Source organism: Corynebacterium faecale (genome assembly GCF_030408735.1).
In the GTDB taxonomy this organism is placed as follows: Bacteria; Actinomycetota; Actinomycetes; order Mycobacteriales; family Mycobacteriaceae; genus Corynebacterium; species Corynebacterium faecale.
The window spans coordinates 1-57,671 of the sequence record NZ_CP047204.1 but is presented as its reverse complement, the minus strand read 5'-3'; the positions used below and the strand labels follow the sequence as shown (position 1 = coordinate 57,671).

Annotated in this window: 47 protein-coding genes and 3 tRNA genes (1 of these 50 running past the window's edge); 24 read left to right on the top strand and 26 right to left on the bottom strand. The window is 59.6% G+C overall.

Annotated features, from left to right (window positions below):
• Nucleotides 1–1,192 carry the 3' portion of an aldehyde dehydrogenase family protein gene (locus CFAEC_RS00250; RefSeq protein WP_290277725.1) on the top strand. It extends 272 nt beyond the left edge of the window, so the window shows 1,192 of its 1,464 coding nt (coding positions 273–1,464); its start codon lies beyond the left edge, outside the window; the stop codon is at nt 1,190–1,192.
• A gap of 102 nt (nt 1,193–1,294) precedes the next feature.
• On the top strand, nt 1,295–2,428 hold the full coding sequence (locus CFAEC_RS00245) for a magnesium and cobalt transport protein CorA (protein WP_290277723.1): 1,134 nt from the start codon (nt 1,295–1,297) through the stop codon (nt 2,426–2,428).
• Between the two features lie 156 nt (nt 2,429–2,584).
• Here CFAEC_RS00245 and CFAEC_RS00240 read toward each other — a convergent pair whose 3' ends face one another.
• Nucleotides 2,585–4,456, bottom strand: coding sequence for a heavy metal translocating P-type ATPase (locus CFAEC_RS00240; RefSeq protein WP_290277720.1), 1,872 nt, complete (start codon nt 4,454–4,456; stop codon nt 2,585–2,587).
• Nucleotides 4,457–4,653: 197 nt separating this feature from the next.
• Nucleotides 4,654–4,890: a heavy-metal-associated domain-containing protein gene (locus CFAEC_RS00235; protein WP_290277718.1), complete on the bottom strand. Its 237-nt coding sequence runs from the start codon at nt 4,888–4,890 to the stop codon at nt 4,654–4,656.
• Between the two features lie 207 nt (nt 4,891–5,097).
• Here CFAEC_RS00235 and mgtE point away from each other — a divergent pair, with 207 nt between their 5' ends.
• The 4 genes from mgtE (at nt 5,098) to CFAEC_RS00215 (ending at nt 12,985) form a co-directional block, all read left to right on the top strand.
• Nucleotides 5,098–6,471, top strand: a complete 1,374-nt coding sequence (gene mgtE / locus CFAEC_RS00230; RefSeq protein ID WP_290277716.1) for a magnesium transporter — start codon at nt 5,098–5,100, stop codon at nt 6,469–6,471.
• A 217-nt stretch (nt 6,472–6,688) separates the two neighbouring features.
• Entirely contained in the window at nt 6,689–8,821 is a 2,133-nt protein-coding gene (locus CFAEC_RS00225) for a catalase (RefSeq protein WP_290277713.1), read from the top strand.
• Nucleotides 8,822–9,035: 214 nt separating this feature from the next.
• Nucleotides 9,036–10,388 (top strand): SWIM zinc finger family protein, encoded by a 1,353-nt coding sequence (locus tag CFAEC_RS00220; RefSeq protein ID WP_290277711.1) that lies wholly within the window; start codon nt 9,036–9,038, stop codon nt 10,386–10,388.
• Nucleotides 10,385–12,985, top strand: a complete 2,601-nt coding sequence (locus tag CFAEC_RS00215) for a hypothetical protein (RefSeq protein ID WP_290277708.1) — start codon at nt 10,385–10,387, stop codon at nt 12,983–12,985. Before CFAEC_RS00220 ends, CFAEC_RS00215 begins: the two co-directional genes overlap by 4 nt.
• A 3-nt stretch (nt 12,986–12,988) precedes the next feature.
• Here the strand turns inward: CFAEC_RS00215 and CFAEC_RS00210 are convergent, their stop codons facing one another.
• Nucleotides 12,989–13,984, bottom strand: coding sequence for an ATP-grasp domain-containing protein (locus tag CFAEC_RS00210; RefSeq protein ID WP_290277706.1), 996 nt, complete (start codon nt 13,982–13,984; stop codon nt 12,989–12,991).
• Nucleotides 13,985–14,309: 325 nt separating this feature from the next.
• Between CFAEC_RS00210 and CFAEC_RS00205 the strand changes: the two genes are divergently transcribed.
• The gene (locus CFAEC_RS00205; RefSeq protein ID WP_290277704.1) at nt 14,310–15,425 is read left to right on the top strand and encodes an FUSC family protein; all 1,116 of its coding nucleotides are present in this window, start codon (nt 14,310–14,312) and stop codon (nt 15,423–15,425) included.
• Between the two features lie 91 nt (nt 15,426–15,516).
• The gene (locus tag CFAEC_RS00200; protein WP_290277702.1) at nt 15,517–16,263 is read left to right on the top strand and encodes a hypothetical protein; all 747 of its coding nucleotides are present in this window, start codon (nt 15,517–15,519) and stop codon (nt 16,261–16,263) included.
• 63 nt (nt 16,264–16,326) lie between these two features.
• Here the strand turns inward: CFAEC_RS00200 and CFAEC_RS00195 are convergent, their stop codons facing one another.
• From CFAEC_RS00195 to CFAEC_RS00180, 4 genes are all read right to left on the bottom strand, one after another.
• Entirely contained in the window at nt 16,327–17,640 is a 1,314-nt protein-coding gene (locus CFAEC_RS00195) for a DUF2254 domain-containing protein (RefSeq protein ID WP_290277700.1), read from the bottom strand.
• Nucleotides 17,641–17,735: 95 nt separating this feature from the next.
• Nucleotides 17,736–18,245, bottom strand: a complete 510-nt coding sequence (locus CFAEC_RS00190) for a DUF1707 SHOCT-like domain-containing protein (RefSeq protein ID WP_290277697.1) — start codon at nt 18,243–18,245, stop codon at nt 17,736–17,738.
• Nucleotides 18,246–18,430: 185 nt separating this feature from the next.
• On the bottom strand, nt 18,431–19,033 hold the full coding sequence (locus CFAEC_RS00185; RefSeq protein ID WP_290277696.1) for a fasciclin domain-containing protein: 603 nt from the start codon (nt 19,031–19,033) through the stop codon (nt 18,431–18,433).
• A gap of 399 nt (nt 19,034–19,432) precedes the next feature.
• Complete coding sequence (locus CFAEC_RS00180; protein WP_290277694.1) at nt 19,433–21,091, bottom strand: NAD-dependent epimerase/dehydratase family protein; 1,659 nt, start codon at nt 21,089–21,091, stop codon at nt 19,433–19,435.
• Nucleotides 21,092–21,368: 277 nt separating this feature from the next.
• Here CFAEC_RS00180 and CFAEC_RS00175 point away from each other — a divergent pair, with 277 nt between their 5' ends.
• Together CFAEC_RS00175 and CFAEC_RS00170 are read left to right on the top strand one after the other, a co-directional pair.
• A complete protein-coding gene (locus tag CFAEC_RS00175; protein ID WP_290277692.1) occupies nt 21,369–22,295 on the top strand; it encodes an ABC transporter ATP-binding protein in 927 nt (308 codons plus the stop codon).
• Nucleotides 22,288–23,082, top strand: coding sequence for an ABC transporter permease subunit (locus CFAEC_RS00170; protein WP_290277690.1), 795 nt, complete (start codon nt 22,288–22,290; stop codon nt 23,080–23,082). Before CFAEC_RS00175 ends, CFAEC_RS00170 begins: the two co-directional genes overlap by 8 nt.
• A 6-nt stretch (nt 23,083–23,088) precedes the next feature.
• Here CFAEC_RS00170 and CFAEC_RS00165 read toward each other — a convergent pair whose 3' ends face one another.
• A complete protein-coding gene (locus CFAEC_RS00165; RefSeq protein ID WP_290277687.1) occupies nt 23,089–23,997 on the bottom strand; it encodes a putative endonuclease domain-containing protein in 909 nt (302 codons plus the stop codon).
• A 178-nt stretch (nt 23,998–24,175) separates the two neighbouring features.
• A tRNA-Leu gene (locus CFAEC_RS00160) sits at nt 24,176–24,258 on the bottom strand.
• Nucleotides 24,259–24,551: 293 nt separating this feature from the next.
• Here CFAEC_RS00160 and CFAEC_RS00155 point away from each other — a divergent pair.
• The 8 genes from CFAEC_RS00155 to crgA all read left to right on the top strand — a co-directional run bounded on the left by CFAEC_RS00155 (nt 24,552) and on the right by crgA (nt 33,816).
• Nucleotides 24,552–25,451, top strand: coding sequence for an FHA domain-containing protein (locus tag CFAEC_RS00155; RefSeq protein WP_435384242.1), 900 nt, complete (start codon nt 24,552–24,554; stop codon nt 25,449–25,451).
• A 15-nt stretch (nt 25,452–25,466) separates the two neighbouring features.
• Nucleotides 25,467–25,928, top strand: a complete 462-nt coding sequence (locus tag CFAEC_RS00150; RefSeq protein WP_290277685.1) for an FHA domain-containing protein FhaB/FipA — start codon at nt 25,467–25,469, stop codon at nt 25,926–25,928.
• On the top strand, nt 25,928–27,244 hold the full coding sequence (locus CFAEC_RS00145; RefSeq protein WP_290277683.1) for a PP2C family protein-serine/threonine phosphatase: 1,317 nt from the start codon (nt 25,928–25,930) through the stop codon (nt 27,242–27,244). The genes CFAEC_RS00150 and CFAEC_RS00145 overlap by 1 nt, the downstream gene beginning before the upstream one ends.
• Nucleotides 27,241–28,584 carry an FtsW/RodA/SpoVE family cell cycle protein gene (locus CFAEC_RS00140; protein WP_290277681.1) on the top strand — a complete coding sequence of 448 codons (1,344 nt, stop codon included), beginning with the start codon at nt 27,241–27,243 and terminating at the stop codon, nt 28,582–28,584. The genes CFAEC_RS00145 and CFAEC_RS00140 overlap by 4 nt, the downstream gene beginning before the upstream one ends.
• Nucleotides 28,581–30,008 (top strand): penicillin-binding transpeptidase domain-containing protein, encoded by a 1,428-nt coding sequence (locus CFAEC_RS00135; protein ID WP_290277679.1) that lies wholly within the window; start codon nt 28,581–28,583, stop codon nt 30,006–30,008. Before CFAEC_RS00140 ends, CFAEC_RS00135 begins: the two co-directional genes overlap by 4 nt.
• Nucleotides 30,008–31,486, top strand: coding sequence for a serine/threonine-protein kinase (locus CFAEC_RS00130; protein WP_290277677.1), 1,479 nt, complete (start codon nt 30,008–30,010; stop codon nt 31,484–31,486). Before CFAEC_RS00135 ends, CFAEC_RS00130 begins: the two co-directional genes overlap by 1 nt.
• Nucleotides 31,483–33,423, top strand: a complete 1,941-nt coding sequence (gene pknB, locus CFAEC_RS00125; protein WP_290277675.1) for a Stk1 family PASTA domain-containing Ser/Thr kinase — start codon at nt 31,483–31,485, stop codon at nt 33,421–33,423. Before CFAEC_RS00130 ends, pknB begins: the two co-directional genes overlap by 4 nt.
• 120 nt (nt 33,424–33,543) lie before the next feature.
• Complete coding sequence (gene crgA / locus CFAEC_RS00120) at nt 33,544–33,816, top strand: cell division protein CrgA (protein ID WP_290277673.1); 273 nt, start codon at nt 33,544–33,546, stop codon at nt 33,814–33,816.
• 957 nt (nt 33,817–34,773) lie between these two features.
• Here crgA and CFAEC_RS00115 read toward each other — a convergent pair.
• Nucleotides 34,774–35,448: a rhomboid family intramembrane serine protease gene (locus CFAEC_RS00115; protein WP_290277671.1), complete on the bottom strand. Its 675-nt coding sequence runs from the start codon at nt 35,446–35,448 to the stop codon at nt 34,774–34,776.
• A gap of 63 nt (nt 35,449–35,511) precedes the next feature.
• Nucleotides 35,512–36,048 (bottom strand): peptidylprolyl isomerase, encoded by a 537-nt coding sequence (locus CFAEC_RS00110; RefSeq protein WP_290277669.1) that lies wholly within the window; start codon nt 36,046–36,048, stop codon nt 35,512–35,514.
• Nucleotides 36,049–36,122: 74 nt separating this feature from the next.
• On the opposite strand from CFAEC_RS00110, the gene CFAEC_RS00105 reads away from it, so the two are divergent.
• Nucleotides 36,123–36,920 (top strand): hypothetical protein, encoded by a 798-nt coding sequence (locus CFAEC_RS00105; protein WP_290277667.1) that lies wholly within the window; start codon nt 36,123–36,125, stop codon nt 36,918–36,920.
• A 112-nt stretch (nt 36,921–37,032) separates the two neighbouring features.
• Here CFAEC_RS00105 and CFAEC_RS00100 read toward each other — a convergent pair whose 3' ends face one another.
• From CFAEC_RS00100 to CFAEC_RS00085, 4 genes are all read right to left on the bottom strand, one after another.
• The gene (locus CFAEC_RS00100; protein ID WP_290277665.1) at nt 37,033–37,794 is read right to left on the bottom strand and encodes an ATP-binding cassette domain-containing protein; all 762 of its coding nucleotides are present in this window, start codon (nt 37,792–37,794) and stop codon (nt 37,033–37,035) included.
• Nucleotides 37,791–38,834 carry an ABC transporter permease gene (locus tag CFAEC_RS00095; protein WP_290277664.1) on the bottom strand — a complete coding sequence of 348 codons (1,044 nt, stop codon included), beginning with the start codon at nt 38,832–38,834 and terminating at the stop codon, nt 37,791–37,793. The genes CFAEC_RS00100 and CFAEC_RS00095 overlap by 4 nt, the downstream gene beginning before the upstream one ends.
• Nucleotides 38,831–39,784 carry a substrate-binding domain-containing protein gene (locus CFAEC_RS00090; RefSeq protein WP_290279951.1) on the bottom strand — a complete coding sequence of 318 codons (954 nt, stop codon included), beginning with the start codon at nt 39,782–39,784 and terminating at the stop codon, nt 38,831–38,833. Before CFAEC_RS00090 ends, CFAEC_RS00095 begins: the two co-directional genes overlap by 4 nt.
• Before the next feature lie 121 nt (nt 39,785–39,905).
• Nucleotides 39,906–40,073: a hypothetical protein gene (locus tag CFAEC_RS00085; protein WP_290277663.1), complete on the bottom strand. Its 168-nt coding sequence runs from the start codon at nt 40,071–40,073 to the stop codon at nt 39,906–39,908.
• Nucleotides 40,074–40,256: 183 nt separating this feature from the next.
• Between CFAEC_RS00085 and CFAEC_RS00080 the strand changes: the two genes are divergently transcribed.
• The gene (locus tag CFAEC_RS00080; RefSeq protein WP_290277661.1) at nt 40,257–41,948 is read left to right on the top strand and encodes an AlbA family DNA-binding domain-containing protein; all 1,692 of its coding nucleotides are present in this window, start codon (nt 40,257–40,259) and stop codon (nt 41,946–41,948) included.
• A 76-nt stretch (nt 41,949–42,024) separates the two neighbouring features.
• Here the strand turns inward: CFAEC_RS00080 and CFAEC_RS00075 are convergent.
• The 4 genes from CFAEC_RS00075 to gyrA form a co-directional block, all read right to left on the bottom strand.
• A tRNA-Ala gene (locus CFAEC_RS00075) sits at nt 42,025–42,097 on the bottom strand.
• Nucleotides 42,098–42,104: 7 nt separating this feature from the next.
• A tRNA-Ile gene (locus CFAEC_RS00070) sits at nt 42,105–42,181 on the bottom strand.
• Between the two features lie 123 nt (nt 42,182–42,304).
• Nucleotides 42,305–42,649, bottom strand: coding sequence for a DUF3566 domain-containing protein (locus CFAEC_RS00065; RefSeq protein ID WP_290277659.1), 345 nt, complete (start codon nt 42,647–42,649; stop codon nt 42,305–42,307).
• A gap of 3 nt (nt 42,650–42,652) precedes the next feature.
• Nucleotides 42,653–45,187: a DNA gyrase subunit A gene (gene gyrA, locus CFAEC_RS00060; protein ID WP_435384291.1), complete on the bottom strand. Its 2,535-nt coding sequence runs from the start codon at nt 45,185–45,187 to the stop codon at nt 42,653–42,655.
• Nucleotides 45,188–45,386: 199 nt separating this feature from the next.
• Here gyrA and CFAEC_RS00055 point away from each other — a divergent pair, with 199 nt between their 5' ends.
• The 4 genes from CFAEC_RS00055 (at nt 45,387) to CFAEC_RS00040 (ending at nt 47,182) form a co-directional block, all read left to right on the top strand.
• Nucleotides 45,387–45,596 (top strand): CopG family transcriptional regulator, encoded by a 210-nt coding sequence (locus tag CFAEC_RS00055; protein ID WP_290277655.1) that lies wholly within the window; start codon nt 45,387–45,389, stop codon nt 45,594–45,596.
• A gap of 20 nt (nt 45,597–45,616) precedes the next feature.
• Nucleotides 45,617–45,856, top strand: a complete 240-nt coding sequence (locus CFAEC_RS00050; RefSeq protein ID WP_290277653.1) for a TetR family transcriptional regulator — start codon at nt 45,617–45,619, stop codon at nt 45,854–45,856.
• Nucleotides 45,857–46,054: 198 nt separating this feature from the next.
• Nucleotides 46,055–46,495, top strand: a complete 441-nt coding sequence (locus CFAEC_RS00045; RefSeq protein ID WP_290277652.1) for a DUF6918 family protein — start codon at nt 46,055–46,057, stop codon at nt 46,493–46,495.
• 3 nt (nt 46,496–46,498) lie between these two features.
• A complete protein-coding gene (locus CFAEC_RS00040) occupies nt 46,499–47,182 on the top strand; it encodes a YczE/YyaS/YitT family protein (protein ID WP_290277650.1) in 684 nt (227 codons plus the stop codon).
• Nucleotides 47,183–47,288: 106 nt separating this feature from the next.
• Here the strand turns inward: CFAEC_RS00040 and CFAEC_RS00035 are convergent, their stop codons facing one another.
• From CFAEC_RS00035 to dnaA, 7 genes are all read right to left on the bottom strand, one after another.
• The gene (locus tag CFAEC_RS00035) at nt 47,289–48,062 is read right to left on the bottom strand and encodes a TIGR04086 family membrane protein (protein WP_290277648.1); all 774 of its coding nucleotides are present in this window, start codon (nt 48,060–48,062) and stop codon (nt 47,289–47,291) included.
• A 379-nt stretch (nt 48,063–48,441) separates the two neighbouring features.
• Nucleotides 48,442–49,323, bottom strand: coding sequence for an alpha/beta fold hydrolase (locus CFAEC_RS00030; protein WP_435384241.1), 882 nt, complete (start codon nt 49,321–49,323; stop codon nt 48,442–48,444).
• 133 nt (nt 49,324–49,456) lie between these two features.
• Nucleotides 49,457–51,520: a DNA topoisomerase (ATP-hydrolyzing) subunit B gene (gyrB, locus tag CFAEC_RS00025; protein WP_290277646.1), complete on the bottom strand. Its 2,064-nt coding sequence runs from the start codon at nt 51,518–51,520 to the stop codon at nt 49,457–49,459.
• Between the two features lie 132 nt (nt 51,521–51,652).
• Nucleotides 51,653–52,219: a DciA family protein gene (locus CFAEC_RS00020; protein WP_290277643.1), complete on the bottom strand. Its 567-nt coding sequence runs from the start codon at nt 52,217–52,219 to the stop codon at nt 51,653–51,655.
• Nucleotides 52,216–53,400: a DNA replication/repair protein RecF gene (gene recF / locus CFAEC_RS00015; protein ID WP_290277641.1), complete on the bottom strand. Its 1,185-nt coding sequence runs from the start codon at nt 53,398–53,400 to the stop codon at nt 52,216–52,218. The genes CFAEC_RS00020 and recF overlap by 4 nt, the downstream gene beginning before the upstream one ends.
• A 246-nt stretch (nt 53,401–53,646) precedes the next feature.
• Nucleotides 53,647–54,831 carry a DNA polymerase III subunit beta gene (gene dnaN / locus CFAEC_RS00010; protein WP_290277639.1) on the bottom strand — a complete coding sequence of 395 codons (1,185 nt, stop codon included), beginning with the start codon at nt 54,829–54,831 and terminating at the stop codon, nt 53,647–53,649.
• A gap of 1,094 nt (nt 54,832–55,925) precedes the next feature.
• Nucleotides 55,926–57,671, bottom strand: a complete 1,746-nt coding sequence (gene dnaA, locus CFAEC_RS00005; protein WP_290277637.1) for a chromosomal replication initiator protein DnaA — start codon at nt 57,669–57,671, stop codon at nt 55,926–55,928.

Below are 57,671 nucleotides of genomic sequence, written 5' to 3'. Positions count from 1 at the left end.
CCGCCGGGAGTCAGGTTCCACCGCACTCAAGGCCAATATCGAGGCTGGCCTGGCCATCGCCTCGCTGCGTGAGGCTGCTACCTTCCCGGCGCGCATCACCGGCCAGATCCTGCCGTCGAACACCCCGGGTAAGTCCAATTATGTGTTCCGTGAGGCGCTGGGCGTGGTGGGTGTGATCAGCCCGTGGAACTTCCCGTTTGCACTGTCCATGCGTTCGGTGGCACCTGCCCTGGCCTGCGGCAACGGCGTGGTGCTCAAGCCTGCGTCTGACACCCCGCTCGTGGGCGGCACCCTGCTGGCGCATATCTTCGAGGCTGCCGGCCTGCCGACTGGACTGTTCAACGTGGTGGTCGGTGCCGGTTCAGAGATCGGTGATTATTTTGTGGAGCACGCCATTCCGCGTCTGATCTCCTTCACGGGTTCCACCCCGGTGGGCAAGCAGGTAGGTGCCACGGCTACGGGCGGCAAGCACATCAAGAAGGTCGCCCTCGAACTGGGTGGCAACGCCCCGATGGTGGTGCTCAGCGATGCCGATATGGACAAGGCCGTCGCCGCCGCCTCGATGGGTAGCTTCCTGCACCAGGGTCAGATCTGCATGGCGGTCAACCGCATCATCGTCGAGGCCCCGGTCTATGACCAGTTCCTCGAGGCCTTCGCTGCACGTGTCAAGAATGTCGCTTATGGAGACCAGCTTGACGATGCCACCATGATCGGCCCCATCGTCAATGATTCCCAGGTGGAATCCGTCACCGGAAAAATCACCCTCGCCCGCGAGCAGGGTGCCCGCGAGCTCGTGGCCGGCCCGATCGAAGGCCGCGTGATCTCACCGCATGTGTTCGCCGATGTCACCCCGGATATGGAGCTGTTCCGTGAGGAGATCTTCGGACCGGTGGTCGGCGTGGTCAAGGCCAATGATGAGGCCCATGCACTGGAGCTGGCCAATGACACCGAATTTGGCCTCTCCTCCGCGGTGTTCACCGAGGACCTGCAGCGTGGCCTCAACTTCGCCCGCAAGGTGGAGGCCGGCATGACCCACATCAATGACATCACCGTCAACGATGAAGCCCACGTCATGTTCGGTGGCGAGAAGAACTCCGGCCTGGGTCGCTTCAACGGTGAATGGGCCATCGATGAGTTCACCACCGATCACTGGGTCAGCGTGACCACCGGCACCGACGCCTACCCGATCTAATCCACGGGCCCGGCGCCGCACGCCCGTTACCGCCCCACCACCGTCCATAAGCGATACTGGTGAGGTACGTGTGACGTGGACCGAGGGCGGAATGAGGGTGGAATGCCGAAGAAGAACGATGCAAACGGAATCTCGCGGCGCAGGGAAATTCTGCGCCGCAGGTATGTTGCCGTTCCGGGGGCTCCCAGTCCGCCCGCGCAGAACTCTGAGACCGCTCCCCTGACCCGTTGGGTGACTGACGGCGTGGCGGATAAACCTCCGCTGGGGGCCACGGTGGCGGATGGTCTGAGGTTTGCGGACGGTGCATCCAACCGGATGGTGATGTCGTTGTATCCCGCCCCCACCCGCGCCGCGATCCAGGAACTTGCCGATGCGTGGGATCTGCACCCCATGATCGTGGAGGATCTCATTGTGGCGCAGCAGCGTCCCAAACTGGATCGTTATGGGGATGTGGTGTTCATGGCGGTGCGGTCGGCGCGTTATATCGATGAAACTGAGGAAGTCGAGTTCGCTGAGTTCCACATCGTGATGAAGGGCAACGCGATTGTGGTGCTGTGTCAGGATAATCAGTGGGTTGATGGCACCGCCGCTTCCCTGTTTGCGGATTCGGACAGCAGGAAATTCGACCGTCGGGTGAAAGCTCTCCTGTCTGATGGTGAGTTGCTCAAATTGGGACCGCGCGCGGTGGCCTACCGGCTCATTGACCTCATCGTTGATGGTTATGCCCCGGTGCTGCGCGGTATTTCCATTGACCAGGAGCAGATTGAACGCCAGGTGTTCAGTGGGGATGTCGCCGTCGCGCAGCGTATTTACCGCCTGAGCCAGGAGATCATCGACATGCAGCACACCACGTCTTCCATAAGCGAGGTGGTGCAGCGCCTGCAGAAGGATTTCATCCGTAATGGTGTGCCGGATGAGTTGCGTGCCTATCTCGAGGACGTGGCCGATCACCTCACCCGCGACAACAGCCGGGTGGCGGAGTACCGCGAATCGCTCTCGCAGATCCTCAGCGTCAACGCCACGCTGGTGGCGGAGCGACAGAACGAGGATATGAAGAAGATTTCCGGTTGGGCCGCGATCCTCTTCGCTCCGACCCTCATCGGTTCTATCTACGGCATGAACTTCGATGTCATGCCGGAGTTGCACTGGGCGTTCGGGTACCCGGTGGCGTTGCTCGCCATGGTGGCGCTGGCGGTGCTGCTTTATTGGATTTTCAAGCGCAGTAAGTGGATGTAGTGTGCTTATCGACGCCCCCCTCGCCCCGCCTATGGAAACGGTGGGTGCCGTGGGCGCGGGCCCCACGCCCACGTGTTCACCAGAAGCATAAGTTCTGATAAGAAGAACCCCACCGTTATCCAACCTGCGGATAACGGTGGGGCTTATGGAAGGAGCTTAAGCGATCAGTTCCTTCTTGGTTGCGGACCGTGCGGGGCGGTCTGCGGGCAGGGCCTTGTTCTCTTTCAAGGTTGGGCGGAGCAGGAGCATCGCGATGCCGATGACCAGCAGGACCGAGGCCTCGTGGACCAGCATTCCAACAGCCATGGTCACGCCTCCGAAGAGGACACCAGCCAGCAGGACTGCAACGGTGATCAATGCGATTGCGATGTTGATCCGCATGGTGTTGACCGTGCGCTTGGCCAGTCCCAGTGCGTAGGGCAGGCGGGGAAGCTTGTCGGCCATCAGGGCGATGTCGGCGGTTTCGATTGCTGCCGGGGAGCCGGCGGCACCCATGGCCACACCGATGTCAGCCTGTGCGAGTGCCGGGGTGTCGTTGACACCGTCGCCGACCATGGCGACCACATGACCCTGTGCCTGCAGTTCCTTGACGATGATCAGTTTGTCCTCCGGCATGAGTTCCGCTCGGACCTCATCCACTCCCAGCTGGGCGGCGATGTTCTCTGCCACCAGGCGGGCATCACCGGTTGCCATGATCACCTTCACGCCCTTGTCGTGCAGGGCCTTGATGGCGGCCGGTGCGTCATCGCGGATGGTGTCGGCGACGGCGACGATGCCAACTACCTGACCGTTGACTCCGACGTACATGGCGGTCTTACCCTGATTGTTCAGTTCCAGGATGCGGGCGTTATCCGGGGTGTGGTCCAGCAGGTCAGCGGAACCAACCGCGACTGTCTGGCCATCCACCAGGGCGCGGATGCCCTTGCCGGTGACAGGTTCAGCCTTATCCACCACACCCACATTCAGGCCACGTTGCTCAGCTCCGCGGATGATCGCCTCGGCCAGTGGGTGCTCGGAAGCGGTTTCGGCGCGGGCTGCCAGGAGCAGGACCTCATCTTCGGTGAAGCTCGGATCCAGGACATCAACGTTGGTCAGTTCCGGACGACCATTGGTGAGGGTACCGGTCTTGTCCACCACAACCGCGTCAACCTTGGCTGCATTCTCGAGGTATTCGCCACCCTTGATGAGCACACCATCCTTGGCGGCGCGTCCGATACCTGCAACGATCGAGACCGGGATGGAGATGACCAGAGCACCGGGGCAGGCGATGACCAGCAGTGTCAGGGCAAGTTCAGTGTTGCGGGTGACAAGGCCCACGAACAGGGCCGCAAGCATCGCACCGGGGGTGTACCACTTGGAGAACTTCTCCAGGAAGGTCTGGGTTTTCGCCTTATCATCCTGTGCGTCCTCGACGCGGTGGATGATCTTGGCCAGGGTGGAATCAGAACCGATGCCGACTGCCTCAACACGCAGCAGACCGGAGCGCAACCAGGTGCCGGCGAAGACCTCAGAGCCTTCGGCCTTCTCGGCAGGGACGGACTCACCGGTAATGGTTGCCTCGTCCACGCCACCGTGACCGGAGATCACCTTGCCGTCGACAGGCACCTGCTCACCGTTTTTCACGAGCACGATATCGCCGGGTTCCAGTTCCCAGAGCTCAACCGTTTCAGTCGAGCCATCGTGATTAAGCTTCGTGGCTGTTTCCGGTGCCGCATCCACCAGATCCGACAACGCCTTGCGGGTGCGGTTCATGGTCGCCCGCTCCAACGCCTTGCCCAGCGCGAAGAGGAAGGTGACGGCTGCGGATTCCCAGAAGTTGTTGATGAAGATGGCACCGACCGCGGCCACGACCACGAGCAGATCAATCGAGACCATCTTGATTCTCAAGGCCTGGATCGCGCTGATGGCGATCTGCCAACCAGCAACCACAGCGGCAACCAGCATGAGCCAATCCCAGCCGGTGATCCAGGACAGTACGATTAAGAGTCCTGAAGTAGCAACTACACCCCAGGTTTTCCAGGTCTTCATGGTGTTTCTTCCTTTGTTTTTCACTGTTTATTCTTGATGACACTTATTAATCTATGGACTTCCCCACCCAAGTTCCTTGACGTGGATCAAGTACCCCGAAACTTCTCCCGAAGCTTCCCCACACCTCTTCCACCAGCAACAACAATCCGCCGGCACCATAGTTTCGGTGCCGGCGGATTGCCTTATGGACGGGGGTGTCAGATAGCTGATGGCTTAGCGGTATAACCAACATCAGCCACCGCCTTGACCAGATCGCGGATACTGACCTTCTGGGGATCGTGGTCAACCAGGATCCGTCCGGAGGAGAACTTCACCTCGGCTGCCCCAACACCATCCAGGCCGTTGAGCTTGTTCTCGATCTTGGCTACACAGCTCGGGCAGGTGAACTCATCGGAGCGCAGGGTGGTCTTCTTCAGGGCAGTGGGGGCGGTCATGATAACCAGGTCCTTTCGTCTTTTCTTTGTCTGTTTCTCTTATGTACATATATGAATTTATGGCACTTCAACCGTGAGTTCCTTGACCTGGATCAAGTACCTCCGAACTCGTCTGCATCCGGACCGCCCCGCTTATGGAAGGGTGATTAAGATGTGCTTCGGATTGCCCGTTCCATAAGCGGGAGCCTGCCGGAAAGGAGCGTCACCATGTCGGAGTCCGCACAACGCCCGGATGAGGCCATCAACCAGCTCGAATTGATTCTGCGGACCAACGGCGACCTGGCGCCGGAACGTGCGCGGATGATCTCTGAGCTTTCGGAGGATATCCCGATCAAGGATGTGATCAGCCTCCTGGAGCGAATGTCGCCGGTGCGCGCGGCTCTGATCTTGCGGTTGTTGCCCCGCCAGCGTTCGATTGTGGCCTTTGAGGCACTCGACGCCGCCCATCAGGCGGACCTGGTTGACGCGCTTGGCGACGATTCCCTCGCCTCCTTCTTCGAAGCCCTCGACCCTGATGACCGGGTGTCCCTGTTGGATGAGTTGCCTGCGGAGATCGTCGAGAGGCTCATGCGCAGTCTCGATGCCTCGGAGTATGGCCTGACCAGTGTGGTTCTGGGTTATCCGAGGGGTTCCATAGGCCGGCACATGTCCCCGGAGGTGCCCATGGTCCGGGTGGATCTCACCGCCGCCGAAGCCCTGACTGCACTGCGGGAACAAAATGACCGTGTAGAGACGATCTACACCGTCCCCATCATCAGGGGCGATCGGAAACTGGTGGGTGTGACAAGCCTGAGGAAACTGCTGATGGCGGATGCCGATGAACCCGTTGCCTCGCTTATGGACACACCCGTCTACGCACACACCGCTGCCCCGGATGAGGAGACCGCACGCTGGTTCCGTGCCCTGGATCTGTTGGCCCTGCCGGTGGTGGATGATTCCACCCGCCTGGTGGGGATCCTCTCCATTGATGATGCCGTGGACATCATCGAGAATGCCGACAACGAGGACACCGCCCGTTCCGGTGGTGCTGAACCGCTCCAGCAGCCGTATCTGACCACGCCGGTGTGGCGGTTGGTGCGGTCGCGGATCGTCTGGTTGGGAGTGCTGGCGGTGTCGGCGTTGCTCACGGTCAGTGTGCTCGACGCCTTCGAGGATGCCCTGGCCGCAGCGGTGGTGCTCAGTCTGTTCATCCCGTTGATCACGGGTACGGGTGGGAACACCGGAAACCAGGCGGCCACGACGGTGACCAGGTCTTTAGCGCTGGGGGATGTGCGTAAACGCGATGTGATGGCTGTGCTGTGGCGTGAGACGAGGGTGGGCCTGACCCTGGGCACCATGCTGGGCGCACTGTTCGGGATCCTGCTCGGTGTCCTCTATGGAGTGTCGATCGGGTTGGTGCTGGGGATGACGCTGTTTGTGGTGTGTACCTTGGCGGCAATGGTGGGCGGGATCATGCCGATCATCGCGAAGGTGGTGGGTGCTGATCCGGCGGTGTTCTCGAATCCGTTCATCACCACGTTCGTGGATGCGGTGGGGTTGGTGATCTATTTCCTCATCGCGAAGGCGGTGTTGGGGATTTAGGGGGGCGTCGATAAGCGCGGTTTATCTTTTTCTCTTCGCCGTAGGCGGAGAGCTCACATCAGATTCCGTGCATGAGTTTCAAATTTATGTACCATGGGTCACACTGCGAGCCAGACTCGCATGAAGAAAGTTCAGCGCGGGCGGACCTTCAAGCACCACTGAGGTCCGTCTATACATACGTATTAACCAAGCTAACTATCTGCCACAGGAGGCTGAAATGTCAGCGAATCCAGGAATCCCATCGTCTGGAACCCCAGATTTCAACGAGCCGACCACGCCGGTCCCGCCCCTGCCACGCAAGCCGGACCAGGCCACGGCGGCACCCCACTCCCCCACTGGTTGTCCGATGCACATCAACCCGGATACCAATGCCCAGCAGGGTGAGTACCTCACCACCGCCCAGGGTGGTCGGCTGAAAGATACGGATCATTCCCTCCGCGCAGGTGAGCGTGGCCCACTGCTCATGCAGGATCACCACTTCCGTGAGAAGATCACCCACTTTGATCATGAGCGCATCCCGGAGCGTGTAGTGCATGCCCGCGGTGCCGCCGCACACGGCGTGTTCGTGGCCAATGGTGCGGCCAGCTCCATCTGTCAGGCAGCGGTGTTTGACAAGGGCCGGGAAACCCCGGTGTTCACCCGTTTCTCCACGGTGCTGGGTTCGCGTGGTTCGGCCGATACGGTGCGTGATACCCGCGGTTTCGCGGTGAAATTCTACACCGATCAGGGCACCTGGGATCTGGTGGGCAACAATATCCCGGTGTTCTTCATCCAGGATGGCATCAAGTTCCCGGACATCATCCATGCCGGCAAGCCGCATCCGGATCGTGAGATCCCACAGGCACAGAGTGCCCATGACACGTTCTGGGATTTCGTCTCCTTGCACACCGAGGCCACCCACCACACCCTGTGGAATATGTCTGACCGTGGTATCCCACGCTCCTACCGCATGATGGAGGGCTTCGGTATCCATACCTTCCGCATGATCAACACCAAGGGTGAGACCAGTCTGGTGAAATTCCACTGGAAACCACGCCTGGGTGTGCATTCCCTGGTGTGGGAGGAGGCCCAGATCTCCGGTGGTGTGGATCCTGATTTCCACCGCCGCGACCTGGCCGACGCCATCGAAAATGGTGCCTTCCCGGAATGGGATCTGGGTCTGCAGGTGTTCCCGGATACCGAGGACCAGATGTTTGAGGGCATTGATCTGCTGGATCCGACCAAGATCGTTCCCGAGGAGCTCGCCCCGGTCCAGATCGTGGGCACCATGACCCTGAATAAGAACCCCTCGAATTACTTCGAGGAGACCGAACAGGTGGCTTTCCACCCCGGCCACCTGCCTCCGGGCATTGATGTCACCGCCGATCCGCTGCTCCAGGGCCGGCTGTTTTCCTACCTGGACACCCAGCTCAGCCGCCTCGGCGGGCCGAATTTCGCGCAGCTGCCCATCAACCGTCCGCACGCACCGGTCAATGACATGTTCCGCGAAGGCATGCACCAGCACGGCCAGCACATCGGTGTGGCGCCCTATCAGCCGAACTCGCTGGACGGCGGCAACCCCTTCCCCACCGGGACGGATAATGGTGCGCTTATCGACGTCCCCGTCCCCGTCCACGGCGAGATCACCCGCGATGCGCCCGTCAGCTTTGACGACCACTACACCCAGGCCCGCCTGTTTTACCTCAGCCTCACCCCGGTCGAGCAGAAGCACGTTGCCGATGCCTACACCTTTGAGCTGGGCAAATGCTATGAGAAGGCGATCAAGGAACGCACCGTCGAGGTGCTGACCAACATCGATTCCGACCTGGCCAGCACCGTGGCCAAGGGCCTTGGCCTGCCCACACCGGAGAAGAAGGACCTCCCCGATGTGACACCGAGCCCCGCCCTGTCCCAGCTGGGCAAAACCTGGCCTATCGACGGCCGACAGGTGGGCATCCTGGTCACCGACGACCTGGATGACAAGCAGGTCGCCGACGTGGCCACACTCTCCAAGGCCATCGAGGATGCCGGCATGGTTCCACTGGTCACCTCTGTTGCCGGTGGCACCCTCGGTGATCCGGATGAGGAAACCGGCGTGACCATCTCGCGCACCTATGTCACCGTCCGCTCCGTGGAGTTCGACGCCGCCGTGGTCGTGGAGACCCCCGAGCAGCCCGAGGTGAGCATCCTGCTGTCCGAGATGATCCGTCACGGCAAGGCCGTCGCCCTCGTCGGCGATGCCACCGCGCAGGTACCCGATCGCATGGGTGATGCACCCGGCGTGGTCACCGTCAACGCTGCCGCCGATGCACTTGATGTGTTGACCCCGATGCTCAAGGGCCACCGCACCTGGGCCGCCAACCCGGCCTGATCCCTCCATAAGGGAAATAACCAATTCAACCCCGCTGATCAGATCCGGTTATCTGGTCAGCGGGGTTGTTCTCTGCTCTGGTCTGCCGCACCCATATGGCAGCTAAAAAATTGATCTCCCGGTGGTTTCTCTGCGGTCGCCTATTTTTACCACTAAGGTATTTTTCGTTTAGAACGCCACCACCATCTTTTAAAACAACTGGGAGATAAGTCAGATGACCCGCAGAACACTTGCACCAGAGGGTCCATCCTTCAGCACCAGTTCAACCTTGGATGAAACAGGCCTGGCACTCGCCCTGGCCCCGGCGCTGACCCCGGAGGGGGTGGATTCCTCCCCCAGTTTCTTCCATGGCTTTCTTACTCAGCCGAAGGTCTACGCTCAGTGTCTCCTGGTTCTGGCAGAGGTCACCCGAACCCGTTATTTCGTCCCGCCGCAGATGGCAGCAGCCGCAGCAATGCGCGATCCGGTATTCACCGCCCACGGTGATCGCCTGCGTGCAGAGGTCTTTTCTGCCTGCAACAGTGTCAGCGCACGCTTGGATCTGGGCGCTGACGGCCTTGATGGTGGGGAGATCGGTTATGGCACCACCAATGTCGACCTTGGGGATCATCTCCAACAGATGCTCTCCGGGATCCACCACAATGAACTGCTTCATCTCGATGTCGGTTCCCAGCATGTGAATGTCTCAACCCTGGAGCGCACGGAGTCGGAACGCAAGGTTGTCATGCCTACCCGGTGGGTACGGGCCTTCGGCAATGTCGCGGAGATCCACCGCGGCTTCTCGGGAGTGCTCGACCTGGATGGACGTGGGGCGCGTCGTCTATTGATGGCCCTGCCCCAGGCAAAGGTGGACACGGTGTGGGTCCAGGCCTCCACCAGAGGTGTGAACGTATCTGCCCGTCCGGTTCCTGGTGCTGTGCGCATCCCTGGGCCTGTCCGCCTCCAGCCGCTGCGACGCCTGTTATCTCTGCTCACCGGTGTGCAGATCTACCAGGACGCCGGATCCGGCGCCGGTGTGGTGATGGAATGCCGGTTGCCCGGGGCGGCTATCACTCTCGCACTGTCGGAAGAACCCTCCCGTGGTTTCTCCGGAGAGGGGTCCCTGTTGTCTGCAATGGCCTCTGAAGATGTGGTTGATGATGCAGATCTGCTGGCCACGCAGCTGGGTTTCTCTTCCCGTATCTCCCCTGATCTCCTGGCACTGGACACAGGATTGGAGCGGGTCCGGGTTGACCAGGCCCTTGCCTCCCTCGCTGCCAGCGGGAAGGTGGGTTGGGACATCGCCGAGCAGGCTTACTATCACCGGGAGTTACCCCACGATCCGGAGCAGGTGGCACGCGATAACCCGCGTCTGGTCGGGGCCCGACGGCTTGTCGACGCCCGCGCCGTCCACTGGAGCAAGGACCGACTCACCGCCAATGTACGCAGCGGTGCCCGCAGTTATCAGGTCATTCCGGACAAGGGCACCTGCTCCTGCACCTGGTATCTGCGCACCCGCGGTTCCCGGGGACCATGCAAACATCTGCTGGCTGCAGCCCTGTCGACTGAGACCAGAGAAGGAGTATGACCGTGAAGTACACTGCTGACACCGTGGTAGTCGCGCAGGAACCGGAGAAGCTGCCCCAAGCAAGTCCCGATTTCGCCGAGATAATGGAATTTCTCGACCTCATTGGGTGGAACGCTGCCCCGCTCGCGGAATTACGCACCGCATCCCTGGGGCCTGATGAGGAGCAGCAGCGGTTCATCGAGACGGTGGTTGCCGAGGAGCACTTCTTTGACTCCGTGATCCTCGATGTCGTGCGGGAACCGCACGGAATCCGCGGGTCGGAACGCTTCCACCACCCCTGTTGGGAGCAGGTGGACCATCTGCGTGTCGCGCTTTATCTGCTGCGGGGGAATGCACCCGCTGAAGTCACCGGGCGGTGGCTCAACGAATCAGTCCGGGCCATTGAGAAACTCAATCCAACACTGCAAGAGATGGCCTTAGAACTGATTGTCGACCTCCTGCTGTCAACATCCCCCTCATATCAAAAAACAGTGGAGAAGCAGTGGGATCCGCAGCACGCGGAAGAACTGTGGATCAGCCTGATCCACCGCCAGCAACGCCCCATCATTTCCCAGGATGACCCCCTGCAGATTCCTGTGGTTTTAGTTAATTCCTCCACCCACTTCCGGTGGGAACGGCACATGAATTTCTTTCTTGGACATCGAAACCACTGGGGTGATCCAAAAATACGACAACCACGTGAAGTGATTTTCGACCGTCGTCTCGACTGGTTCCGCGCCACTTTGTTCAGTTATGAGAACAGACCACCCTTCTACTCCCACATCGAATTGATAACCAAGGATCAACACCTGTCTGCAGAAGACCGCGGAGTCCTCCTGCGTGACGGACTTAATGGTTACCGGGAAGCAAGGAAGCCTGAACCGGTCAAGGCCTGGGCGGAATTTCTCCTGGATTCCCTAGAGATCAGCGATGAGGAGATTGTTGCCCACAGCCATGAACTGGTGCCACTGTTGTTCCGCAAGGATTCCACCTCTCTGCTCCGCTTCGGCACGGTGCTGGCACAGAAAGGATCCGAGGACATCCTGACTGAGGTGTTCACTGCCTGCCTCACCCTCGCCGGCCGGGCAACACGTATCAAGGTGCTCAATGCTGCCGCCAGACGCGACGCAGTACCGTCACCGGATATTCTCGAACAGTGTCAGTTCCTGTTGGAGGATGCCTTGGCAATGGATGAGCATCCGCAGTTTTCCAAAGCCGTGGATAAGCTTGCGGCCGTCTGGAACCTCAATATGGAAGAACCTGGGACAGAAGCCACAGGTGATGCCTCTTTATGGCAGAAGGCTCCGGTATTATGGCAGGTACCTGACCTGACACCATCTGATACTCCATTGGTCGAACTTGCTGCACATGAGCTCGAAAGGTTTGGCCCGGCGATCGCCGCAGGCAACCGTGTCTGGTCTTGGTTCCGTGACGTGGAATCGGAGCAGTTCACAGACGCTCTCGTCCGGTGTGCATACTCCGATCTTGAGGCGACCAAAATATCACTGGTGGGCGTTCCTCGAGCCAGCAAGTCTCTGGAGGGAATTAGGGAGTGGGTGACCGGAGAACTCGCGTTGTACTTGAAGAGTTCGGACCGCAGCAAGCGCGAAGCGGAGATCTTAGAGCTCCTGGGGTCTGTGCCTGTATTATTGTCCACCCCGGACCGTGAAGACCTCACCATCGGTGTCGAGACCATCCTTGACCGGCTGGCTGAGTATGCACAAGCCCAGGCGCCTGTCGGTCCTATCGATCTTTCCCTCGCCCTGTTGCGCATCCGGGGAGATCGCCGTCCCGTGATTTCGGCCTTGCAATCATCCTCCTTGCTCTTCCACACCCGGGGAGAGGATGAAAAGGTGACAGTGGGTGCAACCATGTCTTCCTTGATTTTTCAGGAATCCTCCGTCGATGCTGAGTGGGTTCCACTGAAAACGGAGGTGGCCCCTGAACAGGGCGTCGTACCACGGAAATTCTCCCAGCGGATCGTCAATGCTCTCGCCCGCAGAAACCGCCAGGATTTTCTTCCCTCCACGGCCGAGCAGGCTTTCCGCCGTCTTGATTACACCTACCGCTCCTCCCTGGGGACCGGGCTCCCCTTGCGCCAACTCGCTCGTTCATCTTCCCCCTTCACCCCGGCAGCAGCCATCAATTTCCTCGCGGCTCTGAGCAACCTGCACACCCGGGAATCTGAGGTGGGATGGACCGCCGCCAGTGAAGCATGGAACCGTGGTCTGCTGATCCCCGGTGTCCCAGATATTGCCCATCTGGGATGGAGTGATGCTCCCCCACAGCGGTTAGGATCGTTGGCAAAAACCTTCCGCGATCTGGCGGATATGGGAATGCTGACTCTGGTCTGGCCGATCCTCAATGATCTGGTGGATGCCTCCGCCCAGCAGGACAAACCGCTCACAGGCACTCCTGATCTACTGCAGGTCATCGCTGAACTGCTGCCTCACGTCATGGCAGCGGTAGATGAGGGTCGGGCAGAGCCTTCCCACCTTGACCTCCCCGGTGTCCGAGAGCTGGCGGCGCGGTCCGGAAAGACCCGGGCGATTGTTCTGGCCCGGGAGATTCGGGACAGGTTGCCCCACGATGACCGGGTGGCGGCGGGGCGTCGATAAGCGTTATGCGCGCAACAGCCCCTGTTTGCTCTTATGGAAGAGGTCGGGAGCGGTGTCCAGTTCGGTATAGACCTTTGACGGCTCCCAGGTGACCAGCGCGTGGTCGAGATCGCGGGCGGCCAGGGCGAGGAAATCCGCCAGGGCCTCCAGTGCGGGGGGTTCGCAGGTGGGACAGGAATTGACCTCGTAGACCACCAGCTCGCCGGTGGCGGTGTTCTCACCGATGTCAATGCCGCCGATGAGGGCGCCGGCCCCCTGGGAGGCCCGGCGTGCCAGAGTACTGATCTCCGGGGTCAGGGGGCACATGGACAGTCCACCACCGGCGTGGATGTTGGTGATCCATTTGCCCGGCGGGGCGTAGCGGTACATGGCGAACACCGGCTGGTGGTTGATGGTGTAGACGCGGATGTCGCGGCCGGGGTTCTCGATCCATGGCACGGCGTAGTAGGAGCCACCGTCGCGACGCAGCTCCGTCAGGAGGTCCTGCAGGTCGTTTTCACCCTCGATTTTGCGCAGGCCCCGTCCGCCGAAACCGACAAGCGGTTTGATCACTGCCGGGCCGTTGAGATCACGCACCCACTTCTCCAGTGCCTCCGGGTCGTGGCTGGTGAGCACCGGATACCCCAGTGCACCGGCCAGGCTCAGCATGGAGCTGTCCAGGTATTTGTTCTGCGCGCGGAAGAGGGTGACCGCATCATTGATCACGGGGATCCCGGCGCGACGGAACACATCCAGGTGCGCCATGCCGGGGATAAGCAGCTCGTCGAGCACCCATCCGATCACCAGGTCGGGTTCAAGGCGTTGACCCGCCACGAAGAACCCGATGCCGGTGTCGGTCATTTCCACGACCAGGTCATCCGGGTGTACGCGCACCACCGCCACCCCGCGTTCACGCATCGCGGGGAACAACACATCGTGGTCTTCCTCATCAATGTTGTCGCCGAGGAAGACTACAAGGGGGCGGTCGGAGTGGAGGTCGTCGTCAAGCCGGCTCAGCATCGGGGGTCCAGCCTCCCTTGTGGTTGCGGTTTTCAAAGCGCGCTTATCGACGCCCCGTCCCATAAGCGGGAATCCTCGGAAATGGGGTCAGGCCTTGATGGGTGCGCCGAGTGTCGGCGGGTGTCGGCGAGTGTCCGCAATCATACGTCTCTTTGCATATGAGGAGGGCTGCGGGCTGGCATCTGATGGGGATAGGGATCATGAGCTGGGTCAATGCGTGCAGGATCCTGATGTGAGCATGGCGGACTGCCGAGATCGGTGTCACACAGTGCCCCATCAGCCGATGCCCAGACAAACTCCACCGTATCTCTTTACAGTGGCGGTTATGAACCCAGCCGTGCAACGTCTTGGTAATCCGCTTATGGAACGGCTCAGGCGACCGGAATTCCAGACCTCATTGATCCAGATGGTGAAGATCATCTTTGCCACCACCCTCGCATGGTGGATCTCGGTGAACTTCCTGGAAACCTCCCTGCCGTTCCTGGCGCCGTGGACGGCGCTGCTCACCATCCAGGCCACCGCCTACCGGACCTTGTCGCGGGGTGTGCAATCAACAATCGCATCAGTGTTGGGCATCGTGGTGACATTTATGGTGGGTAATTTCCTGGGTGTGACGGTGTGGTCCTATGCGGTGGCCATCTTCGTCGGCCTGGTGATCGCCAGGATCAGGTGGATCCGTGAAGAGGGCATCACGGTGGCCACCACCGCGATCTTCCTGCTCAGCGATGGTTTTACTGAGGAATCCCGTAACTTCGGTGAACGCATGGTGGAGATCATCGTCGGCGTGCTCATCGGCATTCTGGTGAATCTGTTGATCATGCCCCCGTTGCGGGATCGGCAGGCTGCGGGTTATCTGGATAGCATCACCAGGCGCATGGGTGATGTTTTGGGGGACATGGGCCAGGAAATCTCCTCATCCTGGGATACGGAATGTGCCGAGGAATGGATCAAGGAGATCGAATCACTGGAGTCGGAATTGGAATCGGCCTGGTCCACGGTGCGGTTTGCGCGGGAAAGCCGCCGGGCCAATCCCCGTAGGCATATCCACCTGCGGCGTCAACCCACTGCGCCTGATCCGGTTGATGGCCCCAACTGGGAGCAGGTGCTGGAACAGGCGAAGGATGGGTTATCCCACCTGCATACCATCACCCATATCCTCCGCGACGCCACCTATGACAACAGTCCCTGGGACGAGCGTTTCCGTGAGAAGTGGTCTGCCATCGCCTGTGATGCCGGGCAGGCGATCTCCGATCCGGATGTGGACACTGATTCCGAGCGGCTCAGGATGCGGATCGATGATCTGTCCCGGGAGATGTCCGAGGACGAAGACCTGCCCTCTAAACTATGGCCTGTCTATGGATCATTGATCACGGGGTTGAGGCATATCGTGTCATTAGTGGATGAAGTCCGCGCCGCCCGACGTGAAGAGATCCTGCAATAGATGCAGTAGATATGACAGTGGGCGCCCACATGTTGTTGATTTTTTGGTCAAGTCCCCTGAGCCTGAAATACGAACCTGAAAGACCCCCTCAATGCACACAGATGACCCAGTTGAAGAGTTCGACCCGGATGTCAGTGTCGTTTATGACCTGCCTGATGCCACCACCTCGGTGTCCATCGAGCTCCACCCGCATGAGGGGGCTGCCTTTGATCTGCAGCACATGGCCTTCGTGGAGGGCCTGAGGGAATCGATCACCACATACTGCCAGCTCCACCATTACTACCGGGAGGATCAGGAGTTGTTGTTCTCGGCGGACCGCCCGGTCAGTGCTGTGCAGTATTACGTGGAACTTGCCTTCGCACACCACCTGATTGACGCACTGTGCGAGGATCGCGCCCAGGTTGATCTGACCCGCCGGGTGCTGTTGCTGCGGCAGCTGGTGGACAGCCTGGGCACGGCGGTGCGTAGGAATCCGACCATGTCACAGGCCGTGGCCATCGCCCATTCTGCGCTGCAGCTGGCTGAGGAGTTCGATATTGCGGGTTCCATAGAGGAAATCCAGGGATTTGAGCGCCGTATTCCGCGCGATCTGGGCCGCTACCTCCCGACGGAACCGGAGGATCAGCACGGAAAATGGGCCGCTCAGTTGGCGGGGATGAATGAGGAGTGCCTGGACTATCCCTATTTCGTGTTTGTTGATGATACCCAAAGCGCTGAGGACTTCGAGGCCGCTGATGGGCTGGATGATAAGTCCAAGCTGATCGTCAGTATCTCCGACATCCCCTTGACGTGGGCCGATGTGCGTCCCGGGCGGAGGATCCTCCCACACACGGTGTGAGCGGGTGCGGGTGGGGCGCACACGGCGTGGGCGGGTACGGGCGGGGCGTCGATAAGCACGCTTTTAACGGCTGTGATCAGCCGGGTCCGATTTATCGGACGTGAGGGCGCGCAGGCGCGCAAGGTCCTCGGGGTGCAGGTCGGTGGGCAGGGATTCGAGGATGAGGCGGCTCTGGCGGTCAAGCACGGGGATGAGCTCGGGGTGGTCATCACGGACGTGATCGGCAAGCATGCGCAGCACACGCAGCAGGGTTCCGATGACCTCAGGCTGCTCGCGGGATGCCAGGCGGAGCTGGTCGAAGCCGTGGACGATGAATTCCTCATGGGAGAGGTTCCAGGGTTGTACCACCACGCGCTCCTCATCATCGCGCAGCGCCTCCGGAATAAGTGGTGTGATCAGGACGGTGCGCAGCAGGCTGCCCAGACGCAGCGTGATCTCCACGGCGGTGGTGGGATCATCGCTGTCCAGGGCGCGCAGGCCGATGTCCACGAGCTGGCGGATGGCAAAGTCGGTGTCCTGCAGCATGGCACGCGCATCGGCGATCTCCACGGCCTGCCCGAGATCCGGGCTCCCCTCAGCCGGCGTCGGCCACACCTTCAACAGCGCTTCACCGGTGTGGATATAGGCACCGATGCGGGTCTCCAGGCGGACGGTGGTGCCCGGCGCCATGGTGCGGAACAGGTACTCGATGTCCACCTGGGTCACCCACCCGTTGATCGCGGCGGGGATGGTCAGGGCATCATCTGGCACATCGTGGAAATCCGCCGGATCGGCCTGGGTGAGTCCCTCCGGGATGCTCTCGCGTTCGCCTGCGATCCGCTCCCCCTCATCAACGATCACGCGCGCCACATTGCCCACCTGCAGGCCATGCGCCAGATGATCCAGGTGCGCGAGAATACCGATCACCGTGACCACCGTGAGGATCACCGCCACCGTCACCGACACCTGCGGGGCCGGGTCGGTGGCCTCACCGCTGACATTCGGCAAGATCAACACACAATAAAAGAAAGTGGCCACCAGCAGGCCGATCACCCGTTGACTGAGCCGATCCCTGATGAAGGAACGCATCACCCGCGGGGAGAACTGATCACTGGCCAGCTGCAGACTGACCACCGTCAGCGAGAACACCACACCCACCGTGGTGATCATCGCCCCCGCCACCGTGGACAGCAACCACATCGCCGCGTTGCTGCTCAGCGCGATCGTCAGCGGCAGATCAGCATCATGCCCGATCCGATCATCAATCAGGGTGGTGATCACCGCCAGGACCACACCCACCAGCATCAGCAGCGTGGGATAGGCAAACAGACTCTCCTTGAAGCGGTACCGCACCGCGGCCCACCGCAGCCGCCATGACATCTTCCGTTTCCTGGCCATCACTGACTTCCATCCTTTGCTTATCGACGCCCCCCTCCCCTCCTACCGGACCGACCACACGAAGGGGACCTGCGGTTCAGCAGGCCGCGGGGGCCTTATTGGCCCAGCTCGCGGCGCCGTTCCACGGCTTTGCGCAACCGCTCGGCACGCTCCTCCTGCTCCTGCTTGGTCAATTCCGCATAAAGTTTCTCCTCTTCATCGCCTACATCCAGGAAGGATCTGGCACCCCAGGACGCGAAAGCACCAATCGGGAACATCACCCACGCAAAGCCCACGCTGAATACGAAAACACCCAGAAAGAACAGGATGAACACCGCTGCCCAGATGGCGCCGTCGATGCGCTGGAGTTTCTTTCCCCTGGTCATCACCTCATCCAGCTCCCGCTGCGCACTGAGCTCCCGCCGGGGTTCAGCGGTGGCGGGTTGCGCAGGTAGATCCACAAAGAGAGCGTCAATCTCCCCCTGGGTTCGCGCCAAGGCAGCCTTGCCGGTGCGATCGTCGAATTCATGGATATCCAGGTATCCATCAGCGAAGTACTGCCCCAGTCGGTCCAGGGCCTGCGAACGCTCGGCATCCCCGGCGCGTTTCTCAGGTATGTGATCCATACAGGTCTCCTCGTGGGTGTTGTTGACCCCGGCGTCAATTGTGTCCCCAGGGTAGAACACACCGGGGGCATCGTGGGGAAAAGCTTCCATAAGCGAAAAATCGAGCCGGGCACCGTCCCATCATGGTGATGAGAGGGTGCCCGACTCGAGTGAGTTCAGTGAGTTACTGCGAGATGACTAATCCCTTATGGGGTAGGGCTCAGAACAGTATCGATGACGTGGATGACACCGTTGCTGGCCTCAACGTCGGTGGTGGTGACGTTGACGCGGTTGCCGGCGGCGTCGACAAGCACAACGGCCTCGCCCTCGAGCTCAACGGTGAAGCTGCCACCCTGAAGGGTTTCTACGGCCTGGCCATCCATCTCGACAACATCAGCGGCAGGAACCTCGCCGTCAACAACGTGGTAGGTGAGGATCTCGGTGAGATCGCCCTCTGGGTCTGCGAGCAGGGCATCAAGGGTGCCCTCTGGCAGTGCGTCGAATGCCTCATCGGTAGGTGCGAAGACGGTGAATGGTCCATCGCCACGGAGGGTCTCTTCCAGGCCGGCGGCCTGAACTGCTGCAACCAGAGTGTTGAAGGAACCTGCACCGACAGCGGTATCGACGATGTCCTCGCCAGCTTCCTCTGCAACGGTGGTTTCCTCGGTGGTGGTCTCTTCCATGGTCGCAGCTTCAGTTGCGGTCTGGGTGGTGGTGCCGGTGTCGGTGGTGGTGTCGTCTTCTTCACCGCAGGCAGCCAGGGTGAGGGCGAGGCTGATAACTCCGGTTACTGCAAGGATGCGCTTCATTGGAAAGCCTTTCGTCGGTGCGTTTGTCTACTAACGAGTTTGCTGATTTTTGAAAACCAATTCAAGGAAGCAGAAAAAATGCATCTCACATTTATGATTGTGACAGAATTCACCTACACCTTGCAGGCTTTTTGCTAAAACCCTGTGAACGCCGTGGGCTCTTTTGTGAATTTAATTAAAAATAACAATTTAACCAAGGTTAAATATTCAACTCTGGTTAATAATTACACCATTGGTTTCGGGTACTTAATTGGTTACTCGGATCCTGCGCCGGGAGGCCGGCGCAGGATCCGATCAGCCCCCCATGTGGATCACATCAGGGGCCTGACATCTCCGGGTTTAGACGTCTTGGGGGTTCAGGCATCTTGGGGGTTAGGCATCTCCGGGTTTAGGTGGCGGCTAGTCCCAGTAGATGTCCTTGTCACCGCGCAGGGCGCGCGGGCGGGCATAAGCGTGGATCTCATCCAAAATCTTGACCTGATCCTTGGACATCTCAATGAGGGCGACGAAGACCTCCGGATCCAGACCCAGTGTTTCAGCGTGTTCCAGCAGGACCTCCCAGCCGCCGAGCTTGCCGGTGACGGCACCGCGCATAAGTTCAGTCTCCAACAACATGGTCATCGGTGAACGATCCAGGATCCGGCCATCACTTTTGATCCTGGCAACCCGCTCCCCCACCCAGGCCGCAGCCTGGCGGTGTGGTTTTTGCTGCAGCCCCAGATCATTGATCAGACGCTCAAGGAAATCCCGCTCAGCAGAAATCTCATCAACCAAACGACCCAGCCTGCCAAACATCGGGGTGTCTACAAAGTCATTGGCCATGCGGTTGATACGGCCCACGCCGGCGGTGGCGCCCGTCAGGTGATCCGACATATACAACTGCAGCAGATCCCGGCTCATCTTCTCCGGCACACGCGGGGTGGCATCACTATCACCGGCTGATGCACCCACAGAAACCGGCTGATGGAAGGCATTGACGTTTTTATCGTCGCTGGCACGCGGGCGCAGCACAGGCGACGCATGTCCACGCCCCTCCGCCAGCCCATCCAGCAATTCACGGAGAGCATCCGCCGCGCTGCGCGTCGGTGCCCAGCCCAATTCCGCTTTGGCTTTGCTGTTATCCATGAGCGGTACCTGCATGCCCATGTCCAACCATCCGACATCGGCTGGCACCACACCTGTCCGGTGGGCGGTGACCAGGGCTGCCCGCACGATCCCCGGGGGTATCTCCACGAACTTCCCGGTGCTGGTGAGGATATCCGCCAGTTCCTCTGGGCCGAGGACATCATCGGCACACACGTTGAATGCGCCACCCTTTCCAGCGATTGCTGCAGCCACATAAGCCTCCGCCACATCATCGGTGTGAAGAGCCTGCAACCTCAAGCCGGCAGGAAGTGGAATTGATGGCATGGTCTCCGGCGCCAAGAAGCGGGTCGGCACCGCCTTACCAAGGAAATACCGCTGGATCGACGAGGCCGCATCAGACTGGAACAACAGACCGGGGCGCAGGCGGGTGACGGTGACATCCGGATGCTCCGCTTCGAATTGGTCAAGCACATCTTCCTGTGCTGCTTTGTCCACGCTGTAATGGGAACTGTCGATTCCCTCGGTGGGAAATGTTTCATCCCGCAGTGGAGGTTCCGTGCCCTCCTTGCGCAGGGCATCGCGGGCCTCATCGGGCGAATAGACACCTACGGAACTGGCCACCACAAGATGGCCCACACCAGCTTCAGCAACTGCCTTGGCCACACGCCTGGTGCCCTCAACGTTGACACGTTCAAGTAGTTCACGGCGGTCATTGGGTTGGATCATCCAGGCCAGGTGGATGACGGCATCACATCCCTGGAAGGCATCCGTCAGGCCCTCAATGGCTTCAGCTTCAGTAATGGCCGCGGCGATATCAATGGACCGCCACTCACACTGGTCATAGGGTTCAATTTCCTCATCGGGCAGACGGCGGGCGATGCCCACCACCTCTTCAACCTCGGGATGGCGGTGGAGTGCACGCAGCACGGCTGTTCCTGCGTTTCCGGTTGCACCAACAACGGCGATTCGCATTTCGGCTCCTAGCGGACTTTATTACTGACCTGAGTCAGAACTTCGTTTCAGGGCGGTTAAACGCCAGTCAACACAACCCCCGGGATTGATACAAGGAACCCTTCCAAAAACGCAGGCTGTGGGACCAGTCACAACATATTAGACGAAGCAGATAGCAAAGTCGGTGTCGTTTCTGATCAGCACCAACAACCCCTAGTGCGACGCCCACCCCACACGTAAAGTCAGTAGATACAAGGAATATCGACACTTCCTGAAGCGTAAGGAGGACCCCTCCCCCATGACTGCCGTGATCCGCGCCCATCATCTGAAGAAAAGGTACGGTCAGCACCTCGCGGTTGATGATATTGACCTGACTGTGCGCCAGGGCTCCATCTTCGGTCTGGTCGGCCCCAATGGCGCAGGCAAGACCACGATTCTGCGCATGCTTGTTGATGTCATCCGCCCCACCGACGGCGAACTCACGGTACTGGGCGAGGTTCCACGCCACTCGGATGCACGGTTACGTCAACGCATCGGTTATCTGCCCGGCGAATTAAAACTCAACACCCGCGTCACCGGAAAAGCACTGCTTAAACAACTGGCTAAGATCAGCGGCCCGGTGGATGAGGCTTTCACCGCCACACTCGTCGAACGCCTCGGCCTTGACCTGACCCGCCCGGTGCGTGCGCTGTCCAAGGGCAATAAGCAGAAGATCGGCCTGGTGCAGGCCTTCATGCACCGTCCCGAACTACTCATCCTCGATGAACCCACCAGCGGCCTCGACCCCCTCATGCAGCGCGAGTTCCTAGGCCTGGTCCGCGAAGCCCGGGACCACGGCCAGACAGTGCTGCTCAGCTCGCATATACTCAGCGAGATCCAGCACACCGCCGATGAGGTCGCCGTGCTCGCCGGCGGCCGGATCGTAGCCAACAACGACGTCTCCTCCTTACGCCTGGCCGGCGTCTCCCACCTGCGAGCTGTGCTCGCCGGAGCGCTTATCGACGACCTCCTCACCCACTTCGCCACCATCCCCGAACTGCACGCCATCCACGCAACCCCCGCCCCGGACCACACCGTCAGACTCAGCGCCAATATCCAGGGCGATATCGATGCAGTGATCAAAGCCCTCGCCCACTACCAGGTACTCACACTCTCCATAGAGGAACCTGACCTGGAAGAGTCCATCCTCAACCTCTACTCCCCCAAGGCGACCAACGATGCCTAACGCACCGATCTTCCTCCGCAGTGTTGTGAGCAGCTGGCGCGGACTATTGAGCTGGGCCGTGGCGATCATCGCCGTGCTTATTCTGTATCTCCCGCTGTATCCCTCCATGAATACACCCGAGCTCAACCAGATGCTCAACAACCTGCCCACCGAACTCGTGCAGGCCCTGGGTTATGAAGAGATCTCCTCCGGCGACGGCTACACCCAGGCCACCTTCTTCGGATTGCTCGGTTTTGTCCTCATCACCATCGCGGGCATTTCCTGGGGTGCCGCCGCCATCGCCGGTAATGAAGAATCAGGACAACTGGAACTGACCCTGGCCCATGCCGTGGGGCGAGTTCAGTACGCACTGGAATCCGCTGCTGCCCTGATAATGAAGATCCTGTTGCTCGGGGTGGTCACCTTCGGTGGAATCTCCCTGCTCAATGAGCCGTCTGAACTGGGCCTGGACGCCGGTAATCTGCTTGCTGTCACCCTGGCCTGGATGGGTCTGGGGTTGTTCGCCGGCACCATCGCACTTGCCGCGGGTGCCGTGACAGGCAGGCGGATGTGGGCCATCGGCGCTGCTTCAGGCGTGGCGGTACTCGGTTATGCCTTTGACGCCCTGGGCAATACGAACCAGAACGTGGAATGGCTACAGCCTTTCTCCCCCTATCACTGGGCCTTCGGCAATGCGCCCCTGAGCATGGGTTTCGACTGGGTCGGCTTGGCTCTGTTGTGGGGATTGAGCGCAGTCCTCGTTGCGGTAGCTGCCTGGGCTCTGGCCCGGCGCGATATCACGGGTTAGCTTGCCCTAGCGGAACTCGGAAGGAATTAACTCTGAATGCCAGGACCAGACAGGGCTGGATTCAATATCTTTAAGTCTGGCATTCGGAAAATCCACCCGGAAGGCGTGAATTTGCTTCAGGAAGTTGATGAGCTCCTCCTGGTTGTAGTTCAAGCACGTGTCTGTGATGCGCAGTGCTGTCCACCCTAGAGCTGCTGCGTGGTTGTTCTTCCATCGATCAAGAATGAACTGATCACCATTCGATCCACCGTGATAATGCCAACTGTCCAGATCAATCAGCACCCACAATCCCCGGATGCATACGTCCCACTTGTATCCGCCGATCGATATGTTCTGCTCAGTTATGAAACCATGACGTTGCAGCAGGCTAACCAGCTTGACCTCCAGCTCACTGTCCGTACCGGTTATGGCCACCATAAGAAAAGCCGAAAGCTTCTGACCTGAACGTGCCCCCAACTGGGAGAGCTCTTGGTGGAGACGCCGAGTTCCCAGATCGCCCCGGTAATACTGCTCAACGGCCTGGTGCAGATACCGATTAGCAAGGCTCGCGTCGTCCAAACATGTTGCGATCGCATCGATCAACGTCACCCGCATCGCATCCGGCATACGGGAGCTGCGAATTCCCCTGACATAATTACTCTTCAGATCAGTTCGAGACGTGGCTGGCATCCGGACCGTGATCGGAATGCTCAGGGGGCGATCCAGATAGGACTCGATTGCAGAGCGGCCATCCAGCGCCACCTCCCTTCGGTGTTGCCTCACCGCCGCCCACACCAAGCTTCCTGTCGGCGTGCCCATGATGTACATGCCCCGGAATATCCGGGTGATTTTTCGATCCTTCACCGCGGTATCGATCTGCCGGCGGGTCTTGCCGGAGTTAATCAGTTCTTGATAGGTCCAAATTTTCTGTGCCATATCCAAGTCGGACTGTTTTGAGAGGACGTTTGGTTCCATTCTTTGCTCATGCCGTGCATAACGTCACAAGATTTCAACCAAAAGGGTGTGTTTTCACTGAAATCTTGTGACGTTATGCACGTCGGCGACCCCGGAGACCAAAAAGACCACCCTCCATGAGGAGGGTGGTCTTGAGTTGTGCCCGGGGGGGGACTTGAACCCCCACGCCCTTGCGGACACTGGCACCTGAAGCCAGCGCGTCTGCCATTCCGCCACCCGGGCGGGTGTTGTTTTTGCGACTTATCTAAGATAGCACGCACTCCTGCGGGAATACCAAATCGGCAGCTCAAACCCTATTTCAGCGTTCACAACAAACCTATAAAGATTTGCTGGTGGGCGGTTCAGCCTATAACTTCTTCGGTCCGCACCCTTATAATGACGCTATCGTGCGCTTGCCCCACCGAGGCAATAGATAAACCCTGTATGAAGTTTTAAGTCACAGGGTGGGACAAACGCATGTCCTTAGGCGTTTCTACCTATTGAATACACATTTATCTTGAAGGAGGTCGCACCAATTGGCTGGTTCTGGTCGAGTGGCTAATGCGATGAACAGTCTGGCAAAGCTGGACAGTTCTTTGCAGCGCGGCCTGGATAATGCGTTGGCGTTTGTCTTTCGGGGCCGTGTTGTCCCAGCTGAGCTTGAGGAACTGCTCAAGCAGGAGGCTGAGGATAATGTGGTTCACACGGCAGACGGTTATGTTGAGGCACCGAATGTGTTCAAGGTGTCTGTGAGTCCCAATGATTTTTCGAACCTCCTGGAGACTTCTCCGGGTCTGGCTGGCCGTTTCGCTGATCAGATGATGAGGTTCTGTAGGAATAACGATTGGTCACTGGCCGGTCCGGTGGTTGTGTTGATCGCTGAAGACCAGGCGAGGCACACGGGCCAGTTGAAGTCTGATTCGGAGAAGGATCCGGATCCGGAGTTGAACAGTGGTTTCCTGCCTATGGACGGTGATGGTGTCCTGACTGTCACAGAAAGCGAGTCAAAGAACATGTCTGACGATTCCCCTTATTCCGGTACTGAGTTTCTGCCCGCACAACCCGCGGGTCGCCCATTGGCACAGGGAGTGCCGCAACAGCCCCCGGCGGATGCCAACCGCCATAGTGTTCCGCAGTCCTCCGGGCCTGTGGTGTCACTGCTGCTGCAGGATGGTTCCAGCCGCACCTATGTGGTGAAGGAGGGTTCCAACATCATTGGCCGCAGTAATGATGCTGATCTGCGTCTTCCGGATACGGGTGTGTCCCGTCAGCATGCTGAGATCACCTGGGATGGGCGGGATGCGATTCTGGTGGATCTGAAGTCGACCAATGGCACCACCGTCAATGACACCCCGGTGGATAATTGGTTGTTGGCTGATGGGGATGTCATCACGGTGGGACATTCAAGTATCGAAGTACGTATTGTCAGCCCGTAACGGGAGAGGTTGAGTATGGATTCGCTGGTCCTTCTGGGGTTGCGCGTGGCACTGCTGGTGGTGCTGTGGCTGTTTGTGGTCCTGGCATTGAGAGCAATGAAGAATGACCTGAAGGTCGTGGGGGCTGCGTCGACAAGCACGTCGGTGGCCGCTCCGCAGGGCCTTGCGCGCGCCTTCAACCGTTCCTCCCCGCCGCGTCTGCTCACCGTCATTGAAGGGCCGCTCGCCGGCTCCTCGATGGAGGTGGCGGATGACATGGTGCTTGGTCGGAGTATGGACTGCACGTTCGTGGTGGGGGATGATTATGCTTCCGGCAGACATGCACGGATTTTTAAGCGTGGGTCGGAATGGTTTGTGGAGGACCTGGATTCCCGCAACGGCACCTTCGTGGGTGGTCTGAGAATTGACCAACCTGAGGGGGTCGAGGTGGGGACGGATATTCGTATTGGTCGAACAACGGTGAGGCTTGTGCCCTGATGCTGAAACTTGATTTTGCCGTGGCCTCGGACCGCGGGCTGGTGCGTGCCAACAATGAGGATTCCGCTTATGCGGGGCCCTTCATGTTGGCGTTGGCTGATGGAATGGGTGGACACGCTGCTGGGGAGATCGCCTCGCAGCTGATGATCAACCATCTGCGGACGCTGGACACCTACCCGGGTGACAATGACATGCTCGCCCTGATGGGCATGGTCGCCGATGAGGCCAACGCCGCCATCGCTGAAGGTATCCGCGAGGATGCCACCCGTGATGGCATGGGCACCACCCTGACCGCCATGATGTTCAACGGCCGGGAACTGGCCTTGTGCCATGTGGGTGACTCCCGCGGTTATATGCTGCGCGATGGCAACCTCACCCAGCTCACCGTGGATGACACGTTCGTGCAGTCGCTGGTGGCCGAGGGCAAACTCGACCCCGAGGATGTGTCCACCCACCCGCAGCGTTCGCTGATCCTCAAGGCCTACACCGGTCACCCGGTTGAGCCGACCCTGCTGACTTTCGACGCCCGGGTGGGCGACCGCGTGCTGTTGTGCTCCGACGGACTGTCCGATCCCGTCACCCACTCCACCATTGAGGAAACCCTCCGCCTGGGCACCCCGGAGGAGGCAACCCAGCGTCTGGTGGATCTAGCTCTGCGTTCCGGCGGCCCCGACAATGTCACCATCGTGGTGGCCGATGTGGTGGAGGTAGCCGGTGATGACCCAGCAGTGGGCACCGCTGCCGCCGTCACCGCCGGCGCTCTCAACGGTGACCAGCCGGATATCGCCCGCCCGGATACCGCCGCAAGCCGTGCCGCCGCCATCTCCCGTGAACCCAAGACCATTGATCCGGTTCCGGAGATTGAACAACCACCGGAGAAATCCTCCCGCAAGCTAGGTGCACTGGTCGTAGCCCTGATCGTCCTCATCGGTGTAGTCGCCGCTGGATGGTGGGGCTACAACCGTATCAACACCACCTACTTCGTTGCCGCCGGCACCGATGACACCATCACCGTGGAACAGGGTGTGGATTACCGCGTCTTCGGAGTTGATCTCCACGAACCGTACAAGGTGGCCTGCATCGACCGCGATGGCGAACTGACCCTGTTGGATGACTGCACCACCGATCCCCCATTCACCGTGGATGATCTCCCGGAAAGCCTCCGGGGCAGCATCGAGGGGTTGCCGTCAGGATCCTATGACGAGGTCCAGGCGCAGATGCAACGCCTTGCGGGACAGGCACTGCCTGCCTGTGTGAGTACACAGGAGGGCGGATTCCGCGACAGACCAGGAGTGAACTGCAGGGAGGTGTCATGAACGTTGTAGAGAAATTGAAGATGCGCCGCACCGAGATGTGGTTGCTCATGCTGGCCACCCTGGTGGTGGCTGTCATGTTCGTGAGCCTCGAGCTGGCCATGGGCAACGAGCTGGATTCACAGATCCTGATCCTCATCCTGGGTTACATGGGTGTGCTGGTGACTGCCCACCTGGCCATGTGTTTTGTGGCCCCCTTCGCTGATCAGATCATGTTGCCGGTGGTGGCCGTACTCAACGGTATCGGCCTGGTGATGATCTACCGGCTCGACCTGGCCACAGGTTTCTCCACCGTGAACAGCCACCTGATGTGGACCTTCATCGGTGTGGCCCTGATGGTGGTGGTGCTGCTGATCCTGCGTGATTACAAGGCATTGTCCCGCTATTCCTACCTGCTGGGCATCGTGGGCATTGTCCTCCTGGCGCTGCCCCTGGTGTGGCCGCAGCCCGCCAACGTGGAGGCCCGCATCTGGATCTGGTTGGGACCGTTCTCCATCCAGCCGGGTGAGTTCTCCAAGATCCTCCTCCTGCTCTTCTTCGCGCAGTTGCTGGCCACCAAGCGTGCCCTGTTCACCGTTGCTGGTCGCCGCTTCCTGGGCATGGATTTCCCACGTCTGCGCGACCTGGCCCCCATCCTGGTGGTGTGGGCCCTGGCCATCCTCATCATGGCCGGCGCGAATGACTTCGGCCCCGCCCTGTTGTTGTTCTCCACCGTCCTGGTGATGGTGTACCTGGCCACGGGGCGTGGCTCCTGGCTGCTCATCGGCGCCGTGCTGGTGGCCGTGGGCGCCTATGCGGTGTACCAGGTCTCCGGCAAGATCCAGGAACGTGTACAGAACTTCCTGGACCCGGTGGCTCACTATGACACCACCGGTTATCAGCTCTCGCAGTCCCTGTTCGGGATGAGCTGGGGTGGCATCACCGGCACCGGTGTGGGCCAGGGTTATCCCAATATGGTGCCCGTGGCGCATTCAGATTTCATTCTGGCAGCCATCGGCGAGGAGATGGGTCTGATCGGCCTGTCCGCCATCATCATCCTGTTCGGTGTGCTGGTTACCCGCGGCATGCGCACCGCCATGGCCACCCGCGATACCTATGGAAAGCTCGTGGCCTCCGGTCTGTCCATGACCATCATGATCCAGGTGTTCGTGGTGGTTGCGGGCATCTCAGCACTCATGCCCATGACCGGACTGACCACCCCGTTCATGTCCCAGGGTGGTTCCTCACTCATGGCCAACTACATCCTGGTGGCCATCCTGCTGCGGATCTCCGACAGCGCACGTCGTCCCGCCATCATGCGGGCCCGTGAGGAAGCCGACAGTGCGGAGGGCGTCACGGTATGAACAAGTCCATCCGCATCACCTCTCTCTTCGCCCTGATCCTCATCGTGGTCCTGTTGGGCAACCTCACCTGGATCCAGGGTTTCCGCGAGGATGACCTGGCCCAGAACCCCCTGAACAACCGTGCCTTCCTGGAGACCAAATCCACCCCGCGTGGGCAGATCTCCGCGGGTGGCCAGGTGCTGGCGGAGTCCTATGAAGATGCCAACGGCTACTACCAGCGCCAGTATGTCACCAGCCCGGAAGCCTTTGCCCCGGTGCAGGGCTATCTGTCCGATATCTATGGAGCAGCAGGTCTGGAATCCGGTTATAACTCAGTACTCAACGGCACGGACTCCTCACTGTTCACCTCCCAGTGGTTGGACGTGATCTCAGGCAACTCCACCCGCGGTGCCAATATCGAGCTCACACTTGATCCGACCCTGCAGGAAACCGCCTATAACCAGCTGACCAACAATGGTTATGAGGGCGCTGTGGTGGCTCTGCGCCCCAGCACCGGTGAGGTGCTGGCGATGGCGTCCTCCCCCAGTTTTGATCCCAATGACATCGTGAACCCCGCCACCGCGCAGGACGCCTGGGCTGAGTACACCTCCGATCCGCAGGCTCCGCTGCTCAATCACGCCACGCAGGAATCACTGCCACCGGGATCGATCTTCAAGATCATCACCACCGCAGCAGGTCTGGAGAACGGTTACACCCCGGACTCCTCCGTGACCGCCGCGGCCGCAGTGACGCTGCCTGGCACCAACACCACCCTGACCAACTACGCCGGTCAGGCCTGCGCGGGTGGTGGCACCACCACCCTGCAAACCGCTTTCGCCCTGTCCTGCAACACCGCATTTGTGGAGATGAGTGTTGATGTGGGTGCGGATGCCCTGCGTGACTCCGCCGGTGATTTCGGTGTGGGCAGGAACTACGATCTGGGTATCCCCAATGTCAGTGGTGGCCTGGGAGACCTCCCGGATGATGCCGCCCTGGGTCAGTCCTCCATCGGCCAGCGCGATGTGGAGATGAATGTTCTCCAGGCCGCCGTCATGGCCGCCACCGTATCCAACGGTGGTGTCCGCATGGAGCCCTATCTGGTATCCAAGGTGACAGCTCAGGACTTGAGCGAGCTGTCCACCCATGATCCGGAGTCCGATGGTGGCATTGAACCTGAGATCGCTGAACAGCTCACCGAGCTGATGAAGGCCTCCGAGCGCAACACCTCGGGATACACCGGAGCGGATATCGCCTCCAAGACCGGTACTGCCGAACACGGTGGTGAGGGCACCCCTCCGCACACCTGGTACGTGGCCTTCGCCGATGATGTGGCCGTGGCCGTGCTCGTGAAAAACGGTGGTGGGTTCGGAACCGGCGCCACCGGTGGTGCCGTGGCCGCCCCCATCGGCCGTGCCGTATTGCAGGCCTCAGGGGGCCTGAACTGATGAGTTTCCCCGACTCCACAGGAAAAGACCGCCTACAGAACCTGATCGGACCGGATTACCGGCTGCAGTGGATCGTGGGCCACGGCGGGATGTCCACCGTGTGGTTGGCAGATGATGTGGTCAATGACCGCGAGGTGGCACTCAAGGTTCTCCGACCGGAGTTCTCCGATAACCAGGAGTTCCTCACCCGCTTCCGCCAGGAGGCGCAGGCCGCGGAGAACATCCATTCCGATCATGTGGTGACCACCCATGACTACCGTGAGGTGGCGGATCCGGCGGGGCACACCTTCTGTTTCATCGTCCTGGAATATATCCGTGGCGAGTCCCTGGCGGACATGCTGGAGCGCGAAGGCACCCTCCCTGAGGAGCTGGCGCTCGATGTGATGGAACAGGCAGCGCACGGGTTGTCGGTGATCCACCGGATGGGTCTGGTGCACCGCGATATCAAACCGGGCAACATGCTGGTTACGGCCAATGGCATTTTAAAGATCACGGACTTCGGTATCGCCAAGGCGGCTGCCTCTGTGCCGTTGACCCGCACGGGCATGGTGGTGGGCACGGCCCAGTACGTCTCCCCGGAGCAGGCTCAGGGCCATCAGGTCACCCCCGCCAGCGATGTCTATTCCCTGGGTGTGGTGGGTTATGAGATGCTCGCCGGCAGGCGCCCGTTCACCGGGGATTCCTCCGTGTCGGTGGCGATTGCCCACATCAATGAAGCACCTCCACAGATGTCTACCACTATCAGCGCCCAGGCCAGGGAACTCATCGGCATCGCCCTGCGCAAGGATCCCGCCCGCCGGTTCGCTGATGGTAATGAACTCGCACTCGCGGTTTCTGCGGTGCGCCTGGGCCAACGCCCACCGCACCCGCGCACGGAAGCGGTGCAGGCGGTGGCGGTGGCGCCGTCGCCAAGCGCATCAACCGCCATGCTGGGCCAGGTGGCACGCCCCACCACCGTGGTACCCACCGCGGAGCCGCGCGGTTCAGGTGTGGGGATCGGGTTGTTCATTGCGGTGCTGCTGGCGGTTATCATTGGTGCTGTCATCTATGCCGGTGCCACCGGAATGCTGTTCGGTGACTCTGAGGAGACCACCACCCCGGCGACCGTGACGCAGACGATCACCCCGGAGGAGGCCACACCTGAGGAACCGCAGGTGGTCACACCACCCCCGGTTCAACCGTCACCGCAGCCGATTCCGACGCAGAATGAAACATCACAGCCGGAAACACCGACTAGCCAGGAGGAGACCACCAGCCCCACCTCACCAACCCAGACGACCGGGACAGGGGGACCAGCCGAACCCACTGCACCCGGAACCCCCGGGGTCCCAACCGGCAACCCCACCGGCCCCGGTGGTCCAACAGGGCCGGGCGGTCCCGGTCAGCAGAATCCAGGAGCACCTGGGGAGACCCTCTCCCCTGCGGATGAACTGCTGGTCTCGCTCGATGAATTATTGAACGTTGGAGGAAACCCGTGAGCTTTGTGATCGCTGATCGCTATCAGCTTGGCTCCAGCATCGGTTCCGGTGGCATGAGCGAGGTATTCTCCGCCACCGACATACTCATCGGCCGCGAAGTGGCCGTGAAGATGCTGCGCAGTGACCTGGCCAAGGACGCCAACTTCCGGGAACGTTTCCGCCGTGAGGCACAGAACTCCGGCAAGCTCAGCCACTCCTCCATCGTGGCTGTGTTTGATACCGGCGAGGTGCACCGCGATGACATCTCGGTTCCCTATATCGTCATGGAACGTGTCCATGGCCGCGACCTGCGGGATATCATCCGTAACGACGGCGCCTACACCCCCAATCAGGCCGCCACCATCATGATCCCGGTGTGCCACGCCCTGCAGTCCTCACACGAGGCGGGCATTGTGCACCGCGATGTGAAACCCGCCAACATCATGATCACCAACACCGGTGGCGTGAAGGTGATGGATTTCGGTATCGCGCGCGCCCTGGATGATTCCACCTCCGCGATGACCCAGACCTCCGCGGTCATCGGCACCGCTCAATACCTTTCCCCAGAGCAGGCGCGCGGCAAACCCGCCGATGCCCGCTCAGATGTCTACGCCGCCGGTTGCGTCCTCTACGAACTGGTCACCGGCCGGCCACCTTTTGAGGGCGAATCCCCCTTCGCCGTGGCCTATCAGCATGTGCAGGAGGACCCGACCCCACCGTCGGAGTACATCCCCGACCTCTCCCCCACCGCAGCCCTCAACGTGGACGCGGTGGTGCTCACCGCCATGGCCAAGCACCCCGCCGACCGCTACCAGACCGCCGCGGAGATGGCCGCTGATCTTGAACTGCTCTCCCGCAACGCGGTCTCCCGCGCCGCGCGTGCGCACGTGGAAAAACCCGACGAACCGGTGACCCCGGCCCCCATCCCAGTTGCGCCGACCCGGGTGGAACCGCAACGCTTATCCACACCCACCCCGGCCACCATTCCTGCCAGAGAGAAAAAACGTGGATCACCCATTCTGACCACCCTCGCCATCGTGCTCACCCTCGGCGTGATCGGTGTGGCCGGTGCCTTCACCTATGACTTCATGACCAACAGCTCCACCGCCAGCACCCAACAGATCCCCAACATCGTGGGTCTGCCGGAGAACGAAGCCGTCCTGGAACTGCGCAACCTCGGCTTCGAAGTCGTGGTGACCACCGAACCCAGCCCCGATGTCACCGAGGGCCTGGTCATCCGCACCAGCCCCAACGTGGGCTCTGAAATCCGTGAAGGCGCCACCGTCACCCTGACCATCTCCACGGGACGCGAAATGGTCCAGGTCCCCGACCTGGAGGGACTCCCCCTCGAGGAAGCAACCCGTCAGCTCGAGGCCGCGGGACTGGTGCTCAACCAGTCCATCCGTGAAGAAACCTCCGATGACTACGCCGCCGGTTCCGTGACCGAACAGAACCCACCCTCCGGTGAGGAAGTCAGCATCGGATCCACCGTGACCCTGACCATCTCCACGGGTGCATCCCTGGTGCGTGTTCCGGTGATCGACGGCATGCAGTGGTCACAGGCGCAGAGCAATATCACCACGCTGGGTTTCATCCCGGACCTCCGCTACGTGGACAGCAGCCAGCCGGAAGGCCAGGTCCTTTCCATAAGCGGACAGGGCACGGAATTGGCCAAGGGTTCCACACTCGTGGTGGAGATCTCCAACGGCATGCTCATCCAGATGCCTGACCTGGCGCGTCTGAATATCTCAGCTGCCGAGGACGCGCTCCGTGACGCCGGTTGGACCGCACCGGCTGAGTCACTGTCCGTTGGTGATCCGATCCCCACTCCAGCCCTGGTGGACCAATCACGCATCGGTTTCCAGGAACCCGCCCCCGGTGACACGATCCGTAAGGATTCCGTGGTGACAGTCAGGCTCTACCAATTTGATCTGACTGCACTGGTGCCTAATCCATAGGCCGGTGCAGCTGTACCGCTACCCGGCTACCGGGAACACAACTGGTACGTTAAGCTCGAGAGACGAACGTAACGGTTATTTGAACCCCACAAATGACTAGAAAAATGAAGGTGTAATCACGTGCCAAAGGCAAAAGTTACAAAGAACGCAATCGCTCCGGTATCCAGCAACCCGAGCGCCAACCGCACCCCGGTGAAGATCAACTCCTCCGGAACACCCAAGTGGTACATAGTGCTCATGTTCGCCTTCATGCTGATCGGCCTGATCTGGCTGGTCACCAACTACCTGGCAGGCGAGGACATCGCCTTCATGGCACAGCTGGATGCCTGGAACTACGGTATCGGTTTCGCCCTGATCATCATCGGTCTGTTGATGACCATGGGTTGGCGTTAACCGCCCTCCCCCACCTTCTACGGCGAAGGCACAACCGGGTGCCACCGAGACGCTAGTGTCTCGGTGGTACCCGGTTTTTTGTGTCCGTTGATGAGACAGGGTGGCCCGCCCACTGAAGGAGGCGCCATTGCGCCCTGAGAAGTGCCCTTATTCGGACACTCCCCACTGCCAAACGGACATGGCAGGGGCACAATAGGTGGTTTCACTCCCCCTCATCCCCCTTTCCGGGAGGGAAGTCTTGTAATTACACTATTGAACTGATGTACGTTGGGCAGAGCTGGAAACTATTCGAACAGGGAGCGCGACTAACCTGCGAATATATACCATTTTCCTATCACCCTCCCCCTTCTTCGGGGTCGAACATGTTGTCTATTAGAGCTCTGCACCCTGCAATTGTGCAGTTTGACCCCGTCATTAAAAGTTATCCACAGGCCCAGTGAGTTACACACATGTAATTGTGGATAACCCTGTTCGCGACCGGGGGGAAAAGTTATCCACAGGTTGTGGATAAAGTTGTGGATTCAGGGGGTATCCGCGTGATATTTTGTCATTTGACCACTTTCCACAGGTTGTGGATAACTCTGTGAACAGTTTTCAACAGGACTTGGATTGTTCGATTATTTTACCTGCTACCAGGCATTTATCGATCATATCTGCATGTTCGAAGAGCATGAGAGCCGTACAACCGCAGTGAATTACAAGAATGTTACTATCCACAATGTGGATAACTTCTGTGGATAACTTCTTCCGATGGGTTTTCTCCACATTCTCCACAGGATCTGTGGACAGCTGTGTGGGATATTATTCCTCCGGTGTGAAACAAGTGAGTTTTTGTTATTTCACATGCTGTGGAGATACCTTCCTCCACACCCTGGAATGACAAAACGGTGCCGTCCATAAGCGGAGGCACCGTTGTTGTGATTCGATCAGTAGTTACAGGGGTGAAAAGTGGTCTTTTCAGGGGTAGGGGATGCCGAGGAACAGGGCCACGATGACCACCACCAGTCCAGCGAGAGCGATGATCCACTGATCCCGGCGCGATCTGGCCTTGATGATGGGCCAGGTCAGCAACGCACCGGCGATCAGGCCACCCAGATGCCCCCACAGTGAAACGTTGACAGCCAGGAAGGTATATCCGATGTTCACGGCGATCAAGGCCAGTGGCGCACGCAGATCATCACCGCGAATGACAAAAAGACCGACCAGGATGGCCATCATCGCGTACACCGCGCCCGAGGCACCTGCGGTGGGTGTGAGTGGATCAAACCACACCACCGCAGCTGATGCACCGATGCCGCCGACGAAGTACATGAGGGTGAACAGCAGGGGCCCGAAATAGTTCTCTATCTCACGTCCCAACAACCACAGCAGCACCAGGTTGAGGATCATGTGCCCGGGTCCGATGTGGAGGAACATGCCTCCCACGGCCCGGAGCGGACCGAAACCGTCGATCATGCCCGGGCCCCAGAGGATCCAGTCGTCGGCGATGGAGCTGTTCCAGAGGTTGTTCTGGATGGACCTCGATTGGACGGCGGTCACGAGGTAGACCGCTATGACAGCCAGGGAAATGCCGGTGCTGGCCGGTGCCTGGCGGTAGATGTCTGCAAATTTCACTGCAACAAGGGTCTCCATATGAAAAACAGGCCCCGCCGGTAGTTGGCGAGGCCTGAAGAAGTGTGGGTGAGCAGTGGTTAACTACTCAACGATCTCGATGGACTCGATGACCACTGGGTCAACTGGGCGGTCCATGCGATCGGTTGCGGTGGTGCCGATGGCGTCGACGACCTTCTGGGACTCCGCATCGGTGACCTCACCGAAGATGGTGTGGGCGTTGTTCAGGTGCGGGGTTGGAGCGGTGGTGATGAAGAACTGGGAGCCGTTGGTTCCCGGGCCGGCGTTAGCCATGGCCAGCAGGTATGAACGATCAAAGCGCAGCTCTGGGTGGAACTCATCACCGAAGTTGTAGCCTGGGCCGCCACGGCCGGTGCCGGTTGGGTCGCCACCCTGGATCATGAAGTTGTTGATCACGCGGTGGAACACGGCGCCATCGTAGAATGGGCCTTCGTTGGTGCCGGCGGCGTTGGCAGCCTTGTACTCCTTGGTGCCCTGAGCCAGGCCGACGAAGTTGTTCACGGTCTCAGGAGCGTGGTTTCCGAAGAGGTCGATGGAGATGTCTCCACGGTTGGTGTGCAGAATCGCAGTTGCAGTCTTCAAAGTCATGCAATCCATCATAACCTCAACCAAGGGTCCGCATGTTTCACTAGTCTGGGGATTCTAAAACACTTCCGATTAAAGGAGAGCATTAAATGAGCACCTTCACCACACTCAAAATGGCTCTGACCGGCGCACGTTCGGCCTATAACGCCTACGCGGACTTCCGCGACCGCAAGATGGACGAGGCCTACGATACGTTGTCATCCGCCGCTGAAAACTATGGTCCCAAGGCTGATGATGCCCTGGAGATGGCCCGCAACCGCTATGACGATTCCGTGAAAAAGGCCGGACACGTCACCCAGGCTGCCCGGGTCCGTCTGGAGAAAGCTCTCGCCACCGCGGAGGACAAGGGTGGGGACGCCCTGAAGGATATGCGCTCCTCGGGTAAGGACTTGAACCGGAAGGGGCGTCGCAAAGCAGCCAAGCTGGACAAGAAGGCGCGCAAGGCCGCGTCCGGCGATGACAGCCACTGGGTTCGCAATATCGCAGTGGCCGCGCTGACCGCCTCCGGTATCGCCGCGGTGGTGTACACCGTGCTGAACAAGCGCAAGCAGACCCCGGGCACCACCCCACCACGCGTGGAGGACCAGTTCACCGCAGTGGAAGAAGCTGCTGTGGAGGATGAACCGGTGCTGGTGTACTCCACCCAGACCGGTGATGATGCGCCGGTGGAGGTCTCCGCGGATCAGGCCGCCGATGACGCCGCCGCCGAGCTCGAGGTTGATGCCGCCGTTGATGCGGTGGCCGATGCAGCTGAGGAAACCGAGCAGGAAGCTGCGGCAGACGCCGATGCAGAGGCCGCAGAGGGTCTGTCTGAGGCTGAGGCCATCCAGGCTGAGTTCGATGCGAAGAACGCACCACAGCGCGAACAGAGCGACAAAGAGAAGTAGTCTCACACAGCACTGAACTGCCAACGGCCATTCCCTCAAGGGGGAATGGCCGTTTTGCGTCGTGGGATCACACAGTGCCCTCCCCTCTCATGCCGGAAGGAGAGACGGGTTGCTACCGCTGTAATTCGTGGCTGAGTGAGTCCAGCTCGCCACCACCAGCCATCTGGAGGGTGAGTTCCTCCAGGGTGACCTCACTTCGCGGCACATCAAGTACCTGACGTCCCAGGTTGAGCAGGATGAAATGATCGCCCACCAGATAGGCGTGGTGAGGGTTGTGGGTGATGAAGATGACGCCGATGCCACGGTCGCGGGCGGCGGCGATGAAGCGCAGCACCATGCCGGACTGTTTCACGCCGAGGGCTGCGGTGGGCTCATCCAGGATGAGGACGCGGGCGCCGAAGTAGATGGCACGGGCAATGGCCACCACCTGGCGCTGCCCACCAGAGAGGGACGCCACCGGGACATCCACATTGCGTAGTTCAATGCCCATCTCGCGGAGCTGTTCATCGGTGACCCGGCGCATTTCCTCCTCGCGCATCCGGCCGAAGCGGCCGGTGAGTTCCTGGCCGAGGAAGAAGTTGCGCCATACGCTCAGCTGCCCCACCACGGCCAGATCCTGGTACACGGTGGCAATGCCGGCATCGAGGGCATCACGCGGTGAGGAGAAGGAGACTTCTTCACCATCCACACCCATGGTTCCGGCGCTGGCGGGGTGCAGGCCGGCGAGGATCTTGATGAGCGTGGATTTACCCGCACCATTATCACCCAGCACGCAGGTCACGGCCCCGGCACGCACTGACAGGTTGATGTCCTTCAATGCGCTGAATACGCCGTAGTCCTTGGAGATCCCCTCCAGGCGGATGAGTTCTGTCATGACCGCTCCTTATTAAACCTGGCGAAACGGTTGTTGGTGATCACGGCGAACAGCAGCATGCCGCCGAGGAAGAACATGAACCAGTCGGGGTTCCAACCGGCGTAGACGATGCCCTGGTTGGTCATGCCGAAGATGAGGGCGCCGATCATGGTGCCGATGACAGTGCCGCGTCCACCGGTCATGGACACCCCGCCGATGACGGCGGCGATGATATAGAGGAACTCATTGCCCACGCCCTGTCCTGCCTGGATGGAATCGAAGGTGAACAGGTTGTGCATGCCCAGGAACCAGGCGGCGAAACCGATGAACATGAACAGGGTGATCTTCACGCGGCGGACCGGGACACCCACGGCGCGGGCTGCCTCCTGGTCCCCACCGATGGCGAAGATCCAGTTGCCGAAGCGGGTCTTGAACAGCAGGTAGGTGCCTAAGACCACGAACAGGATCCACCAGAACACGGTGATGCGGATGTTCACCCCGAAGATCGGGATGGAGCTGGCGAACACCGCCTGTGCGGAGGGGAAACCTTCCATGTCGGCGATGGTCGGGGTGGCCACGGCACCGGCGACCAGTTTGGTCAGCGCCAGGTTGAGCCCCTGCAACATGAGGAAGGATGCCAGGGTGATGAGGAAGGATGCGATCCTGGTCTTCACCACCAGATAGCCATTGAAGAAGCCGATGGCCAGTGAAATAACCAGGGCGAGCAGTGCACCCACCCAGGTATTGAGCCACAGGTTGTAGCTGAACATGGAGGCCGCCAGCGCAGCCGTGGTGACGGCAACACCGGTGGACAGATCGAATTCATCACCGATCATGAGCAGCCCCACGGCGATCGCCATGATGCCGATGGTAGAGCTGGCGTACAGCACGGTGGCCATGGAATCCCAGGACCTGAATGCCGGGGCCACGATCATGAAGAAGACGAAGATGATGACCGCACCCAGCAGGCTGGTCAATTCGGGCCGGCGGATGAGGCGGGTGAACAGGCTGTCTGTGCTCTCGCCCTTGTCAGATGATGCTGCTATAACCGGGGTGCTCATCGCAGACCCGCCTGTGCGGCATCAGCAATGATGTCCACGTTGGAGACATCCACGAAGCTGGGGCCCGTGTAGACAGGACGGCCACCACCGACAGTGGTGCCGTTGCGGTGTGCCAACCAGAGGGCATCCACGGCCAGGTAGCCCTGGAGGTAGGGCTGCTGGTCGATGGCGAAGGCGATGTCACCGTTTTTGATGGCGTTAACCAGCGCGGCGTTGGTATCGAAGGTGCCTATGGACACCTCCGCGTTCGCGTTCTCTGCCGATTGCACGGCGGTGAGCGCCACCGGTGCGACCAGACCCATCACCCAGTCAATCCCCGGGTCCTGCGCCAGCTTGGCCTGAAGAGTCGACTGCACGGCCGTGAGGTCCATGCCGTTGACATAGAGGGTTTCCACCCGGCCGGTGCCACCCATGCCATCAGCAACACCACCACAGCGTGCCTCCTGCGAGGCATTACCCTGTTCGTGGATCACGCAGAGGACATGCTCGGCACCGTCATCGGCGAGGCGTTCACCGGCGAGTTCACCCGCCACGCGCTCCTCCTGACCGAAGAACCCGCTCAGACCATAATCCTGATAGGAATCCATGCCGGCGTTGAGCCCCACCACAGGTATGCCTGCATCCACGGCTTTCTGGGCGGTGGGTCCAAGGGCCTGAGCATTCGGCATGGTCAGCGCGATGCCGTCAACGTCCGAGTCAATGGCCGACTGAATGAGGTTGGCCTGGTTGGGCACCTCTGGATCAGCGGAGTACCGCAGTTCAATATTGTCCTTTTGTGCAGCGTCTTCCGCACCCTTGCGCACCAGATCCCAGAAAGTGTCACCGGGAGCGCCGTGACTGATCATGGACACGACCATGCGTGGGGTATCCACGGTGCCGCCGCCCTCACCAGTGTCCGTGGGGCGTGGGGCACCGCCGGTGGCTGAGCATCCGGAGATGGCCAGGACCATTCCGAGCACAATTGCAGCAGTTTTAATTAGTCTCACCTGTCCAAGTCAACGCAGGTCAGAGGCTCAAGTCAAACATCTGACACCCACGGTTAATCGATTCAGATGGCTCTAACAGGGGGTTTCATCTACTGGTGGCGGACCGGGCGATGACGGTACAGGGGGCGTCCAGGGTGGCGAGGTGATCGTCGAAAAGCATACGCGCACACAACGCACCCTGGTCGCGCGTGGATCGGCGCACCGTGGTCAGACCTTCGCGCTTTGCGACGGGCCCACCATCCCAGCCCGTCACCGTGATCGCGCCTGGTACGGCGCGCCGCGATAGGTTCTGAAGGGCAACAGAGGCTCTCACTGTAGAAAGTGAGGGCCTCACTGTAGAAAGTGAGGGCCTCAGTGTAGAAAGTGACGCTCTCAGTGTAGAAAGTGAGGGCTTCAGTGTTCTACACTGAAGACATCTCAGACGGAAGGTGGATGCATGCGTGATTTTGATTTCCCGGAGCACCTCGCCAGGCTTCGACGCACGAAAAAAGATGATGAACTCGTAGAAGTTAAGTCGTGGAGTCAAACCCCAAAAGGAAAAGACGCGAAGAGCTTCTGGGAGTCAGTCAGCGCCTTTGCCAACACTGACGGTGGTTACATAATCCTTGGGCTAAGCGAGCCTGATTTCATTCCAGTCAAGGGTTTTGATGCTGTGAAAGCCGCGCAGGTAGTGCGTGAAGGACTCAATGGCCAGAGCAGAGATGGCCAGAAGGTAAACCCGATACCGCCGCATGTCGTGATCACTGAGATGGTCGATGACGCTGAAATCTTAATCATCTCCATCGGGGCTCTAGATCAAAATGGTCCGTGCCACCTCACACAAACAGGGATAAAGAATGGAAGCTACAAGCGGGTTGGTGATAAAGATCGGAAACTTAATACGCTTGAGATATATGAACTTCAGCATCGTTTTGACAGAGTAGATATCTCTCGGAACCCGGTCTCGGGATCTTCGGTGTCAGACCTGGATAAATCCATGATCGATTCTGTCTACAACCGGCTCAAGTCCGTAGGCAGCCGTGTCCTTTATGGAGACGCGGATCAATGGCTCACCCGGAAAAACATCTGCACCACCAGTGGCGCTCTCACCATCGCTGGGCTTCTTGCCCTGGGGAAGTATCCGCAACAATTCTTCCCCATGCTGTACATCGATGTCGCCGTCCATCCCGGGAATCATAAAGCTCCGGTCGGAACAACAGTACGATTTGAAGATCGTGTTATTTGCGAAGGAAACTTATTGGAGATGGTCCGTAGCGCCATCACTGCAATCAGGAAGAACCTCCGCACCCGACGGATAGTAACCGGAATGACAGGACACGATAGCCTCGAAATTCCAGAGGAGGTTCTGCGCGAGGCACTTGCGAATGCAGTCGTCCACCGCGACTATTCAGATCTCGCTCTCGATTCCCCCGTCTCAGTAGATATTTATAAGGATCGAGTTGAAATCTCCAGTCCTGGAGGTTTCCCCGGTGGAAAATCAATCACCTCGATTACAGATGGGCATTCAATAGCACGAAATCAGACTCTCGCTCGTATCCTCATGGATGTTCCATGGCCGGAGGATCCTGGTGGCGTTCTCGCTGAGATTAATGGCTCGGGTATTCCCCGCATGTTTAACCTCATGCGGGAAGCTGGGTTGCCCGTACCGGATTATGACGTTGACATTGCTAGGGTCACCGTCAAACTCAGCCGACACGGTTTATTGAAGCCCGACACTAACCACTGGCTAAGCAGCCATTTAGGTAGTGCTTATTCAGTCCCAGAAGGCATTGCGCTGGTCATGGCTGAACAACTGGGTGCGGTGTCCCCCAGAGATCTCAGAAACCAAACTGGCCATGATTCTGACGATATGCGGGAACTACTCAAAGGACTCGTCAGCCGAGGAATCCTTGCTGAACCATATCCGGATCGATTTACGATTTCCACTACTGGTGACCTCACCGAAGCAGAACGAGGCATCCTGGAAACCATCGACTCCAGCACCCCGGTCACCATCAGGGAAATCAGTAACCTGACTGGGAAAACCACAAACGCGATTCGTCCTATTCTGCGTTCACTAATTGAACAGCAACTGGTTGTCGCGACAGCCCCACCTTCAAGCAGGAACCGGGCTTACCTTCGAAACTGACAATCCAGCTTCCCACCCCGTAGGAGTGCCAACAACAAAAAGCACCTCAGAACCGAAGTTCTGAGGTGCTTATCTGTGGAGCATAGGAGAATCGAACTCCTGACATCTTGCTTGCAAAGCAAGTGCTCTACCAACTGAGCTAATGCCCCATGTTCCTGGTGGGCCTAGCAAGAATCGAACTTGCGACCTCATCGTTATCAGCGATGCGCTCTAACCGACTGAGCTATAGGCCCTGGGAACGAGATAGAACTTTACCCATAGTTCACGAAAGACACAAATCCGCTGGTCAAACCATGTTTATTTGGTCTGCCAGCGGAGGTGTTTTTCGCACTTACCCACAGTTGTGAGCATGCGATTTAGTCGACTTCCTCCTGCAGCTGCACGGTGATGCCGCCGAAGAGGTCAACGATCGCGTTGTAGATGATCGCGGTGAGCGGGGCGAGAATGGCGATGGTGATCGCCACGATCGCACCCAGGAGGGCAGAGACACTCATGACCAAACCGAAGGTGACGGCCTGTTCGCCGCCGACGCCTCCGATGACATCATTGAGGTTCTGCCATACCCCTGCGGTGTCCAGTCCGAAGTACAGGACAACAACGCAGATGAGCCAGGCGACCAGTCCGATGATGGACAGCGCCAGCGCCACCCGGAAGGTGGCCAACGGTGAGATACGGGTGATCGTTACGTCTCGGGTTGCCACGAATTACTCCTCGCCGTCGGCTTCAGGCTCATCCTCGGAACCGGACTCGGTGGGCTCAGTAGACCCAGCAGGCTTCTTGCCTGGAATCTTGGAAGCTGGTCCGTCGACATCGCCCTTGGCCACTGCCTCGGCTGCTTCCTCGCCTTCTTCCTCGACGTTCTTGTCGATGGCGAGCAACTCCACACCGTCTTCCAGGTTGACCAGTCGCACGCCCATGGTGGCGCGTGAGGATGGTCGGATCTGGTTGACCTCGGTGCGGATGACACCACCTGCGGAGGTGATGGCGAAGATCTCATCATCTTCCTCGACCGCGACGGCACCGATGAGGCGTCCGCGCTTCGGGGTGTACTTGAAGGTCACCACACCGAGGCCACCGCGGCCCTGGGTGGAGTACTCATCAATCGGGGTGCGCTTGCCGTAGCCGCCGGAGGTGGCCACCAGGAGGTATTCACCGTCCTGGACAACGCTCATGGCCAGGAGCTGATCCTGACCACGGAAACGCATGCCCTTCACGCCGGCGGTGGCACGGCCCATGGGGCGCAGCTGCTCATCATCGGCGGTGAAGCGGATGGCCTGTCCGTACTCAGAGGTGAGCAGGATGTCATCACCCTCATTGACCAGGGCGGCGCCGATGAGTCGGTCGTCTTCGTTGAGGTTGATGGCGATCAGGCCGGCAGAGCGGGCTGATTCATAGTCGGTGAGGCGGGACTTCTTCACACGGCCCTGAGCGGTGGCCAGGACCAGGTACGGGGCATCCTCGTAGGTCTGGATCTGGATGACCTGGGCGATGCGCTCCTCCGGCTGGAATTCCAGCAGGTTGGCCACGTGCTGGCCACGCGCGGTGCGGGAGGCCTCGGGCAGTTCATAGGCCTTGAGGCGGTAGACACGACCGAAGTTGGTGAAGAACAGGATCCAGTCATGGGTGGAGCTGACGAAGAAGTGACGGACGATATCGTCCTGCTTCAGTTCTGCTCCACGGACACCCTTGCCACCGCGTTTCTGTGAACGGTAGGCACCGACCTTGGTGCGCTTGGCATAACCGGTGGAGGTGATGGTGACCACCACGTTTTCACGGGCGATCAGGTCTTCCTCAGAGACATCACCGGTGGCGGCGATGATCTGGGAGCGACGCTCATCGCCGTACTTCTCCACGATCTCGGTGAGCTCATCGCGGACGATGGCGCGCTGGCGCTCCGGGCTGGCCAGGATGTCCCGGTAGTCAGCGATCTCGATTTCGATCTCGGCGAGCTCATCAACGATCTTCTGACGCTCCAGGGCAGCCAGTCGACGCAGCTGCATCCCCAGGATGGCGTCGGCTTGGATCTCGTCGACGTCGAGAAGCTCCATGAGGCCCCCGCGGGCCTCTTCAACCGTCGGGCTACGGCGAATGAGGGCAATGACCTCATCGAGCATGTCCAGGGCCTTCACCAGGCCGCGGAGGATGTGGGCGCGCTTCTCAGCCTCATCCAGGCGGTACTGGGTACGACGGACGATCACTTCGATCTGGTGCGCCACGTAATAACGCAGCATCTGGTCCAGGCGCAGGGTGCGTGGCACGCCATCAACAATGGAGAGCATGTTGGCACTGAAGTTCGCCTGCAGCTGGGAGTGCTTGAACAGGTTGTTCAGCACCACGCGTGGCACCGCATCGCGCTTGAGGGTGACCACGATGCGCATGCCCACACGGTCGGAGGACTCGTCCTCGATCATGGAGATGCCCACCAGCTTGCCGTCACGGACCTGCTCCGCGATATTGGAGATCAGATTATCCGGGTTGACCTGGTACGGCAGTTCGGTGATGACGATGACCGTGCGGTTGCCTTCCTCCTCAATGGAGGTGACACCGCGCATGCGGATGGAACCGCGGCCGGTGGTGTAGGCATCGTGGATGCCCTTGTCACCGATGATGAGGCCGGAGGTTGGGAAATCCGGTCCCTTGACAAACTCCATGCACTTTTCCAGTGCGGTGGCGTCATCGGCATCCGGATTGTCCAGCAGCCAGAAGATGGCGTTGGACAGCTCGGTGAGGTTGTGGGGCGGGATGTTGGTGGCCATGCCCACGGCGATGCCGCCGGAGCCGTTCATCAGCAGGCTGGGCACACGCGATGGCAATACATCCGGCTCGGTGGTCTTGCCGTCATAGTTCGGGGAGAAGTTGACGGTGTTTTCGCGGATATCACGGACCATCTCCATGGCGAGTGGCGTCATGCGGCACTCGGTATAACGCATGGCGGCGGGGCCGTCATTACCGCGGGAACCGAAGTTACCCTGGCCATCCACCAGCGGGTAACGCATGGACCACGGCTGGGCCAGACGGACCAGGGTGTCATAGATCGCGGTGTCACCGTGTGGGTGGTAATTACCCATGGTGTCCGCAACCGGCTTGGCAGACTTCACGTAGCTGCGGTCCGGGCGGTAGCCATTGTCATACATTGCGTACAGCACACGTCGGTGCACCGGCTTCATGCCGTCACGGACCTCTGGGAGTGCTCGTCCCACGATGACCGACATGGCGTAGTCGATATAGCTCGACTGCATTTCCTCATTGATATCAATGGGCTGAACGCGGTCGAACGTTTCGTTATTGTCGTCGCTCACTAGTTACCTTCCAATGGTGTTAGAACTACGCCAATTGTACCCCCACGGCCGCATTAAGCGGCCTTCTAAGCGCTTTTCGACGAACCACCCCTCCACCTCGATACCACTGTGATACCAAATTTTGCTTAGTATTGAACGCATGGCCATGACACTCAGACTCACCGAAGACCAGGACCGCGCGCTCACCCTGCTGGCCCGGACACAGGGTTCCAGCAAACAGGAGGCCGCCATTAGGGCGATAGTGTCGGCAGCGAGCCGCGTCGTGGGTGATGCGGAAGTGGCCGACCTCGCGCGTACCTACGTACCGGAATATGCGGGCGTCGAGAAGCGCATCCGGCAAAGCCGGTGAGGGGGTTAAGCCCCGAGCAGATGTTGCTCATCGCGGATGAGGTGTGCTCCGCCCATGGGGAGACGGTGCGGGATTTCGGGGCACTGGCCGCGGCTGCTGCGGTGAGCACTACCGGATTCCACGGGGTGAGGGTGCATGCCACGGCAAGCGCCATGGCCGCCCAGGTGGCAGACACCATCATCAGACTCAGGCCCCTGAGCGGGCGAAATGAGCAGTTGGCGGCCGTTGCACAACGGATTCTGTTGCATCTGAACGGTTGAGGGAACACCGACCACTCCCCCATTGCGCGCCATCACCCGACAACTGTAAGCTTTGTGACTGTTGTGATTACAGTGGCGCAAGTGAAACCACGGGCGTGCTGTGGCGGAAGAATTGCAACATGGTTCCACCTTCGTAGAAGTCCGGTGTCCCAGCCCCCAAGCCGGGAACACCGGTCTTTTACTAGCTACTATGTGTTCATGACTTCACTCAAGAACCTTCTTGTCGATACTGGCTTCGACGCTGCAGTCTCCGACATGGCCACCTTCATCTCCACCACCGTGGACAAGCAGTCAGGTCTCACCGGCATGGCGCTCAAGGGCGCAATGGCTGCAGCCACGAAGGTGGATTCCAATATCGTCTCCAAGGGCTCACGTCGCGTCCTTCCAGAGATGGCGGACTCCCTGGATCCCCTGTGGCAGGAGCACACCGCAGGTGGCGGCACCGATTTCGGCGCCCACCTGGCAGACAACAAGGACCGCGCGCTGGACGCCATCCTCAGCGTGGCAGACCGCAATGCGGAAAACATCAACGTCCCCGGACTGTCCAAGGTGTACAAGGGTGTCCGCGGCAAGGCCGCCAAGGTCATCGAGCAGGAGCTCCCCGCCATCGGCCAGCTCGTGGAAAAACACGCCAACTAAAACGTGAGCGCCTCATCCAATCCGGCACACCGGTTCAGTCTGCCCGCCAGGTGGACACTGTTCCTCGCCGGGATGTTCACCCTGTCACTCGGCGTGGCCGCCACTGTCCACGCCGGGCTGGGCACCACCACCATCTCCTCCCCACCTGCCGTGCTGGCCGCTGCCACCGGTTATTCACTGGGCACCTGGACCGTGGTGGTCAATGTGCTCATCATGATCATCACTGCGCTGATCCTGGGCCGGAACTACAAGGCAAACATGTTGTGGCAATTGCCCATCTCGATCCTGTTCGGCGTGATGTGCGATGTGAGCCTGTGGTTGACCCGCTGGATTGATCCACAGAACTACCTGGTGGCCTGGGTCATCGTTGTCCTCGGCACCATGGTGGTGGCGGTGGGGATCGTCATGCAGCTCCTCGGCCAGATCGCCTTCATGCCTGGCGAGGCCATCGTTCAAGCCCTGAACACCAAACTGACCCGGTTGGATTTCGGTGCCTGTAAACAGATCGTGGACTGGACGCTGGTGATTTCCGCGGCGATCATCTCCTGGATCACCATGCGTGATCTGGTGGGTGTCCGTGAAGGAACGATCTTCGCAGCCTTCGGCATCGGCTTCTTCGTGCGTCTCTGGCAGAAGCTGTATCTCACGACCGTGACACCTGACAAAGCCGAGCCGGATGCATCCTGACATGAACCGACACCCAGCCCAGACCGCGTTCCAGCAGAAAAAGCCCGGGAACCCTCGACGGTGTCCCGGGCTCCTGTCTGAGCAGGCAACCTGGTAGCTGGTGTCTCTAGAGACGGTTCGGGCCTGCAACAACCTGCTCACGCTTGTTGATCACACTGCGGGAACCTGCAACACCGGCCAAGGAGGCAAGCACTGCACCGACCAACAGACCACCAAAGGTCCACCAGGAACCTTCTGCAGCTTCGGGCGCGATATCCTCCACAGTCTGTGTGGCTTCATCAGCCAGCTGGTCAGCAGTAGCCTCAGCCTCTGCCTGTGCCTGATCCATGTCCTCCTGGGTTGTGCCCTCCGCTGCCCCCTGGGCGTCCTCGCTGGTTATATTGACAGCTTCCGAGGCGGTGGTGGCTACCGTACCTGCGATACTGCCGAACGCACCCAGGACACTGGTACTCAACCAGCCTGCCAGGAAAATGACGGCAAGCATCGAAGTGGCCCAGGTCAGGAAGCCATGCAGGAGACCGCTACGTACGCCCAGAGCTCCTGCGATATAACCGGCAACCAGGAAGGCGATCACCAGGCCAACCAGGGTCCAGATGCCCAGGACGGTAGCACTGGAATCCTGGAGTCCAAGGGCTGCGGCTCCAATGCCCAGAAGCACCATGAGAGCAATGAAGGTAACGGCACCCGCAATGATCGCTCCCCAAGAAACGTTACGGCTTGATACGTGCGGGTCATCGGTACCGATCCAGGCCTCCTGTGCGGAATGATCTGAGGGGGCAGTTCCATTTCTGACCCGGCTGGAAGTCGGCGCGATATTCACCCCCGCGTCACGATTGGAGGCTGTTGGCTGATCTGCGGGACGGTTTATCTTATCGGCCATGAGTGCGCTCCTTAGGGTGTTGGTGATCGTCTTCCGACGCCATCGTCGGCATGTGACCCCCACCATAAAGAGATGAGAAAACCCTGGTTTATCAGATTGCTGACATAAGGCCGATTTTATTGATCCGGGCTTCCACGACATGTCCTTTCCTGAGCAAAACTGCTGCTTAGGGCGCGCCGACAACAGCCAATAACAGTGTCATAACAAGTTAAAGTCGAGGTTGAGACTTTAAGTTCAGCGCATACATAGTGACGCCGAATGGCAGCAGAGTGCGCTCTGATGTAGCACCCTGGGTCGCCTTTTTATTACGGCGGTCCTCACCCCATGGCCAGGCGCGATTATTGTGCATTCCATCCGGTGGGGTGTCCCGGTTTATCTACTAGAGCAGCCCCGCGAAGGACACAAAACGATCCGCCACGATTCCGGGTTCCCGCGCCCAGCGGTTGTGACCGAGCTCGCCGGGCAGATCCTCATAACGCACATCGGCGTTGGGGAGGAACTCAGCCAGGGCCTCACTGGAGGCCGTGGGGCAGTCCTGGTCATTGGTGAAACGGGTGAACAGAACGGGCAGCTCCAGACGGCTCATTGCCGCCACATAGTCCATGTCCTGGCCGGTGAGGTCCGAAAGAGAATTGTGCTTATGGAACCGCAGCCATTCCCGCATGTGGGCGCCGGCCTGGCGTCCATAACCAATAAAATCCTTCCCCAGGACCTTCCCTGGCCAATACCCCAGGCCATGTCCACCCACACGTCCCAGAAACAGCGCCCCGATGCCGAGACGTCGACCCATCTGCGGATCGAAGGTGGGCCGGTACGGCGATCCTGCTCCCACACCGAAGATGCCCTTGAGGTTGAGCACCTGAAGATCATCCCGGGCTGCGAAGAGACAGGAGATCTGACCACCCATGGAATGGGCCAGAAAGATCATGGGGTGATCTTCCGGTAATTCCAATTCTTCCTTGGCGGCGCGTATCTGGCGGGGGAAATCCTCTGAGGCCAGGTCGTGGTATCCCCAGGTGGTGGATCGGGTGGCTCGTGCGGAACTCTGGCCCTGACCTCGTAATTCACCGACGGCCACCGGGAAACCACGATCCGCCAATTCTGTGGCGAGGGGACGGAAATAATATCCTCCCATGCCGAAACCCGGCCATATCATGACCAGGGGTTTGTCCTCTCCTGCTCCATGCCAGATCTGCACGGGTGAGGTGGATCCATCGGGCATCTCGGTGGGGATCGTGGTGGCGGGTTCAGTTGGGGTCACCCGTCCCAGGGTAGCCAGAACAAGGCCCTGGTGAGACCAGAGCGCCCCGTAGAATCTCCTGTGATTATGCAGGGGAGATCCCATCGGGGCGCTTATTTCATGCTTCTTGTGCTGAAGCGGCCTGTGCGTTTTCCTAGACGTCCAGGAAGCGGACATCCTTGGCGTTACGGGTGATGAAGCTGCGGCGGGCCACCACGTCATCGCCCATGAGGATGGAGAAGAGCTCATCGGCACGCTGGGCGTCATGGAGGTCAACGCGGCGCAGGATACGGACGGTGGGGTCCATGGTGGTCTCCCACAGCTCGTTCGGGTTCATCTCACCCAGACCCTTATAACGCTGGATGCCGTCATCCTTGTTGATCTTGCGACCAGCTGCCAGTCCTTCTTCCAGCTGCTCATCGCGCTCATCATCGGAGTAGGCGAAGCCCGGCTCACCGCGCTGCCACTTCAGCTTGTACAGCGGTGGCTGCGCCAGGTAGACATGGCCCTCGGCGATGAGATCCGGCATGAAGCGGAACAACAGGGTCAGCAGCAGGGTGGCAATGTGCTGGCCATCCACATCAGCGTCCGCCATGAGGACGATCTTGTGATAACGCAGCTTCTTGATGTCGAATTCATCATGGATACCGGTACCCAGGGCGGTGATGATCGCCTGAACTTCGGCGTTCTTCAGCACGCGGTCCAGGCGGGCCTTCTCCACGTTGAGGATCTTGCCACGCAGTGGGAGGATCGCCTGGAACATGGAGTCTCGACCGGATTTTGCGGAACCACCGGCCGAGTCACCCTCCACGATGTAGAGTTCTGACTTCTCAGGGTCCTTGGAACGGCAGTCAGCGAGCTTACCGGGCAGTCCACCCAGGTCGGTGGCGGACTTGCGACGGACCAGGTCACGGGCCTTGCGGGCTGCGAGACGAGCCTGTGCGGAACCGACGGCCTTGTTGATGATGACCTTGGCTTCAGCGGGGTTCGCCTCCAGCCAGTGGCCGACATGCTCATTGGCCATGCGCTGGACATAGGACTTGATCTCGGTGTTTCCGAGCTTGGTCTTGGTCTGGCCCTCGAACTGTGGTTCAGCCACGCGCACGGAGATCACAGCGGACAGGCCTTCACGGCAGTCATCGCCGGTGAGGTTGGCTTCCTTCTCCTTGAGCAGCTTGTGCTCACGGGCATAGCGGTTCATCAGGGAGGTCAGCGCGGATCGGAAACCCTCTTCGTGGGTGCCACCCTCAATGGTGTTGATGGTGTTGGCGAAGGTGTGCACGGACTCCTTGTAGGAGGAGTTCCACTGCATGGCGATCTCCACCTCATGCTCCTCGGCCTTGGCCTCGAAGGAGACGATGGAGGGGTGGATCGCAGTCTTGGACTTGTTGAGGTGGTTGACGTAATCCTCGAGGCCATTGGGGTAGTGGAAGATCTTCTTCTTCTCACGCTTCTTGGGCTTCTTCGGGGCGTCAGTGGAGTCGGACTCAACGAGCTCGGTCTCGGTGTCAGCGTCGATCTGCTCCAGGGACAGCTCAACAGCGGTGTCGCCCTGCTCAGCCAGTGCCTCGAGTTCGAGTTCCTCATCTGAGGCGCGGTTGTCGGTCAGGGTGATGGTCAGACCCTTGTTCAGGAATGCCATTTCCTGCAGACGACGCGAGATGGTCTCGAAATCGAATTCGGTGGTTTCGAAGATCTCCGCATCCGGCCAGAAACGAATGGCTGTTCCGGTGCCGCGGGCATTACCGCCCTCTTCCAGCTCCTCAGGCACAGACGCATTGAAGTTCTGGTACCAGTGCTTGCCTTCCTTCTTGATGTGCGCTTCGACGCGGGTGGACAGGGCATTGACCACGGAGATACCAACACCGTGCAGACCACCGGAAACCGCATAGGAATCGGAGTCGAACTTGCCGCCAGCGTGCAGCTGGGTCATGACAACCTGGACGGTCGGGGCGCCGGAGGAGTGCATCTCCACGGGGATGCCACGGCCGTTGTCCACGACCTCGACGGCGCCATCCTCGAGCAGGGTCACATCAACACGATCGGCGTAGCCGGCCATGGCCTCGTCCACCGAGTTGTCGACAACTTCCCAGATCAGGTGATGCAGACCACGCGGACCGGTGGATCCGATATACATTCCGGGGCGTTTACGGACTGCCTCGAGACCTTCAAGGATGGTGATCGATGAAGCGTCATAATTGTGTTCAGTGTTTGCCACTTTTAACGAACACTCCTCGCTAATTTTCCGATACAGACCTTTTTATCTTACACCTTTAGTCCCCTACGCAGTAGCGCACCTAAAGCGGGAGACGGCAAAATAAGGCGGATTCTGAGCGTTTGCGACTCAAAACTACCCATAGGTGTCTCGCGGACCCCGCCCCTTCACATGGAGCGGACCCTTCCGCCAGCTAGGCGCCTTCGGACCATAGATGCGCAGCTCAGCGATGATATCCGGGCCCACCTTCTCCGCGATAACCTGGAGAATCTGCCTCTGCATCATGCGGAGATTGGTGGCCCACGCAGTGGAATCGCAGGTGATGAACAGTTTCTTGTCTTTAATCATCTCAATCCTGGTGTGCTGGGCGATCTTCGGTCCGACCAGCTCCTCCCAGTGCGATGTGACCCACCCCGCGGCGATATCCTTGCCCCAGCCACGGGACTGGATCTCCTTATTGAGAATGGATCCCAATGATTCCGCAGAGCGGACATATGGTTTATAGCGCCCATCAGGGCCGCTCGGGCGGCCTTTTTTCAACTTTTGATAACCAGAACCCGACCGGCCACCCTGGGGACGTGGGGGTGTGCGTCGAAAAGCATCCCGTCCGTTGAGATCCGGCACCCGGCCGTTGCGCCGGCGGGCCTCGTTGCGAACCCGTTCAAAGGCCTGGGCGATGAAATCATCATCCTGACCGGTCATGGCTGTGCGTCCAGAAATGAGATTCGGCCTTCATCGGTGTCCTGCACGGTGACCACGTGGCGACCGGTGATGGCTGAGGTGAGATTGTCGGGCAGATCGTCATTGACCGCAGCCGTGATAATCACCTGTTCAGCCTCCTGGGCGATGCCGACCAGTTTCTCGCGGCGACCGGCATCGAGTTCGGAAAAGACATCATCGAGGATAAGAATCGGGTCGGTGCCATCGGAACGCAACAGATTGAACTCACCAATACGCATGGACAACGCAAAAGACCAGGTCTCCCCGTGGCTGGCGAAACCCTTCGCCGGCTGGCCCCCGAGGTAGAGCTCCAGATCATCACGGTGCGGGCCCACCAGGCTCAGACCGCGTTCGATTTCGCGTTGGCGTTTGCTCGCCAGTTCTGTCAGGAGGGTGGCCTCGATGATGCCGGCATCGAATTCTTCTAACTTTAATAATCCCTGGTCAATGGTGGTTTTGTAGTTCACCGCAGCAGGTCGTGATTCCGGGGCAATGGTCTTGTACGCATCATGGATCTGATCGGACAGCTCTGCCACCAGGGCAAACCGGGCAGCCATCACCTCGGCTCCCAGACGTGCAAGCTGCCCATCCCAGGTGTCCAGGGTGGTCAGAGCGGAGGCCCCCTCATCGGTTCCATAACCGCGGCGCAGGGCGATGGTCGCGGTCTTGAGCAGAGCATTGCGCTGTTTGAGCACCTTGTCATAATCAGCCTTAACGCCCGCCATCCGGGGGCGCCGGGTGGCGATGATGTCATCCAGATACCGGCGGCGTTCTGCGGGCTCGCCTCGAACCAGTGCCAGATCCTCCGGTGCGAATAACACGGTTTTGATCACCCCGAGTAGTTCACGTGGTGATTTCACCCGGGTGCGGTTGATCTGACCCTGATTGGCGGCATGGGGTTTGATCAACAGATGCGCAGCCAGTTCCCGGCCCTGGTTGACCGCCACCGCGGAGATCCGTGCATTCGTGGCATTCGCCCGGACCAGCGGCGCATCAGTGGACACCCGGTGGGAGGAGAGATGCGCGAGATAACCAATTGCCTCGACGATATTGGTTTTTCCGAAGCCGTTGCGGCCGAGGAAAATGGTGATTCCTGGTTCCAGATCCACCTGGAGCTCCTGCCAGGACCGGAAATCACGTAATTCCAGGGATCGGATGTACATGGATTTTCAGTCCCTCCCTTCAGGTACTCAAACGTGGGGGCGTGTTCTGATGGCTGTCTCCAGGAATATTCTTCCGACAATCTAGCGAGGCCAGCTGGTCCGCAGCTACCGGTTTTTACCGCGGATATCGTGAATCCAGCTGCGGAACCCGGTGTCCGCGGTGATCAGGAAAGCCCAGGTAGATGGTGATTTCACGTGTTGGGGTGACTTCTGCATGTCACCCCCACGATGAGAATCCCGGGGAACTTAACCCGGAAGACGCACCGGCATCAGTAGGTAGGTGAAGTAGGTGTCAGGGGTCTGGAATACACCACGCTCATCGGCCTCGGGGTATTCATCAGGCTCGGGAATCATGATGGCCGGGCGGGATGGTTCGGTGAAACCAAAAACCGCACGGGATGTCGGAATGACAGAAAGTCCATCCTTGAGATAACCCGGGTTGAAGGCGATTTTGAGGTCCTTTCCGGTGAAGGCACATGGCAGGACTTCCTGGGCATGACCGGCATCGGAGCCACCTGCAGACAGGATGACCTGCCCTTCGCTGAATTCCATGATGATCTGGGCGTTGCGGTCCGCGACGAGGGAGACACGGCGAACTGCATCCAGCAGTGGGGTGATCTCCACGGAGGCGATCGCGGTGTGTTCCTTGGGAAGAAGTGGCTGGATGTTAGGGAAATCAGCATCCAGCATGCGGGTGGTGCTCTCACGATTATCGGTGTGGATACCGAACAGACCTTCACGTCCGACCTGTTCACCGGTACCAACAGCGATACCGACTGGTTCATTCAGGCCGGTATCCAGGGTGCGGGCATTTTCCAGGAGGGTTTTCGCCGGGATGAGCAGCTTGGCCTCAACGCTCGGGCCTGCAGGATCCCATTCGAAGCTGCGCAGCGCCAGGCGGAAACGGTCAGTTGCCGCGAGGCTGATCTGGTTGCCGTTGATCTCCATGTTCACGCCGGTCAGCATGGGCAGAGAGTCATCCTTGCCTGCTGCGGAAGCAACCTGGGTCACGGCTTCGGTGAACAGCTTCGGGTCGATGACGCCGGTGCGTTCCGGGAGCGTGGGCAGGGTGGGGTAGTCATCCAGTGGGACCGAGGGCAGCTCGAAGCTGGTGGTGCCGCAGGAAACCAGAACCTTGGATCCCTCAAGACGGAAATCAACCGGCTTGTTGGGCAGGGTACCGATGATCTCAGCGAGGATCTTGCCGGCGACAGCGATGCGACCTGGAACTGCAACCTCGGCGGAGACACGGACCCGGGTGGAAACCTCGTAGTCATAGCCTGCGAGTTCGAGCCCCTCATCATCAGCTGTGATCAGCATGGCTCGCAACACCGGCTGGGTTGGCTTGGTGGGCAGGTTTCGAGCAACCCAGCCGACGGACGTGACCAGATCCTCCCTGGCCACACGGAATGACACGTTTTGTGGCTCCATGCTGACTTCAAAGCTCCTTGAAAAGAAAAGTTCGTTGTTTCACCGTCATCCCAACTTTCCAGGATGACCCAGTGGAATACCAGGACATCGGATTGCCGATGCCGGGTTGTGTTCATCGGATCCCGTGTGGTTCGCACCTGGCACCGAGGGGGCCTGTGGATCCGAGATCACCGAGGAACGGTTGTTGGAATTACACATCCCTAACGTACCTGGGCAGGGAGCACTTCGGGAATTTGTAATTTCAGATCTTTGCGTTTTTCAGCGATGCTCCGATCGCAGATTTTGTCATTCATCAAGCTTTCTCCCCAACCCCTCTTTCTCTTAGTTAACTTCTAGTAAGAAGATTGGTAGTAACAGTAGGTCCTGTGCACTCTGTGGATGGAGCATCATCGTCCAAGGTAGCCATGAAAATTGGCATTGTGAAACCACTTGTGGAATTCCTGTGGATAACTTCGAGTGTCTGTGGATAACTTCCGCCGACCGGTTTCTATCCCCAGATCAGTGAAATGTATCCCCAGGTTATCCACACTTTTGGACCAGTTGTGCACAGGCGGAAATGGTCCGCCCACAAACCCCGAAAGTGGCATAAATCACCGAATTACAATTCTGTAATTACACAGCTGTGAATGGTCCTGTGGATAAATACGGAGTGTTTCCGCGCCTTTTCGCACCGCTTTTTCTTGTCATTCGCTTCAATTGGAGGCCACTGACGCCGGCTGGCCTGTTTGACCTGCAGTTTCTCAACCGGATCCTTGTGGAGAAACCAACGAAAATGACATTTTTCAACTAGTACTCGTCACCCACCGCCGAGGCTTCCACCCCGGTGCGGGTGCTGGAACAACCTGGAACAACCGGGCAAAGGCTGAAACAACAAAAAATCGGTCCACCTCAACGGTGAACCGATTTTTTGTTACTTACATTTCCTGCCCGTGCGGTTGGGCAACAACCAACGTTGCCGCCCAAGCCGCCCATGCCGCCCAGGAGTCCGCCAACGGGGTCGCCACCTCGCACGGTCGCGGATGGCGCACCAACGGGAACAATCCAGACCAAAACAGCCCCCAGCACAGGACCTTAACTACATCCTCTAGCTGCGACTAACTCCGACCCCTGGATTTGATCAACTGCGTGAGCTGCTGAATCTCATCATAGGTATCGCGCTTCTCGGTCATCTCCTGGCGGATCTTCCGGTCGGCGTACATGACTGTGGTGTGGTCTTTGCCGCCGAACACATCACCGATCTTGGGCAGGGACATGTCGGTGAGTTCACGGCAGAGGTACATGGCCAGCTGGCGGGCGTGGGCAACAGCCCTGGTCTTGCCGGCGCCACGGAGGGTATCCACGGAGATCTCGAAGTATTCCGCCGCCACCTCCATGATCACAGGTGCGGTGATCTCCATGTCTTCCGGTTCCGGGAGGATGTCCCGGAGCGCCACGATGGCCATTTCCTTATCGATCGGCTGATTGATCAACGAGGAATATGCCGAGACACGAATCAGCGCACCCTCGAGCTCACGGATGGAGGATTCGAAACGGCTGGCAATGAGCTCCAGCACTTCACGATCCACTTCTGTGCCGTCTGCCTGCGCCTTCTTCATCAGAATGGCAATGCGGGTCTCCAGATCAGGCGGCTGGATGTCGGTGATCAGCCCGCCTTCGAAACGGGTACGCAGGCGATCCTCCAGCGTGGTCAGCTGGCGCGGTGGCCTATCCGAGGACAGGATGATCTGCTTCTCCGCCTGGTGCAGTGCATTGAAGGTATGGAAGAACTCCTCCTGGGTACCTTCTTTACCGGCTAGGAACTGGATGTCATCCACCATGAGAATATCCAGGTTGCGGTATCGGCGTTTGAAGGATTCCTGCCGGTCATCACGCACGGAGTTGATGTAGTCGTTGGTGAATTCCTCACTCGAGACGTACTTGATCCGCAGTCCGGTCTGCAGCTCCTGGGCGTAATTCCCCACTGCGTGCAGCAGGTGCGTCTTCCCCAGCCCGGAACCGCCGGAGATGAACAGCGGGTTGAAAGCTTTCGCGGGGCTCTCCGCCACGGCCACGGCGGCCGCGTTCGCGAATCGGTTGAAGGGGCCGATCACAAAGTTCTCAAAGGTGTACTTCGGGTTCAGCGACACTTCCCTATTCGGGTTGTGAGCTGGGGTTTCACGCGGAATGCGCAGCGGATGAGTGGGTTGCTGCGGCGGCTCCACGGGAGCCGGGTTGGGGTCAAAACCCTGGTCGAAGGCTGGCATGCTGTGGGTTTGTTCCCAGCCACCCCTGCTTTGCGACGAACCACCTCCCTGTTCCCCACCTCCCACCACATATTGTCCCGGCGCCTGATTATGGGTCTGATTATGAGCCTGATTGTGTGGCTGCGGCGGTGTCATCTGGGGCGGAACCTGCTGCTGACCTGGGTGATGTCCCTGGAACTGGGTCTGCTGCGGGGGTTGTTGCTGAGCCTGCTGGGCCTGCTGGGTCTCATGCTGGGCCTGCCCAGGATATGGATAGTTGATCTCCTGCTGCCGTGGGGCCGGCGGGGCCGCGGGATCGTCTTGTTCTTTCGAGGGTTCCACACTGACGGCGAGGCTGAAGGATCTGCCCATACGCATGGACAACACCTTGGTCAGGGACTCCCCCAGGTCATGCTCGATGGCGTTTTTGGCCAGGGCATGAGGGGTGGAGAGCACGGCATAACCATCAACGAGGGCGATGGGCTTGGCCAGGTTGAGGTAGGCCCGCTGGGTGGGGGTCAGCGGTGGGATTCCGCTGTCCTTCTGTTGGCTCAGGGAGTTGAGGTCGTCGACCACCTGTCGCCAGGTTTCGAGCAGGGAAGATGAGTTTTGGCTCAC

What these genes read in the sequence shown, in the direction of transcription:
- CFAEC_RS00245 (WP_290277723.1), top strand. Translation starts at nt 1,295, where the DNA reads ATGCCGAAGAAGAACGATGCAAACGGAATCTCGCGGCGCAGGGAAATT.
- CFAEC_RS00240 (WP_290277720.1), bottom strand. Translation starts at nt 4,456, where the DNA reads ATGAAGACCTGGAAAACCTGGGGTGTAGTTGCTACTTCAGGACTCTTA.
- CFAEC_RS00235 (WP_290277718.1), bottom strand. Translation starts at nt 4,890, where the DNA reads ATGACCGCCCCCACTGCCCTGAAGAAGACCACCCTGCGCTCCGATGAG.
- mgtE (WP_290277716.1), top strand. Translation starts at nt 5,098, where the DNA reads ATGTCGGAGTCCGCACAACGCCCGGATGAGGCCATCAACCAGCTCGAA.
- CFAEC_RS00225 (WP_290277713.1), top strand. Translation starts at nt 6,689, where the DNA reads ATGTCAGCGAATCCAGGAATCCCATCGTCTGGAACCCCAGATTTCAAC.
- CFAEC_RS00220 (WP_290277711.1), top strand. Translation starts at nt 9,036, where the DNA reads ATGACCCGCAGAACACTTGCACCAGAGGGTCCATCCTTCAGCACCAGT.
- CFAEC_RS00215 (WP_290277708.1), top strand. Translation starts at nt 10,385, where the DNA reads ATGACCGTGAAGTACACTGCTGACACCGTGGTAGTCGCGCAGGAACCG.
- CFAEC_RS00210 (WP_290277706.1), bottom strand. Translation starts at nt 13,984, where the DNA reads ATGCTGAGCCGGCTTGACGACGACCTCCACTCCGACCGCCCCCTTGTA.
- CFAEC_RS00205 (WP_290277704.1), top strand. Translation starts at nt 14,310, where the DNA reads ATGAACCCAGCCGTGCAACGTCTTGGTAATCCGCTTATGGAACGGCTC.
- CFAEC_RS00200 (WP_290277702.1), top strand. Translation starts at nt 15,517, where the DNA reads ATGCACACAGATGACCCAGTTGAAGAGTTCGACCCGGATGTCAGTGTC.
- CFAEC_RS00195 (WP_290277700.1), bottom strand. Translation starts at nt 17,640, where the DNA reads ATGGCCAGGAAACGGAAGATGTCATGGCGGCTGCGGTGGGCCGCGGTG.
- CFAEC_RS00190 (WP_290277697.1), bottom strand. Translation starts at nt 18,245, where the DNA reads ATGGATCACATACCTGAGAAACGCGCCGGGGATGCCGAGCGTTCGCAG.
- CFAEC_RS00185 (WP_290277696.1), bottom strand. Translation starts at nt 19,033, where the DNA reads ATGAAGCGCATCCTTGCAGTAACCGGAGTTATCAGCCTCGCCCTCACC.
- CFAEC_RS00180 (WP_290277694.1), bottom strand. Translation starts at nt 21,091, where the DNA reads ATGCGAATCGCCGTTGTTGGTGCAACCGGAAACGCAGGAACAGCCGTG.
- CFAEC_RS00175 (WP_290277692.1), top strand. Translation starts at nt 21,369, where the DNA reads ATGACTGCCGTGATCCGCGCCCATCATCTGAAGAAAAGGTACGGTCAG.
- CFAEC_RS00170 (WP_290277690.1), top strand. Translation starts at nt 22,288, where the DNA reads ATGCCTAACGCACCGATCTTCCTCCGCAGTGTTGTGAGCAGCTGGCGC.
- CFAEC_RS00165 (WP_290277687.1), bottom strand. Translation starts at nt 23,997, where the DNA reads ATGGCACAGAAAATTTGGACCTATCAAGAACTGATTAACTCCGGCAAG.
- CFAEC_RS00150 (WP_290277685.1), top strand. Translation starts at nt 25,467, where the DNA reads ATGGATTCGCTGGTCCTTCTGGGGTTGCGCGTGGCACTGCTGGTGGTG.
- CFAEC_RS00145 (WP_290277683.1), top strand. Translation starts at nt 25,928, where the DNA reads ATGCTGAAACTTGATTTTGCCGTGGCCTCGGACCGCGGGCTGGTGCGT.
- CFAEC_RS00140 (WP_290277681.1), top strand. Translation starts at nt 27,241, where the DNA reads ATGAACGTTGTAGAGAAATTGAAGATGCGCCGCACCGAGATGTGGTTG.
- CFAEC_RS00135 (WP_290277679.1), top strand. Translation starts at nt 28,581, where the DNA reads ATGAACAAGTCCATCCGCATCACCTCTCTCTTCGCCCTGATCCTCATC.
- CFAEC_RS00130 (WP_290277677.1), top strand. Translation starts at nt 30,008, where the DNA reads ATGAGTTTCCCCGACTCCACAGGAAAAGACCGCCTACAGAACCTGATC.
- CFAEC_RS00115 (WP_290277671.1), bottom strand. Translation starts at nt 35,448, where the DNA reads ATGGAGACCCTTGTTGCAGTGAAATTTGCAGACATCTACCGCCAGGCA.
- CFAEC_RS00110 (WP_290277669.1), bottom strand. Translation starts at nt 36,048, where the DNA reads ATGATGGATTGCATGACTTTGAAGACTGCAACTGCGATTCTGCACACC.
- CFAEC_RS00105 (WP_290277667.1), top strand. Translation starts at nt 36,123, where the DNA reads ATGAGCACCTTCACCACACTCAAAATGGCTCTGACCGGCGCACGTTCG.
- CFAEC_RS00100 (WP_290277665.1), bottom strand. Translation starts at nt 37,794, where the DNA reads ATGACAGAACTCATCCGCCTGGAGGGGATCTCCAAGGACTACGGCGTA.
- CFAEC_RS00095 (WP_290277664.1), bottom strand. Translation starts at nt 38,834, where the DNA reads ATGAGCACCCCGGTTATAGCAGCATCATCTGACAAGGGCGAGAGCACA.
- CFAEC_RS00090 (WP_290279951.1), bottom strand. Translation starts at nt 39,784, where the DNA reads ATGGTCCTGGCCATCTCCGGATGCTCAGCCACCGGCGGTGCCCCACGC.
- CFAEC_RS00080 (WP_290277661.1), top strand. Translation starts at nt 40,257, where the DNA reads ATGCGTGATTTTGATTTCCCGGAGCACCTCGCCAGGCTTCGACGCACG.
- gyrA (WP_435384291.1), bottom strand. Translation starts at nt 45,187, where the DNA reads ATGCAGTCGAGCTATATCGACTACGCCATGTCGGTCATCGTGGGACGA.
- CFAEC_RS00055 (WP_290277655.1), top strand. Translation starts at nt 45,387, where the DNA reads ATGGCCATGACACTCAGACTCACCGAAGACCAGGACCGCGCGCTCACC.
- CFAEC_RS00050 (WP_290277653.1), top strand. Translation starts at nt 45,617, where the DNA reads ATGTTGCTCATCGCGGATGAGGTGTGCTCCGCCCATGGGGAGACGGTG.
- CFAEC_RS00045 (WP_290277652.1), top strand. Translation starts at nt 46,055, where the DNA reads ATGACTTCACTCAAGAACCTTCTTGTCGATACTGGCTTCGACGCTGCA.
- CFAEC_RS00035 (WP_290277648.1), bottom strand. Translation starts at nt 48,062, where the DNA reads ATGGCCGATAAGATAAACCGTCCCGCAGATCAGCCAACAGCCTCCAAT.
- CFAEC_RS00020 (WP_290277643.1), bottom strand. Translation starts at nt 52,219, where the DNA reads ATGACCGGTCAGGATGATGATTTCATCGCCCAGGCCTTTGAACGGGTT.
- recF (WP_290277641.1), bottom strand. Translation starts at nt 53,400, where the DNA reads ATGTACATCCGATCCCTGGAATTACGTGATTTCCGGTCCTGGCAGGAG.
- dnaN (WP_290277639.1), bottom strand. Translation starts at nt 54,831, where the DNA reads ATGGAGCCACAAAACGTGTCATTCCGTGTGGCCAGGGAGGATCTGGTC.